Source organism: Imhoffiella purpurea (genome assembly GCF_000585215.1).
Taxonomy (GTDB): domain Bacteria; phylum Pseudomonadota; class Gammaproteobacteria; order Chromatiales; family Chromatiaceae; genus Imhoffiella; species Imhoffiella purpurea.
On the sequence record NZ_AONC01000020.1, the window covers coordinates 1 to 47,662 of the forward strand.

Below are 47,662 nucleotides of genomic sequence, written 5' to 3' on the forward strand. Positions count from 1 at the left end.
GTGATCGCCGCCGTCAGCGTGGTCTTGCCATGGTCGACGTGGCCAATGGTGCCAACGTTGACGTGTGGCTTGCTGCGTTCGAATTTAGCTTTTGACATGAACGGCTCCCCGCATGATCCAAGTCGACAAGACGCGCCCGAGGCACGTAAAGGTTGCTCACGAAAATGGAGCCCATGACCGGAATTGAACCGGTGACCTCACCCTTACCAAGGGTGTGCTCTACCAACTGAGCTACATGGGCCTGAACTTTGCATTCTACTACAGCTTACGACCAAGCCAAACTTGGAGCGGGTGATGGGAATCGAACCCACATCATCAGCTTGGAAGGCTGAGGTTCTACCATTGAACTACACCCGCGAGGCACGATCATCGCAACGGTCGCGCTACCGACCCCGCAGAGGCGCCGCATCAGCCCGAAGACACCGCGACACCCGAACGACATTTGGTGGAGGGGGGAGGATTCGAACCTCCGAAGGCTGAGCCGTCAGATTTACAGTCTGATCCCTTTGACCGCTCGGGAACCCCTCCGAACGAGCTGCGCAGTCTAATGGCCCTTCCCCCTTCCGTCAACAGGAATCTTGCATCGATTCCAATCGACCCGCTCACGCCGCTCAGCCGGAGGAACCGAAGGCCCGCCACGATGGACGGGCCGTCATAATGTCATGATCAGCTGTTAACATCCGCGACTCGGATTCATCACACACCCGCTTATCCTAGAGAACAGAACCCAATGGATGTCACGATTTTTGGCAGCGGCTATGTCGGCCTCGTCACTGGAGTCTGCCTGGCCGAGGTCGGCAACAACGTCCTCTGCATCGACATCGACCCCAAGAAGATCGAGCTACTGAACAGCGGCGGCGTCCCCATCTTCGAGCCCGGTCTTGAGGAGCTGATCAAGAGCAACCGCGAGGCCGGTCGACTGCGTTTCTCGACCGACGCCGAGGCAGGGGTCAAGCATGGCCTCTTCCAGTTCATCGCGGTCGGCACGCCGCCCGACGAGGACGGTTCGGCCGATCTGCAATACGTGCTGGCCGTCGCCAAGAGCGTCGCCGAACACATGGATTCCTACCGCATCCTGGTAGACAAATCCACGGTACCCGTCGGAACCGCGGACAAGGTCGCCAAGGTCGTTCGAGACACGCTCGCGAAGCGAGGCGTCGACACCGAGTTCGACGTCGTCTCCAATCCGGAATTCCTCAAGGAAGGCGCCGCGATCGAGGACTTCATGCGCCCCGACCGCATCATCGTCGGCACCGACAACCCGCGAACCGGCGAGCTGCTGCGCGCGCTCTACGCGCCCTTCAACCGCAGTCACGACCGCCTCATGATGATGGACATCAAGTCCGCCGAACTGACCAAGTACGCCGCCAACGCCATGCTGGCGACCAAGATCAGCTTCATGAACGAACTCTCGAACATCGCCGAGGCGGTGGGCGCGGATATCGAAAAGGTCCGTGTCGGAATCGGCTCCGACCCCCGCATCGGCTACCAGTTCATCTATCCGGGCTGCGGCTACGGCGGCTCCTGCTTCCCCAAGGACGTGCGGGCATTGGAGCAGACGGCACGCGGCCTGGGCTACGAGCCCCAGCTGCTGCATGCCGTGGAGGCGGTCAACTTCCGCCAGAAGGAGGTCCTGTTCGACAAGATCAAGGCCCATTTCGGCGGCGACCTGACCGGCAAGACGATCGCCGTCTGGGGCCTCTCCTTCAAGCCCAACACGGACGACATGCGCGAGGCATCCAGCCGCGTGCTGATGGAGTCGCTATGGGACGCGGGCGCCAAGGTTCGGGCATTCGACCCGGTCGCCATGGACGAGACCACCCGCATTTACGGAGAACGCCCCGACCTCGACCTCGCGCCAGACGCCATGTCGGCGCTGGAAGAGGCCGACGCTCTGGTCATCGTCACCGAATGGGCGCAGTTCCGCAGCCCGAACTTCCAGTCGATCAAGGACAAGCTCAAACATCCGGTCATCTTCGACGGCCGCAATGCGATCGACGGACGCCTGGCCAGCTCGGCCGGCCTGAGCTACTACTCGATCGGGCGCCTCCCCCTGATCCCCGACTGATCGACCAGCGATCAGGGCCGAAAGGCCCTGATCCTATCCACGCGCAAGACCCCGAACACGGATGACCGCAGCGCTCAGAAGCGGCGCGTCCACCCCAGGCTCAATTCCAGCTGCTCCATATAGAGGCTGCCCGACTGGGCCCGAGTCAGGGTCGGACTGCGTCCGTCGAACGTCTCCTCCGGCATATAGGCGACCGAGAAGGCGAATTCGTCGCGACGGGTCGCGCGATACGAGGCACCCGCGGTCAGATGCCAGCGAATGGTAGCTGGAGAGAGGATATTGAACAGACCCTGGCGATCCGAGCGCAGGAAGTCGGTGTTGTAGCTGACACCCCCCATGAGACTCAGACGCTCGGTCGGGTCGTACTTCAGTCCCAGCTTGAACACGTCCATGCTCTCCCAGCCGAAGCCGACGCCGCCATTGGCGCCGAGACAATAGGAAGGCTTGGGAGAAGCTCCCTGACAGCCGGAGACGTCCACATCGTTCGAGTTGGCGATCGCATGCGTCTCGTCGTAGAAGATGTGCTGATAGTCGAAGGCCAGGGTCAGATTCGGACGCGCCTTGAAGGCCAGACCGAAGTTGAACATGGCCGGGATGTCGAAGGAGCCGCCATCCGCGAACAGGCCCGAGTAGTCGTCGAACTTCGACATCCAGACGGTGGTGCGATAGGAGGCGCCGAGCGCGAGCCGATCGCTCACCTCGCCATACCAGCCGACGTGAAGGCCGAAGCCGTAGCTCCAGTCGACCCCCTGATTGGTGACCTTGTCAGGCCGGACGGACAGCTGCTTGAAGGGCTCGAGACCGGTGGCCTCGAAACGCTGGACGGCGAGCACGGGGGCGATACCGACCGACTGCTTGCCGTCCGCCAGCTTATAGGTATAGGGAATCTCGATGAACAACTGCTCTAGATTGATCCCGGCTGGCGTCGTCGCGGTATAGATGCCGTCGGGATTCCCATTGACCGTCCCCTGCATCGGGGCGGTCACGGGAACGGGCCGCCCCGAGGAGAAATCGAAGATCGGCCCCATACTGCCATCCGGATAGGGACCGATGCGCTGATTGGGGTAGACGGCAAAATTCTCGAATGGCGGGCGGTCCTTGTACTTGGTGTTCATCCCTCCGTTGCCGAACACGCTCACGCCGATGGTGCTGCGCTCATCCAGCTGGTGGTTATATCCGAAGCTCGGGATCAGGAACCAGTCTCCGCTGCTGCCGTAACGCCCGGGCGTAATGAAGGAGCCGGCCGGCATGGAGACCGACCCGCCGGGCGTCTGGACCTGCTGGACGGGATAGTCGGCGTTCGCCTCGTAACCGCGCGGCGAAGGACTGAAGAAGGACACACCGGCGTCGAAGCTCTCTCCGACGAAGGCCATGCCTGCAGGATTGGTCGCCGACACCAGGGTATCCATCGGCAGAGCCGCCGCGACACCGGCCATCGCCTTCGATTTGATCCCCCACCCGTGCGAGAAATAACCATTCGTCGCCGACGCGGACGACGGCAGGACCAAGCCCGTCACCGCGACCACGGCAGCCAGAGAGCCCCCGATTCTTGTTTTCATAGACTACGTCACCCCTCGTATGAGACGACCGAGATCGATCGCCACTTTTTATCGTTTGCCGATCGGCTATCTTGCCGATCTGTTGTCCTGCCGCCCCGAGATCCAGCGCCGAAAAGCGCCGACACCAGACGACCAGATCCATGTCGGATCCCGAGACGCGGATTCAATGCGTAGGAACCACATTCGCTTCGGAATCGCCCGAGGCGACATGGACCGCACCGACTCCAGCCGCCACTCGGCGACGCAAGGAATCTTGTCAAAATGCATGAAGCTTGAAAACTTTTGTTATTTATCGATTACTTATAAAGCAACCATAGCCGCCCGACGAGACAGGAATCCGGACAGGACAGGGCTGAACGACAGCAAACGCCCCAAGGCGCCAACAAACAGCAAGGGACAATTCAGACTCGACAGGCGCCGAGGATAGAGAGGAAGCGGCGAGCGGAAACGAACAGGGGACACAGAGGGCGCCGACGAAGCGACGCAAAGCGAGGAATATCGGCGAACGGCCGAGCTAGCGCTGCGAATGCAGGGCGTTCATGGCCAACTGGAACTCGCCGCCGATCAGATCCGGCAAACGGCGGTCGGCGTCGTCCAGAGCATCGCGGATGCGGGAGGCGTCATCGCGCGAGGGATGACCGAGCACATAGCCGGTCACCAGGGTACGGTCGCCTGGATGCGCGATCCCGATGCGCAGACGCCAGAAATCACGCGTCCCTAGCGCGGAAATGGTGTCGCGCAGACCATTGTGGCCGGCATGCCCGCCGCCTTGCTTGAGACGTACCGCACCGACCGGCAGATCCAGTTCGTCGTGCGCGACCAGGATCCGCTCAGGGGCGATATCGAAATAGCGCGCCACGGCCGAGATGGACTGACCGCTGCGGTTCATATAGGTCATGGGTTTGAGCAGACGAACGTCCGCCCCCGAGAGCGCGACCCGACAGAGATCGCCGTGGAACTTGGTCTCGGAACGGAAGGATTCGCGGCACGCCTCGGCAACGGCGTCCACGAACCAGAAACCCACGTTGTGGCGCGTCGCTTCGTACTGGGCGCCGGGATTCCCCAGGCCCACGATGAGCCGGATGCCCGCGTCTGCCATGGCGTCTGACCAGATATATCGATGAAATGAGAGGACGAGGCGGAAACGGCGCCCGACGGGGAGCGCCGTCTCGCACGAAGATCGGGAGGATCAGGACTCTGCGCCCTCGCCTTCCTCTTCCTCTTCGTCACCGCCGGCACGCGCACCATGGACCACGACGACCGGCTCGTCCGGATCCGGAACATGGGACAGGGCGACACCCTCGGGCATGGAGAGCTCGGAGAGATGGACGATGGCGCCGACCTCGAGCTCGCTCAGATCCACCGCGATGAACTCGGGCAGATCCTTCGGCAGACAGACGATCTCGACCTCGGTGATGTTGTGCGACACTTGGCCGCCCGCCTTGACGCCCTTGCACGTGTCTTCGTTCAGGAAGTGCAATGGAACGACCATCTTCAGCGTTTCGCCCTGCGAGACACGCATGAAATCCACATGCAGGATGAAGGGCTTGGCGGGGTGACGCTGCAGATCCTTGAGCACCACCTTGGCGCTCCTGTCGCCCAGCTTGAGGTCGAGGATATGCGAATAGAATGCCTCGTGCTCGAGGTGCTTGAGCAGCTCGTTATGCGACACGGAAACCATCTCCGGCTCCTCATGGGCACCGTAGACGATTGCGGGCACCCGACCCGAGCGGCGCAGGCGGCGGCTCGCACCCTTCCCTGACTCCGCTCGAGGCTGCGCGATGACGTCGAAATTCACGCTCATTGGCGTTCTCCAGTTGAATGAAACGAAAGACGCCGGATCCCGCGACCAGGATCCGGCGCTGTTGCGGGATGCCGATGGCACCCCGCGGCGGCGCTCATGCGCTCAATCGACGAAGAGCGAGCTGACCGACTCCTCGCTCGAGATCCGACGCATGGTCTCGGCCAACAGCTCGCCGATGCTCAATTGACGGATCTTTCCGCACGCCACGGCCTCCGGGCGCAGCGGAATGGTATTGGTGACCACCAACTCGTCGAGCTGCGAGGACGAGATGTTCTCGACCGCAGGCCCGGACAGCACGGGGTGGGTACAGTAGGCCACGACCTTGCGCGCGCCGTGATCCTTCAATGCCTCGGCCGCGCGGCAGAGGGTTCCGGCGGTATCGACCAGATCGTCGACCAGTACGCAGGACCTGCCGCGCACGTCGCCGATGATATTCATGACCTGGGCCTCGTTGGCGCGCGGCCGACGCTTGTCGATGATGGCCAGATCGGCATCGTCGAGCCGCTTGGCCAGCGCGCGCGCGCGCACCACACCGCCCACGTCGGGCGAGACCACCATCAGATTCTCGTGCTCCTGGCGCCAGACGTCGCCGAGCAGAATCGGCGAGGCATAGACGTTATCGACCGGGATGTCGAAGAAGCCCTGAATCTGATCGGCGTGCAGATCGACCGTCAGCATGCGGTCGGCGCCGGACTGACTGATCATCTTGGCGACCAGGCGCGCGGTGATGGGCACGCGCGCCGAGCGCGGCCGGCGGTCCTGACGGGCATAGCCGAAATAGGGAACCACGGCGGTGATCCGCTTGGCCGACGACCAGCGCAGGGCGTCGATCATCACCAGCAGCTCCATCAGGTTGTCATTGGTGGGCGCACAGGTCGGCTGCACGACGAAGATGTCGCGCCCCCGCACGTTCTCCTGAATCTCGGCCATGACCTCGCCATCGCTGAACTGACCGACGACGGCCTTGCCGAGCGGCAGATTGAGATGGGCAACGACCTCGGAAGACAAACCGGGATTGGAGTTCCCGGAAAAGACCATCAGTTGGCTGGCGGGCACAGGCACTGTCCTGTCGACTCGGAGATAACTAGACGTGACGTCTGGAGTGAATGGCTGGGGTGCCAGGATTCGAACCTGGGAATGCCGGGATCAAAACCCGGTGCCTTACCACTTGGCGACACCCCAATATGATTTCGGCCGATCCACGAGCGGGATCCGCATCATCAGCCGAAACCCGACCCCGCTCAGGACGCGGCAATCAGAGACGGACTGACGATTTCCTGATCGAGCCGATCGAGCAGAGGCGACCGGTTCAATCCTCGAGCAACGAATGCGCGAAGCGCCTCCGGCGCCGCCCGACAGGCATCCAGGGCCCGATCCCGCTCTTCGAACCGAGCGAAGACACAGGCGCCGGTTCCAGTGAGCCGGCCACCACCCCAGCGATCCAGCCATTCGATGGCCTCGGCGACGGGCGGATATTCGCGACGCACGACAGGAAGGCAGTCATTGACCGCATCCCCGCTCAAGAAGTCCGCTAGTTTGATGCAAGAGGAATCCCTTGTCAATTCAGGATGGCAAAAGACGTCCCTGGTCGAAACCGAGCAGGCGGGCACCAGAACCAGATACCAGGGCTGGGGAAGATCGACGGGCTCGAGCCGCTCGCCCACCCCCTCGGCCCAGGCCGCGCGACCGCGCACGAACACGGGGACGTCGGCCCCGAGAGGCAAGGCGATCTCGGACAGCGCGTCCTCGCTCAGGCCCGTCCCCCAGAGATGATTCAGGGCAACCAGGGTGGTCGCGGCATCCGAACTGCCGCCACCCAGCCCTCCACCCATGGGCAGCACCTTATCGCACCGGATATCGGCACCGAGCCGACAGCCGGTCGCCTGCTGCAGCGCGCGCGCGGCACGCACCGTCAGATCCTGGTCCTCGGGCACCCCGGACAGCGCCCCCAGACGCCGCACCACCCCGTCGTCGCGCACATCGAGCCACAGCTGGTCGCAGCGATCGACGAACTGGAAGACCGTCTGCAATTCGTGATAGCCATTCTCGCGCCGGCCCACGACGCGCAGCATCAGGTTGAGTTTCGCCGGGGCAGGCCAGGAGGCACCGGAAACGGCGGTCGATCGATGAGTCATCTGAAACCTTCCTTCGATGTCTTGGGATTCGCGCCCGGGGCATCGGTCCGAGAAACCCGGTGACGACCGATCACCTCCTGCAGATAGCGATGATCCGGATAGTCCTGGGCCGCGGCATCCCAGACCGCCCAGGCCTCGGACCGACGCCCCAGCGCCCACAAGGTTTCTCCGAGATGGGCCGCGATTTCGCCGTCGTTCATCATCTCCAGTGCCCGCCTCAGGAATCCGAGGGCGGCATCATAATGCCCGAGACGGAAATTCACCCACCCCATGCTGTCGAGGATCGCCGGCTCGTCCGGCTTGAGCGCATAGGCCCGCTCGATATAGCCCAGCGCCTCCCGATAGCGGCCGGTGCGATCCGCGAGCGTATAGCCCAGGGCGTTCAGGGCATCCGCATGATCGGGGTCCTCGGCCAGGATAAGTCGCAGATCCTGCTCAGCGAGCGCCAGGTTGCCGAGCTTGACCGCGTAGAGCGCACGCGCGTAGCGCAGGCTCGAATCATCGGCATGCGTCTCGAGCGCCGCCGTGTAGACAGCCATCGCGGCGTCGCTCGCCCCCACCTCATCGAGAATCTCGGCCTCGACCATGAAGAGGGGCGCCGCATCCTCCGGCGAGCGGTCGCGCAACCGCTGCAGGATCTCGCGCGCCTTGGCCACATCGCCGGATTTGGCGTAGAGGAAGGCCATGCGGACCTTGGCATCCGAGGCGTTCGCCCCCTCGACCTTGGCGTACCAATCGAGCGCCGCCGACGGATCGTTGGCCCGCTCCTCGGTCTGCCCCAGATAGAAGGCCGCCTCGCTCTCGCGCTCGCCGGTCTCGAAAAGTCGCGTGAAATAGATCCGCGCACCGTCCAGGTCGTCGAGCTGGAGCGAGAGGACGCCCATGGCGAAGAGCACGTCGGGCTCCTTGGGACGGTTGCGCAGCAGACGCTCGAAGACATCGCGCGCGGTCGTGAACTCCTGCTCCTCGACCAGAAACTGTCCGTAGAGCATCCTCAGCGCATGATCGTCCGGACTTTGGCTGACGAAACCCTCGAGCAGCAACCTCGCCTCGTCACGCTTGCCCTGCGTCAGCATCAGCCGCACCAGGAACAGACGCGGCGCATCCCACTCGGGACGCAGCTCCATCGCCCGCCGCGCCGCCGCATCGGCCACCTCGAACCGGGACGCGCTCGCCGCGACCATGGCCAGCGACTGCTGGGCATCCGCACTCTCCGGGAAGCGCTCCACCAGGGACTGCATGAGGCCGACGCGCTCCTCGACATCAGGGACGCGCGAAACGATGGCGGCGGCCTGAGCGAAGGGCGAGCCCTTGGGATCCCGGCTCAATTCGACCAGGCGCATCAGATGGATCAGTGCGCCTTCGCGATCCTTGGCCTTGATCCGCAGGAAGGCCGCGACCTGATGCGCCGCCACGGCATCGGGCGCCAGCTCCAGCCAGAGGGCGATCGCGCGACCGGCCGAGGCATCGTCGTCGCGGCTGATCGCGGCCCGCACGGCCAACTCGGCCATCTGCGCCGAGCGCGTCAGCTCGGCGGCCCGAAGATAGTGGACGAAGGCCGTCGCCATGTCTCCCCGACGCCCGGCGACCTCTCCGACCAGCACCGCATAGATCTGATCCGGAGTGAGCCCGGTGACGTCCGTCGGTTCTTCGGTGGCCTTGGGATCGAGGTTCGCGGATCGAGCGCCCGTCGACGCCGAGTCGCTCAAGGCCGAGGCCGGCCCAGCGCCGAGCAAGGCGCAGGCGACGGCCAGGGCCGACGAGGTGGAGAGGGAGGCAATGCGTGACATGAGAATAATGGACCCGCTGGAAGTAGTGAGTGCGTTGCGAGCGTGCGTCTGCGACTGGGATCGCAGTATATCCAAGCAGTTCCGCGATCCGACAGTCAGCCTATAATGATTCCGGCCAGCCCCTCTGCCAACGACGAGGGACCGCCGCGCAAACTCCGAAGTGAATGCGCTGCGTCAAACAGGCGCGACATAAGCGCCGGGGCTGCGGATCGCCCGATGAAGATATTTCAGTTGAAAGATTGTTAGAATTAGGTCGTTTTGCATCCGGAAGATGCGCGGACAGCATGGCACGCGGGTCTCCCACGAGCGCCGCCGCCAAATCCCCGCCAGAGGGAACCGGGTCGGCGGATGTCGTCGAAATCGCCATTCCAGGCCGTCACATACGAATATCATCACAATATCAACATGAAGCTGCTTGCCCTCGGACTCAACCACAAGACCGCGCCGGTCGATATCCGCGAACGCCTTGCCTTCGGGCCTGACATCATCGCGGGCGCGCTACGCGACCTGACCAACTGCAATGCCGTCTGCGAAGGTGTGATCCTCTCGACCTGCAACCGCACCGAGCTCTATTGCGCCGTTCAGGATGGCGCCGAGGCAGAGGTTCGCCGCTGGCTGAGCGGTTTCCACGGCCTCGAGCACGAGCGTGTCGACCCCTTCCTCTACGCCCACGCCGACCGCGATGCAGTCACGCACCTGCTGCGCGTCTCGAGCGGACTGGATTCCCTGGTGCTCGGCGAGCCGCAGATCCTCGGGCAGGTCAAGACCGCCTACCAGACGGCGACCGACTGCACCGCGACCGGCAAGCTGCTGGGCCGGCTGTTCCAGCACACCTTCTCGGTCGCCAAGACCGTGCGCACCGAGACCGCGATCGGCAGCAGCCCGGTCTCGGTCGCCTTCGCCGCGGTCAACCTCGCACGCCAGATCTTCAGCGACCTCTCGCAGCAGACCGCCCTGCTGATCGGCGCGGGCGAGACGATCGAGCTGGCGGCCCGCCACCTCCATCACAACGGCATCGGCCGCATCATCGTCGCCAACCGCACGGTCGAGCGCGCGCACGACCTCGCCGCCCAGTTCGACGGCTTCGCCATCTCGCTCACCGAGATCGCCAACCACCTGCCCGAGGCCGACATCGTCATCGCCTCCACGGCGAGCCCACTGCCCGTCCTCGGCAAGGGCACGGTCGAGCGCGCGCTCAAGAAGCGCAAGCACCGCCCGATATTCATGGTCGACATCGCGGTCCCGCGCGACATCGAGCCCGAGGTCGGCGATCTGAGCGACGTCTATCTCTACACCATCGACGACCTCCAGACCGTCATCGACGAGAGCCTGCGTTCGCGCCAAGCCGCCGCCGAGCAGGCCGAGGAGATCATCGACTTCCATTCGGGCGAATTCATGGCCTGGCTGCGTTCGCTCGATGCCGCCGGCCTGATCCAGGACTACCGTCAGCGCGCCGAGGAGCTGCGCGACGAGGTGCTGTCGCGCGCCAGACGTCAGCTCGATGCCGGCAAACCGCCGGCCGAGGTGCTCAACTTCCTCGCCCACACCCTGACCAACAAGCTCCTGCACGCACCCAGCTCCAGACTGCGCCAGGCCGCCCGCGACGGCGACGCAGGCATCCTGGAAGCCGCCAACGAGCTGTTCCAACTCGACCAGACGCGGCTGAACGCCAATCCATGAATCCATCGATCCGGGGCAAGCTGGAGCGCATCTCCGAGCGCTTCGGCGAGGTCATGGCCCTGCTGGCCGACGCGGAGACACAGGCGAACGCCAACCGCTTCCGCGACCTGAGTCGCGAATACGCCCAGCTCGAACCGCTCATGGAATGCTACGGGCGGTTCCTGGCCGCCGAAGAGGACATGGGGACGGCCGAGGAGATGCTCGCCGACCCCGAGATGGCCGCGCTCGCCAAGGACGAGATGGCCGCGGCCGCCGCGCGGCGCAACCAGCTGGAGCCTGAGCTGCACCGTCTGCTGATCCCGGCCGACCCCAACGATCAGCGCAACATCTTCCTCGAGGTCCGCGCCGGAACCGGCGGGGCCGAGGCGGCGCTGTTCGCCGGCGACCTGATGCGCATGTACATCCGCTACTCCGAGCTCCAGGGCTGGCGCACCGAGCAGATCTCCGAGAGTCCGGGCGAGCTGGGCGGCTACAAGGAGGTCGTGATCCGCATCGCCGGCAACGGCGTCTATTCGCGGCTCAAGTTCGAGCCGGGCGCCCACCGCGTCCAGCGCGTTCCCGAAACCGAATCGCAGGGACGCATCCATACCTCCGCCTGCACGGTGGCGGTGCTGCCCGAGGTCGAGTCGATCGACGCCATCGACATCAGCCCGAGCGACCTGCGTATCGACACCTACCGCGCATCCGGGGCCGGTGGCCAGCACGTCAACAAGACCGACTCGGCGATCCGCATCACCCACCTCCCCTCGGGCATCGTGGTCGAATGTCAGGAGGAGCGCTCGCAGCACAAGAACCGGGCCAAAGCGATGTCGCTGCTGCACGCCAAACTGCTCTCCGGGGCGCGCGATACCCAGGCATCGGAACAGTCCGAGTCGCGCAAGCTGCAGGTCGGCAGCGGCGACCGCTCGGAGCGTATCCGGACCTACAACTTCCCCCAGAACCGACTCACCGACCACCGCATCAACCTCACGCTCTACAAGCTCGACGAGGTCATGAACGGACAGCTCGATCAGGTGATCGAACCGCTTCTGACGGAGTATCAGTCCGAGCAGCTGGCCGCCATGATGGACGGCTGATGCCGGCTGACGACAACCCGCCCAGAGGCATCGGCGCCGTCCTCGAGACGGCGACCGAGGCGCTTCGAGACGTCCCTGACGGCTCGCCGTTCATCGAGGCGCAGATCCTGCTCGGCCTGGCCACGGGACTGTCGCGCACCCAGATGCTCGCCTGGCCCGAGCGAAATCTCGCACCCGACCAGGAGACCCGTTTCGCGGATCTGCTGAATCGCCGCATCGCCGGCGAACCGATCGCCTACATCCGGGGCCGGCAATCCTTCTGGACCTTCGACCTGAGGGTCACGCCCGACACGCTCATCCCGCGCCCCGAAACCGAACTTCTGGTCGAGACGACGCTCGATCGGCTCCAGAGGACCAGCGGTTTGCGCGTCGCCGACCTGGGAACAGGAAGCGGCGCCATCGCCGCGGCCCTGGCGTTGGAGCGCCCCGAGTGGCACCTGATCGCCACCGAGCGCTCGGGCGCGGCGCTGGAGATCGCGCGGCAGAATTTCGACGACCTCCATCTCCAGAGGATCGCTCCGGTCCAGACCCACTGGCTGACCCCCTTCGCCGACGCCGGTCTCGACGCCATCGTCAGCAACCCGCCCTACATCGCCGCCGTGGATCCGCATCTCGAGCGCGGCGATCTGCGCTTCGAGCCGCGCCAGGCACTGACACCCGAGGGCGACGGACTGGATGCGATCCGCGTCATCGCCGTCGAGGCCCGGCGCTGTCTGCGCCCGGACGGACTGGTCGCCGTCGAGCACGGATTCGACCAGGGCGAGGCGGTGCATAGGATCTTCACCGCTCAGGGACTGCTCGCGGTCGAGACCCGCCAGGACCTGGCGGGTCTCGACCGGATCACGCTGGGCTATCGCTGAATCCCCCGGCGCGCAGCGAGACGGACGTTTCGCGCATCCAGCGCTCGACGCGGGATTTGAGCTCCTCCGCCCCGCCCTCGCAACCCATCGGCTCGCCGATCACGAGCCGGATGGTCCCGGGAATGCGCCAGATGGAGCGCGCCGGCCAGCAATCGCCAGCGTTGTGAACCATGGGAACCACGCGTCGGCCGGCATGACAGGCCAGCCTGGCACCACCCGGATTGAATGGGCCAATACAGCCCGGCGGCTGACGCGTCCCCTCCGGATAGATGACCACGCTGACACCGGCGTCGAGACGCTCCTTGCCCTGTCGCAGCAGCATCTTCATGGCATGCACGGGCTTGCTGCGATCGATCGCGATCGGCCGCAGCAGCGACACGGCCCAGCCGAAGAAGGGCACCTGGAGCAGTTCGCGCTTGAGCACGGTCGCCTGGGGCGAGACCAGCACCTGGAGGAAGAAGGTCTCCCATTCGCTCTGATGATTGGCCATGACGACCACCGCCTGGTCGCGCGGGAGATTCTCCCGGCCGATCACCTCGATCCGGATACCGTTCAAATGTCGCAGCAGCCACATGGAGAGATGCGTCCAGAGGTTGACGAATCGGTAGCGTTGCTCGAAATTCATCAAGGGCGCCAGCAGCAGGCTCAAGGAGCCGTGCAGAATGCCGAGCAGGTTGTAGAGAACGAAGAAAAGGAGGCTTCGCAGCCTGATACTCAGGCCCACATGCGTTGCGGTCATGGCGTCTATCGATCGTCGATGTGGAGTCTTGTGGATTCGGGCGCCCGATTATAGCGAGCTCATCGCACAAAACCGCCAAGCGACGGACCCAAAAAGCACGCAGACACGATTAAAAAATTAATCTTGATTATTTCGAGCGCCCGATTAGCATAGTGCCTCCATGGACATTCCAGACGCCGAACGCATCAAACAGCGCGAGATCGCCTTCCATGCGGTCCATCCCAATCCGCGCCAAGCGGAGACGGCGGCCCTTTTCCTGGCCGATGTCGACGGCATACTGAGTGCCGACATCGCCTCGCCGATCCTGCTGCGCATCAGCTACGACGTGCTCAAGACCAGCCTGCAGGAAATCGAATCGGCCTTGACCGAGCTCGGGCTGCATCTCGACGATCGGCTCTTCTACCGCCTCCGACGCGCCCTGCACCACTACACGGAGGAAACGGTGCGCGCCAACAGCGATTGTCAGACCTGTGAGAGCACCTGCACCGAGAAGCTCTTCGCCAAACGCTACGAACTCATCGAGCACGGCTGCCGCGACGACCGTCCGGAGCACTGGCGCCGTTATCTCTGACACCCCCGCGACCGAGCCGGCGCCCGCCCCTCAGACGCAGGCACCGCTCGCGATCGCGCAACTCCGCCCCGCCATGAACGACGACCAACTGCTCCGCTACAGCCGCCAGATCATGCTGCCCGCATTCGGCATCGAGGCCCAGGAACGCCTGGCCGCCTCCAGGGTACTGGTCGTCGGCCTGGGCGGGCTCGGATCGCCGGCGGCCATGTATCTGGCCACCGCCGGCGTGGGACATCTGCTGCTCGCGGATTTCGACGCCGTGGATCTGTCCAACCTCCAGCGCCAGATCCTGCACACCAGCGACCGCATCGGCATGCCCAAGGCGGACTCGGCACGCATCGCCCTGCAGGCGCTCAATCCGGAGGTGAGGCTGACCTGCATCAAGCGCAGCCTGACCGAGGAGCAGCTGCCGCAACTGCTGGCCGGGGTGGATCTGGTGGTGGACGCAAGCGACAACTTCCCCACCCGCTTCGCGCTCAACCGCGCCTGCGTCGCCGCGCGAATCCCTCTGGTCTCCGGGGCGGCGATCCGCATGGAGGGACAGGTCGCCGCCTTTTCGGGACACGCGGGCGCGCCTTGCTATCGCTGTCTCTATCCGGACGACGGCAGCATCGACGAGACCTGTACGGCCAACGGCGTCCTCGCCCCCCTGGTCGGCATCATCGGCAGCGTCCAGGCGGCCGAGGCGATCAAGATCCTGACCGGGGTCGGCCAACCTCTGTTCGGACGACTCCTGCTGCTGGATGCCGCGCGCATGGAGTGGCGCAGCCTGACACTGCACGCCGACCCGGAATGCCCGGTCTGTTCGGGTCGTTAGCGACCGGCGCGATCAGGAAGCGAGCATCCGAACCTCACGCCGGTAGCTGAAAGCCGGCCGCTCTTTGCTGTATCTTCGGGATTCGTTCATCGTCCAGGCGGTCGCGACCATGCGTTTCGAAGTCAGTCATGACGAGATCAGGAAGGCCAACGTCCCGCACGAGCTGTTCCTGACCAACCTGATCGGCAATCACATCCTCATGACGGTGGCGCTGGGCGGCATCGCCGGCAGCTTTCCATGGGCGATGGCGCTGATTCCCATCATTTCGTTCAGCATCCTCGGCTACACCCTCTGGCGCGCACGCCAATCTCGCAGGCGCGATCCCTGGTACGTCATGTGTCACTGGCAGGTATGCGCGCGCCGCAGCCGCTTCTTCATGCTGATGCTGGGAATGCTGGCGCTGGCCGCCGCGCTCGGCTGGATCGGCCATGCCTACGGCGGCATGATGAAGGAGGCGGTCCTGGCGCTGGTCGCCGGAACCGGCATCCTGCCGGTCATGGTCACCATCCTGGTGCTGGTCATCGTGGAGTCGGACGCGCTCTATCACGCCAATCAGGCCCGGCTGCCGGCCTGGGTGGTCGCCCGCTACCCGAACCCGGAGGTACGCATTCTCGGCGAGGAGGAAGCGGTCCACCAGGCATCATGATCCGTCGGCCAGTTCCCGGGCGATGAGGGTGTCCAGGATCTCGAGCATCGGCTCGGTCCCGCCAGACTCGCCGGGGGTGACCCGGTAGCGTCCGTCGACGATCAGCGTCGGCACGCTTTGGAGACCATATCGGGCCGCCATCTCCCTGGCGTGCCGAAGCTCGGTCTCCACCGCCTCGGATTCGTAACGGGCGCGAAAGGCATCCGCGTCCAGACCGATCTCGGCGGCGAAGGCGACCAGATCGTCCTCGCTCATGATCCGGCGATGACGCTCGTGGATCGCCTCGAACAGCCCCCGATGAAAGGTCTCGAGCTCACCCATGGATCGGGCGGCGAAAAAGGCGCGGGCATGGGCATCCCAACGCCCACCGGGTGCGGGCATGCGCCGAAACTCGGCCCCGACGGGCAGACTCTCGAGCCAGCGTGCGAGCAGCGGCTCCAGATGCCAGCAATGGGGACAGCCGTACCAGAAGATCTCCAGCACCTCGACCTTGTCGCCCGTCTCCGTCGGCTGAGGCTGCGGGAGACGCTGATAGTCGATCCCCTCGTCGAAGCCCCAGACCGGAACCGCCAGAAGAAGCGCGAACAGCATCGGGATCGAGGCCATCAGAACCGGCGAGCGCATGCGTATTGACCGAAACGACATGGTTTCACTCCTGAGTCATAGCCATCTTGCGGGTCGTCTGGCGGCAAACGGCCGGCCTCGAACCGATCGAGCTCAGCCGATCAGTGCGTAGTCGAGCACCAGTCCGACGAAGACGGCCATGCCGAAATAGTTGTTGTTGAGGAATGCCTGGAAACAGGCCGACCGCTCACGCCTCCAGGTCAGCTTCTGCTGATAGAGACTGAAGCCAGCCGCCACCAGCAAACTCGTCTCGTAGACGAGACCGCGCCCGGCCTGCTGACCGACCCAGAACAGCAGCCCCAGCATCAGCAGCTGCAGCAGACCCACGACCATCCGATCCCAGCGGCCGAACAGAATGGCGGTGGACTTGACGCCGATCTTGAGGTCGTCCTCGCGGTCGACCATCGCATACTGGGTATCGTAGATCAGCGCCCAGATCAGCGCCGCAGCGAAGAGCACCCAGGCATAGAAGGGAACGGTCCCCGTGACCGCCGTGAAGGCCATCGGAACGGCCCAGCCGAAGGCCGCCCCGAGAAAGAGCTGGGGAACATGGGTGAAACGCTTCATGAAGGGATAGACGAAGGTCAGCAGCAAGGCGACAACCGAAAGCGCAATGGTCTGCCAGTTCAGCTGCAGCACCAGCCCGAAGGAGACCAGGCTCAAAAAGAGGAAGACGCCGATCGCCTCGGCGGGCGTCACCTGACCGGTCGCCAAGGGACGCTGGTTGGTGCGGGCGACGTGGCCGTCGAAATCGCGATCCGCATAGTCGTTGATGGCGCATCCGGCCGAGCGCATCAGCACCACGCCGAGCACGAAGATCACCACCACCGGCCAGGGCGGCTGTCCGCTGCCGGCGAGCCACAAGGCCCACAAGGCCGGCCACATCAGCAGGAAGATGCCGATGGGCCGATGCAGACGCACCAGATGGATGTAGCTCATGAACCGGTCGCGCAGCGAGAAGGACCGCGGATGATGGATTTTCAGCTCGGGGGAATTCATAGACGGATCTGGATAGGCCGATGAAGTGTATAAAGACATCAATCGCCGACGATTATGGCATAGCGGAAAAGCCGAGGAGATTCGGATGCCTCTCGGTGCGCGACGACGGAGGGGCGTGCGAACGGATTCGGCGGTCAGACCTGACCGTAGAGCTCGCGATCGCCCAGCCAGCGCTCGACCAGCGGCGAAACCAGATGGGCATGACGCTCCAAGATCAGATCCGCCGCGCGCTGCGCCGCCGCGACCAGATGCCGGTCGCGCAGCGGATCGGCCACGCGCAGCTGGATGGCGCCCGTCTGACGCGTCCCCAGCACCTCACCGGCGCCCCGTATCTGCAGATCGCGCTCGGCGATCTCGAATCCATCGCAGGTCGCCCGCATCAACCCCAGACGCTCTCGGGCCACCTCGGACAAGGGCGATCGATAGAGCAGCAGACAGTGGCTCTCGACCGATCCGCGCCCCACCCGGCCGCGCAACTGATGCAGCTGAGCCAGCCCCAGCCGTTCGGCGTTCTCGATGATCATGAGGCTAGCGTTGGGCACGTCCACGCCGACCTCGATCACCGTCGTCGCGACCAGCAGACCCAGGTCGCCGCGAACGAAGGCCCCCATCACCGCCGCGCGCTCGCTCGGCTTGAGCCGCCCGTGGACCAGACCCACGGGGATGCCGGGCAGCAGCTCGGCCAGCTGGCGCGCGCTCTCCTCGGCGGCCTGACACTGGAGCGCCTCGGACTCCTCGATCAGGGTACAGACCCAGTAGACCTGGCGGCCCTGCTCGCAGGCACGCCGGACCCGCTCGACCACCTCGTCGCGGCGGGTCTCGGGCACCGCGACCGTGGTGATGGGCGTGCGTCCGGGCGGCAGGCCATCGATCACCGACAGGTCCAGATCCGCATAGAGCGTCATGGCCAGCGAGCGCGGGATCGGCGTCGCCGTCATGATGAGCTGATGCGGTGCCCGATCCGCCTCGGCGCCCTTCTCGCGCAGCTTCATCCGCTGATGGACCCCGAAGCGATGCTGCTCGTCGACGATGACCAGCCCCAGATCGCCAAACCGGACGCTTTCCTGGAAGAGCGCGTGCGTCCCCACTACTAGAGGCGCGCATCCCGACCCGATGGCCTCGATCAGATCGGCCCGCTCCTGTCCCTTGTGCCGCCCCGCGAGCCAGACCGGACAAATCCCGAGCGGCTCGAGCCAGCCGCTCAGGGTGCGATGATGCTGCTCCGACAGCAGCTCGGTGGGTGCCATGAGGGCCACCTGCCGACCGGCCTCGATCGCCTGCAGCGCGGCCAGCGCGGCCACCACCGTCTTGCCCGCACCCACGTCGCCCTGCAGCAGGCGCTGCATCGGCCGAGTGCCCCCGAGATCGCGGGCGATCTCGCCAACCACGCGCTCCTGGGCCTGGGTAAGCGCGAAAGGAAGCGATCGAAGCAAAGCCTGGCGCAACCGCCCGTCCCCGCTCAGGGCCGGCGCGACGATGCGGCGCTGGGAGAGACGCATCCGGCGCAGGCTCGCCTGATGGGCGACCAGCTCCTCGAAGATCAGGCGCCGGAACGCCGGATGCCGTCGCTCCATGAGCGCGTCCAGATCGGCCGTCGCAGGGGGGCGATGGATATGGATCAGCGCCTCGGCCACCCCCGGCAAATCCGCTCCGCCCAAGGTCTCCCGCGGCAGACAGTCTGGCAAGGGACAGAGCTCCAGATGCTCGAGCGCCTGATCGAGCAGGGCGCGCCAGACCGACTGTGACAGACCCTCGGTGGTGGGATAGACGGGCGTCAGACAGGTCTCGGGCCCGGAGGTCTCGCCGGTCTGGAGGCTATATTCGGGATGGATCATCTCCAGCGCGCCCTGCCCGGGCCGCGCCTCGCCGTAGCAGCGCAGCCTAACGCCTGGCCGGAAGACGCCGACCTGCGTCGCCGAAAAATGGAAGAACCGCAGGACCAGAGCATAGGGCGATCCGTCCGTGAGCCAGACCTTGAGCGAGCGCCGCCTGCCCTCGACGACCCTCGCCTCCACGACCTCGCCCTCGATCAGGGCCTCGGAACCGGCGACCAATACAGAAAAAGGAATCAGGCGGGTCCGGTCCTGATAGCGCAAAGGCAGATGGAGGAGCAGATCCCGAACGCTGTGAACGCCGATCCGGGCGAGCCGCTCGGCCACCTTGGGGCCGACACGCTTCAGGGTTCGAACGGATACCCGATCGAGCCCGGGTTCGGTATCCGCAGACCCAGCAGCGGATCCCGACGGCGACGCCTCACGGGCCTCGCAGGACATCGTCACCGCAGCCACGCCCCAGGACCCTCAATGCGCCCATCACCGAACGGAGCCGCATCACCACAGGGACGAGAGCCGTACCCCGGGAGTCCCACCATGGCGCGTCCTGATCGCCTGCGCCAACTGATGCACCGCCATCGCATAGTAGGCGCTGTGGTTGTAGCGGGTGATGACGTAGAAATTGTGCAGCCCGAGCCAGTATTCATAACCGCCCTGCGCATCCAGGCGGAGCAGGCTCACCTGACGCGCTCCGGACAGGGATCCGGCGGGCTCGATCCCGCGCGCGGCGAGCTGGCCGAGTCCGTATTGAGTATCGTAGCCGGTCTTCATCACGCCGGCGGACGAGCCGGAACTGATTCGGGCACGTACCGCCACAGCCTCTCCGGACCGCCAGCCGTGCCGCTTGAAATAGTTGGCCACGCTGCCGATGGCATCCTCCGGATGCCAGAGGTTGCGGTGGCCATCGCCGGTGAAGTCGACCGCATAGTCGCGGAAGCTCGATGGCATGAACTGACAGAGCCCCATGGCCCCTGCGAAAGAGCCCTCGGGACGGGTTGGATCCATCCCTTCGTCCCGGGTCATGACCAGGAAGTGCTCCAGCTCGCCAGAGAAATAGTCCGCGCGTCTGGGATAGGCGAAGGACAGGGTCGCCAGGGCGTCCAGGATCCGGGTCTTGCCGACGAATCCGCCATAGCGGGTTTCGACCCCGATGATGGCGACGATGTATTCGGCCGGAACGCCGTAATGGGCCTGGGCCCTGGCGAGCGCGGATTCGTGACGCCGCCAGAAGCTCACCCCATTGGCGATGGAGCTATCGGTGAGGAACTTGGCCCGATACCGCGTCCAGGCGCCATTGGGCCCAGTGCTTCTGCGGCTTGGTGCCTGGCGGTCCATCAGATCGATGATCGGCTGCCTGCGCTGAGCGCGCGAGAGGATGGAGGCGGTCTGCCGCGGGCTGAAACCGTGCTGGCGCGCCATCCGCTGGATGAAGTCATCGACCCCCGGGGCGCCGGCGAAGTCGCCATGAACCGACGCCGATTGATAGGACGCGGGACGATAGACGGGCGCCCCGTCTCGGGCCGGTTGCGAGCCGCAGCCAGCGAGCGCGAGCGACCAGAGAACCAGCAATGAGAGCGAGAGCGGACGCATCCTGATACCTTGAAAAATTGAGGGCTTGACTCGCCATGGTAAGGAAGAATTCGAGCAAAGCAAGCCAAACCGCTCTTTTCCCATAGGTTTATGCCCCGGGAGAGGTCAGTCTCCCAGAACTAGGATGCCGTCCATCTCGACGGCGGCCCCCTTCGGCAGCGCGGCGACCCCAATGGCCGCGCGCGCCGGATAAGGCACCTCGAAATAGTCCGCCATCACCTGGTTGACCAGCGCGAAATGTGCCAGATCGGTCAGGAAGACGTTGAGCTTGACGATATCGGCCAAGGATCCGCCGGCCGCCTCGGCCACTCCCCGCAGATTGTCGAAGACCCTCCGGATCTGGGCCTCCATATCCCCATCGATCAATTCCATGGTTTCCGGCACCAATGGAATCTGACCGGAGAGATAGAGGGTGTCGCCAACCCGCACCGCCTGGGAGTAGGTCCCGATCGCCTGGGGGGCGCGATCGGTGCGAATGATCTGCTTGCTCATCGAGCGTTCCTCTTCGATTGAAAGGTTGACTGGCCGAGCCCGTCCCTGCCGGATCCCACCCTCGACCGGCCCGCGAGGTGCGACCGCCAAGAATCAGCCGAACAGACGCCGCCACCAGCGGCGACGCGCGTTCGGCACCACCTGGACCGCCTGCAGATCGGAGGGAGGTAACAGGCTCATGACCCAACCCGGCAGAAGCGGACCGGCGCTGCAGCCGCAGGACACGCCGAGATTGTGAGGATCGTAGATCTTGACGAAGGACGGACGACGCGGATCGTCCGCATAGACGATGCCGCAATAGTCGTAAGGATGCTCTGCCCGCAGCAAGGCATCCATCTCGTCAAGGAAGGTCAGCACCTGATCCGGATCCGCCGGCCGAGATGGCGGGGCCTCTCCGACCGCGTAGAGATACCAGCCCAGATCGGCGCATTCCCGAACCGCCGACCAGAGGGCGTCGAGCTGAGGCCAGCGCAGCGCGGCGGTGAAGGATCCGTAAAATGCCTCGAGAAAGGGATCGGTGGATTTGGCGCTGTGGTTCATTGAGGTAATCTGGACTCATCCGTCGACCGTTGCCCGGTCAGTGGTGTTCGACTCCAAACCGACAGAAATCGGTCCGAGCCGATATAATCTCAACCTCGTCGACCTTGGATCAACCTCATGCCTGCCCTGTATCAGTCCAACCTATCCAGCCTGCCGCTCATCGGGCGCGGGAAAGTCAGAGACCTCTACGCCGTCGGCAAGGACCATCTGCTGGTGGTCGCCAGCGACCGTCTCTCGGCCTTCGACGTCGTCCTGCCCCAGCCGATTCCCGGCAAGGGCGAGGTGCTCACGCGTCTATCACACTTCTGGTTCGAGCGCACCGCGAGCCTGGTGCCCAACCATGTCGCCGATGTTCCGGTGGCGGCGATCGTGACCGATCCGGAGGAGCTGACCGCACTCGGCGACCGCGCCATGGTGGTCCGGCGCCTCGCGCCGCTCCCGGTCGAGGCGATCGTGCGCGGCTATCTCATCGGCTCGGGCTGGAAGGACTATCGGAACAGCGGCTCGGTCTGCGGCATCGGCCTGCCGCGCGGGCTGCGCCAGGCGGATCAGCTTCCGGAGCCCATCTACACGCCATCCACCAAGGCCGATCTGGGCGCCCACGACGAGAACGTCGATTTCGATCACACCGTCCGTCTCCTCGGCCCCGAACTGGCCGAGCGGGTTCGCGAACTCAGCCTGGCGATCTACAGCGACTGCGCGAGCTATGCCCGCGAGCGCGGCATCATCATCGCCGACACCAAGTTCGAGTTCGGTCTCGACGCCGAGGGCCGGCTGCATCTGATCGACGAGGTGCTGACCCCGGACTCCTCCCGTTTCTGGCCGGCCGACGACTACCGCCCGGACACCAGCCCGCCGAGCTTCGACAAGCAATTCGTGCGGGATTATCTGGAAACGCTCGACTGGGACAAGACCCCGCCGGGTCCCGAACTGCCCCAGGCGATCATCGACCGTACCGCCGCCAAGTACAGAGAGGCGGAACAGCGGTTGACACAACCCCGATGAAGCAGTAGAGCTTGATGCCGGTGTCCATGAGGGATCGAGCCCAAGACCATTCGATCGGAGCATTCGAGGCATGAGACTGGACGACATCACCACTGGGATGCTTCTGGCCAAGGACGTCTGCGACCCCAATGGAAATCCGCTGATCCGGGCTGGCACCATCGTCACCGGGCGCCACATCCGGGCGCTCAAGTCCTGGGGCATCGGCGAGATCGCGATCCAGAGCGACGCCCCGCCGCCGGCCATGGCGCCCCGGGATCCGGCCGAGCTCGCCGAGCTGAAGGCGATGCTGGACGTTCAGTTCAGCCTCAGCAACCCCGAACACCCGGCGATGCGCGCACTCTACGACATCTGCCTGGAACGGGCGCTCAGCCAACGCTGACCGACACATCGCCGTGAGCGCATCAGAGATCCCCAAACAGCAGATCCTGGAACGCCTCGGCGAGCTGCCCTCGCTGCCATCCGTCTATCACCGCGCCCGCGAAGCGATGGACGACCCGAACGGATCGGTCGAAACCCTGGCACAGATCATCGGTAGCGACCCGGCGATGGCCTCGCGCCTGCTGAGGGTCGCCAACAGCGCACTCTACGGACTGCCCGCCAAGGTCGACAGCGTCTGGCGCGCCCTGACCATCATCGGCATGGGCGAGACGCGCAGCCTCATCCTCTCGACCGCCGTCGTCACCGCCTTCCGCGACATGCCCCTGGGCGCGGTCTCGATGCGCTCGTTCTGGGAGCACAGCATCGCCTGCGGAATCGCGGCGCGTACCCTGGCGCGCCGCATGAGCCTTGACAATCCCGAGCGCCTCTATCTCGTCGGCCTGCTGCACGACATCGGCCGGCTCTGCCTCTTCATCCTCGAGCCCGCCGCCATGAGCACGGTATTGCAGGCACACAGAGAGCGCCAAGGACAGCTCCACGAGATCGAACGGCAGATCTTCTCCACCGACCACGCCGAAATCGGGGCGGCGCTCCTGGCGCGATGGTCGATTCCACCCGCCTACTGCACGGCGGCTCAGGCACACCACGACGTCATGAGCCCCGAATCCACGACGGTCGAAACGGCCCTGACCCACGTGGCCGACATCATCGTCAACAGCCTGCGCATCGGCACCAGCGGCTCGCGCTGGGTTCCGGTACTGGACGACACGGCCTGGCGCATGACCCGACTCGCGCCGTCCGATCTCCCGGACATCGTCGAGACCACGATCGGCACCACGCGCGACGTCACCTCCGCCTTTCTGGAGCAATGAATGAATCTGGCCCTGCATCCCAGGCTGCTTTCACCCGCCGACTCGCCAGGCGAGCATTCGCAGAGCACACCAATCAACGTCTATCCCTTCGCCTTCGATATCCTGCGCGAAGCCATCGGTCGCTTTCCAGCCTGCCGGACGCTCGGCGAGCTCTTCAGCGCGCTCAGCCATTGCGCCAGACTGCTGCTGCCTTCGGCCCAGACCGCCATCCTCCTGCGTCAGCCGGACGCCTGCTTCGAGCTGGTGTTCAGTGCGCCCATCAGCGCGCGGGGCCACCTGCGCAACCTCAGCGAACGCCTGATCGACTCCGGAGGCTTCGCCCAGGCGGTCAGGCAGGGCGGTCATTGCATCGAGGCGCTCGAGGACGAGGCCTGCCTGCTGCACACCATCGCCACCCCAAGGCATATCTACGGGATGGCGATCTGGGTCGCCAAGGACATCCCCGCCCTGCTGCGTCAGCCGCTCGGTGCGCTGGTGGACATCGCGGCACTGAGCCTGGACCGGCTCCAGGGCGGAGCCGAGTCGTTCCTGCTCTCGGGCGGCCCCGAAACGCACAATGGAGGCGCGTGCACGCTGCTCGACGACATCGCCATCCCGGCCGATCAGCTCACAGGTCTGGCACACCGCACCCACTTCATCCAGTTCCTGCAGAAGGTGCTCCTCGACGGCACGCCGAACACCGCGGTCGGAATCATCCTGCTCGACGTCGACGGCTTCCACCGGGTGAATCGCGAATTCGGCTGCGAGACCGGGGACAGGCTGCTGCGGGATGTCGCACTGCGGCTGGACACGGCGCTCCGCTCGCAGTTCGTCTACGACACCATCGGCGCGGCCGAATGCGATCTCTGCTTCGCCCGCACCGGAGCCGACGAGTTCGGGCTCGCCGTCGCCCGCATGCGCCACCCCCAGCGCCTCGCCGAGATCGCCACGCATCTGCACAGCCATGTGTCCGAGGGCTTCGTGCAGCAGGACACCAAGCTCTATCTGTCGATCAGCATCGGACTCGCCACCTCGCACGCCATCAGCGGCGCCGTCTCGGCCCAATCGCTGCTGCGCAGCGCGGACTCGGCGCTCAAGCGCGCCAAGCTCGGCGGGCGCAACCAGCACGTCGTCTACGAGTCCATCTGGGACGAGGCCGGCTCGCCGCATCTGCGAACCGAATCGCTGCTTCAGGAGGCACTGCGCAAGGACCAGTTCGCGCTCTATCTGCAGCCGCTCTTCAGGCTCGACGACATGGCCCTCGTCGGCGCCGAGGTGCTGCTGCGGCTGCGGATCAGCGACGGCATCCCGCTGCCGCCCTCGAGCTTCATCCCGGTCGCGGAGAGCACGGGACAGATCGTCGAGATCGGCGAATGGGTCCTGCGCCGGGCCTGCCATCAGATCCGCGACTGGAACCTGCGCGGATTTCCGCCCATCGCCCTCTCCATCAACGTCTCCGCGATCGAGCTCTCCCGCACCGACCTGAGCACGCGTATCCGCCACATCGCCGAACAGGAAGGCGTCCCGCCCGAACGTCTGCACATCGAGATCACCGAGACCGCCATCGCCCGCAACGAGGAACAGGCGCTGATCAACCTCGAGGCCCTGCGCGCGGCCGGATTCGAGATCTGGATCGACGACTTCGGCACCGGCTACTCCTCGCTCAAGTCCATCAAGCACTTCCCCATCTCGGGACTCAAGCTGGACCGCGAATTCGTGCACGACCTGGCCCAGAACCCGGCGACCCAGGTCATCGCCAGCAGCATCCTGTCGATGGCCAGGAACCTGGGATATCCGGTCGTCGCCGAGGGGATCGAGAACGCCGACCAGTTCGAGTTCCTGCGCCAACAGGGCTGCGACCGCGGACAGGGCTTCCATCTCGGCCGCCCGGTCTGCATCCAGGTCTTCGAGAACCGCTTCTTCCCCGCCCGTCCCCAGGACGAGGGGAGCGAGAATTGACGAGAGGCCGACGTCCCCGAGCCAGGGACCGACAGTGCGTTGAACTCAAGACCTCCGCCGTACCTCCAGGCGCGGAACCCGACGTCGCTTGTCGTGCAGATGCCAGAGGCTCAGCCAAGGATGACGCCAAAGCATGCGAGGTCCGGCGTAGCGCATCACCGCCTTGACCCGTTCGCGCCGCGCGGCACTGTAGCAGTGGACCTCGCAATGGCTGCAGGCCGGCTTGAGCTCCTGAAAGGGACAGGAACCCAGACGCCGATGCGCATAGTCGAGCAGCGCGGCACACTCTTCGCACAGCGGCTCATCTCCGCCATGTTGGTCGCGGCAATAGATCCGCATCATGGCGGCCATGGTCCGACGCTCGCGGCGGATGCGCGGCCCGACCGCCCCCTTACCTCCACTCATAGAATGCTCCCCTTGGTATGCAACGAACGGGACGGGGATTTGCCAATCCGTCCCGAATGCCAGGATACCCCGATCTCATCAGGCGCAGAATCTCCGCCGCGCCGACAGGAACGCCTTGACCGGGACCAAGTCAGGGCCGCAGCGAGCCCAGAGAACCGATCGATACCGGACCGGGCTCGAGGGTGTCCTCGAGTTCGCCGACCCGCAGCAACGCCTCCTCGTCCAGCACCGTCACCTGACTGCCCTGCATGCGGATGACGCCCCGCGCGGTGAGCGACTTGACGACCCGCGAGAAGGTCTCGGGCTGGACCGAGAGCCGCGAGGCCAGGATCCCCTTGCGGACGTCGAGCTCGAGCGTCCGCTCGCCGGGCGTCATCTTGGCCGCGAGATAGCGCGCAACCCGGCTGGTCGCCGTGTGCAGCGTCAGGTCGTCGATCTCGCCGATCAGACCGCGCAGACGCTGACTGAGCGCACCCAGGACCACGAAGCAGGTATCGACCGACTCGCGCAGCATGGCCGCGAAATCGACGACGTCGATGGCCAGGAGCTCGGACGACATCAGCGCCGAGGCGCAGACCGGATAACGCGGCGCGCTGAGGAACATGAGCGCCTCGGCGAAGGTCTGACCCGGGCTCACGATCTCGATGACCTTCTCGGCACCCTCGGGCGAGAGCCGAAAGAGTTGCATCTGCCCGGAAAGGAGCAGATAAAAGCGGTTGGCGGCATCGCCCTGACTGAACAGCAGCTGATCCGCGTCGAGCGTCACCCGCGTCGCATGACGGCCGACCCGCTCCAGCTGATCGGTGTCGAGTCTCGACAGCAGCGGGGCCCGCCGCAATTCCTCGATCATGGCCATGATCGCACCTCGTCCGATGCGCACCGGCACCATGCCGGACGCCGATCGGACCTCATGCTAACGCAAGGCCGCCGTCATGGCGCAACCGATCGCCCGCGGACCGGAGGAGCCCCGAACCCATGCCCCCGCACGATGCGACACCCTCCCCCATCTGGCCCAGCGCCGAATACGACAGACAGGTCGAACGACTCAGAGGCGCCATCGGCCAGCCCGTCCATTTGGTCGAGATCGAGGTCAGCGCCACCCATCTGCACATCCGCCAGCTGGGGCAGTCCTTCGTCCTGCTCGGGCTGATCGATTTTCCGCGGCCCGATCCGTCGCGCGGACTCGCACCCCATCTGATCATCCTCGACGACGGACGCGGCGTGAACCTGGGCCGCATCGCCCGCATCAGCCTGGAGCGTGCCTTCAACCCCGCGCCGTCCCAGATCCTCTATCGAGACTCCGAGGCACTCGAGGGGCTCCTGTACCGCGAGCGGCGTCTCTCGCACGACTTCATCGCCGAGCGCGCGCACCGCATCATGGGGGAGATGCTGGGGTACGGTCGGATCGAAGCCATCAGCGGCCCCGGGCATCGGGCTCGAATCGCGATGCCGGAACATGCGACCTCACAGGACGAACCGACGACAGGAGCCGCGGATTGAGGAATCCGCCTCCTGGAAAGCCGAAGACGAAAAAGCCGGCCCGAAGGCCGGCTCGAAGCGGGACGGGATCAGGCGTCCTTGTGATAGCCGAGGATGCGCTCGACCTCGTTGCGCGAGCCCAGGATCACGGGCACCCGCTGATGCAGAGACTCGGGCTGGACCTCGAGGATGCGCTCGCGTCCGGTGATGGATCCGCCGCCGGCCTGCTCGACGATGAAGGACATGGGATTGGCCTCGTAGAGCAGACGCAGCTTGCCGCCCTGCCCCTTGGCCTGAATCTTGGCATCCATCGGATACATGAAGACGCCGCCACGGGTCAGGATGCGATGCACCTCCGCCACCATGGAGGCGATCCAGCGCATGTTGAAGTCCTCGCCGCGCGGCCCCTCCTTGCCGTCCAGGCACTCCTGGACGTAGCGGCGCACCGGCGGTTCCCAGAAGCGCATGTTGGAGGCGTTGATGGCGAACTCGCGGGTATCGGCCGGGATCTGCATGTCGGGATGGGTGAGGATGAACTCGCCGATGTTCTGATCCAGGGTGAAGCCGTTCACGCCGTTGCCCGTGGTCAGCACCATCATGGTCGAGGGACCGTAGAGCGCATAACCGGCCGCGACCTGCTGGGTGCCCGCCTGGAGGAAATCGCGCTCGGTCGGCTCCTCGTTGCCGCCCGGGCAGCGCAGGATGGAGAAGATGGTGCCAACCGAGACGTTGACGTCGATGTTCGAGGAGCCGTCCAGCGGATCGAAGGTCAGGAGATACTTGCCGCGCGGATACTGAGCCGGGATCGGATAGATCTCGTCCATCTCCTCGGAGGCCATGGCCGCCAGATGGCCGGCCCACTCGTTGGACTTGATGAAGACCTCGTTGGAGAGGACATCGAGCTTCTTCTGCGTCTCGCCCTGGACGTTCTCCGTCCCGGCGCTGCCCAGCACGCCCACCAGGGCGCCATGATTGACCATGTTGCTGAGCACCTTGCAGGCCGTGACCACGTCGTTGAGCAGGGATGTGAAATCACCCGTCGCCCCGGCGATGCTCCGTTGCTCCTCGATGATGAACTGGGTGATGGTCGTACCGTTGTGCATTCTTGTCCTCGTCTCGAAAGCTATCTGAAATATTGTTTTGTGAGTGGACGAGTATAAGTGGTTCGTAGATGGGACAGGAACCCACCCCCACGACTAAGCACTTGCAGCCGGTGCGCGAGCGTCTTGAGCTTGCGCGGGAGCGCGAACGCCTTGAACGCGTTCGCCATCTCCACGTACTCGCGATGCGATCCCTTAAGAAAAATATTCAAACGCGAAAGCAGCGAGCGGGAAGGCGTGGAGCGTGGCGCAAAATGGCCAACCGGTCGCGCCAGTGGCTGACCAACTATACTGGCCCCTATGGAGCAAATACTCCGCCCGCTTGAAAAGTTTGGCAACTCTTGACCCAACGCAGGCGAGATCGATCAACGGCGCCAGCAGGTAGCCGCATCATAGCCGGTGGATGCGCTCGTGACGCCCTTCTGCCCCATCTGATTTATGGTCAGGGTGCCGCAACTGTCGTTGGCCTGAGGACCGTCGGCAACGGGCGCTGCTTGCAAACTGAAGGCGCTCGCCGTGGCGGCGGAGGTAAACGAGAAAGTGTAGCGATCCCCCATACCGCCTTCGGTCGGGCAGCCGGATGGCGGGAGACCGCCGACATAGCTCGAATTACCGGTAAAACGCCGCTCCATTCCTTGCGCCAACTCGGAGAGACAGGCAGCCGCGTTGGCCCGCCAGGATTTGCGAACCGAATTCTGATAAGACGGATAGGCAATCGCGGCGAGGATGCCAATGATGGCGACCGTGATCATGAGCTCGATCAGGGTAAAGCCGGCGGCAAATGATCGGGTTGTTTGCATGGGTAAAAAAACCTATTCCCGTGTGTGTCATCAGTTGAACACGATTGCATTGATCGCGTCGCGGCTTAGTGATGACGTGTGACACCGCTAGAGCGGTGTCACACGGATAAACCAAGTGTTTTCGTTTTAGTTCAGCGGAGTTGACGCCAGCTTTGACGGCCTACGGCTTCCGCGTCGGTCTTCGGATCGTCACCCGTTGACGTTTTTAGATCATAGGCGGGATCCTCAGTAGGAGGAGGAGGAGGAGGAGGATCATCAGGAGGAGGATCATCAGTGGGATCGGGTATATCATCGACGTCATCCGAGGGAAGCAGAATACGCGGGGCATCCGTCATGGCCGTCTCGACGCAGGTTGCAGCGACTTTTTCGTCTCCGACCGTGAGCAGGTCGTCACTATTGAACTTGCCATCACCGCTCACATCCCATTTTGATGTCTTGGGTCCACCGCCACTCAGCATATTGACCCGACAAATGCGACTGCGTCCGTCTCCAGCCTGACATGGATCATCCGATTCAATCGGAATCAGGGTAGTAAAGATAACGTCTGTCGTTCCCTTGAGAAATTGGAGGCGACTGACGATACGCTCTCCCTGGGGGCCGTTGGTGGGCGAGGTCAGATCGATGAACCATCCGCGCTCACTCGGCGTCGCGCGTGAGCCTGGTTTGATGGGATAGTTCGAGATCACCGGCCAGCTTGGCGTATCCGCGTTGCCGTCATTATCGACTTCGTACAGAATTTCCTGTTCGACAAGGCTGTCGCGCTGGCTGTTGCCGTCGGCAGGGATAGGGACCACCTCGCCACCCTCCCACGTGGTGGCTGCCGGATTTTCCGCGTACTTTAGGATTGCGTTGTCCCAAATACCGTACACCGATTGAATCTTTCGGCTGCCAGGGTCGCTGGGGCGCATATACTGGCCTGTTCCAAAATAGACCATGTAACCGCCTGCAGGGTGCTCAGAAACTTCAACCGCGCCGGTAATGGGTTGATAAACCGTCACCGTATCGCCATCGAGATTCTTCGTTTCATAGGAAGCCTGGAAGACTGAGCTGCCATCATAAGCAACCTTCCAATCATCCACGGAGCTACCGGTCAGATCGAACTTCCAGAGATTTCCTTTTAGATCGCCCGCATAGGCACCGACGACGGTATAGGAATTGTCTCGCATGAGGCTGACTGCGGACAAACCATTCTGTACGTCGCCTGAAACCTGAATCTTCTTGATAAGACTCCCATCAGCCAGATTGACGATGTAGAGCCAGGCGCCTGTCCCGCTATCGTAGCCGTTGCCAAAGATCGCGGCCCAAGCGCCGTTATGGAGTCGTCCGATGACGGCCGGCGGCGGCGGCAGGTCGGGGATTTGAGACATCTGCCCGACAAGCAACCCGAGATCGTCGTCGGTAAACTCCCAGAGCACCTTGGTTGCGTCGAATGCATCGGGATCGGTGACATCCAAGGCGAAGACAGCTCGACCGCCGGCACCCAGTGAGCCGATCAGAACGGACCGCCAGGCGCTATTGATATAGGCATCTCCGATCGATGGTGAGCCGTCGACGAAATAACGGTGGGCGTTAGGCGAATCAGGATAATCCGGATCCGCAAGCCGAGGCAGATTCTCAAAGACGGCATTCGGGATATAGGCGAATTTCTCTACACCAGTTGCGGCCTCGAAGGCGTGCAGCATACCGTCATTGGCTCCGACATAAATCATGGCCTTACGATCGGCATGGTTCAGAATAAAATTTCCATCGCCGATGTAGGTGTCGCGCCCAGGCGTTCCTTCCGGCATCGCGGCATAACCGTCATTACCAGGTTCGCGGATATAGAGCGGGTCCGAATTGACGATGTCACCCAGCAGAGTTTCACGGGAGCGATAGCCGGTAACCGAAGCGCCGCGCAACCAGTTGACCAAGTTCTCGCCGACTGCTTCCGGTTCCGCGCCCTGCAGAAGGGCTTTTTGAGCAGGATTCAGGTAATCCCAGTCGAATGCGATTCCAGTCGGAGTCACCGAGGCATCTTCTCCCCTGTCTCCATTATCCCAGGTGTAGATATGCCGATCATCCGGGCTTGGAATCAGCGTTGCAGCGTCCCATAAGATCGTGTCGTCCTTTTTGACCGCCTTCAACTCCCCGATCCAGCCATCGGGATCGAACGCGGCCCGGTAAAGTGTGGTATCGGTTTGAGTTTGGGTCGAGCTAGCAGCTACGGTTACTGCGGATGTCTTATCAAGCTTGATGATGCGATTAAATGCTTCGGACAGTTGATCTTTAAGTTTCCCCGCGTTGGTCACGAGGAAATAGTTGGGTGATGGCTCACCCTTAGCGAGCCCTTCGTTGCCTTCCGATCCATATTTAGCAGCGTACCAGAGCGGATTATCGAGAACAGTAGCTGCATCACCGGTAGAACTGGCGACAAAAGTGCGCGTGGCAACGAATAGCAGCGGGGTGTCGACACCGTTGATGGCGCAAGCAGTCGGCGGAGAGGAACCTGCGCAGCCACCCGGCGACACGCCGGTCGGCGTATCGAGAAAATAATCAGGGTCATTCCCTGCGCCCTGCCCATCAAGCTTGTCGCGCACTTCAAGATAGACCCCGTCATTGTCTGTCCCGGAAATGACATATCCCATGTGCTGGATGATGCCCCCAGCAGCATATTCTGAGGTCAGGGTGACGGTTAGCGTATTAGAACAAGCATTGTCGATTGGCTTGACCTTTACCTCGTAGACCACGATGGCGTCCATATCATGATCAGCGCCTTGCTCCACGTCCTCGTAGTTGATGCGGAACTTCACAGAGGCGCAGCCATCGTTTACATCTGGATCCGCATCAGACCCATCGGGATCGGTGTTGGCGAACGTGTCGACAAAGAAATCGACGATCTGGTTGGTCGGCTGAAACCTCCCCTTACTGGCGTTGATGCTATTGCCGCCGACCGACTTGGCAAAGGGAACCAGGGTGACACGACTATCACCGACCGGAATATCGATCCTTGGCAAGGGAGAGGCCAGCGCAACTGCGAAGGTGTTGATATCCTGTTTATCGTCGATATTGTCGCGCAGATCGTTTTTGTATGCATAGCGAGCGATCGCAGCCGAATAATAGCTTCCTTGCTTGGTAGGTGCGGACGGCGAGAGTCCGCGGATATTGCCCAATCCGCTGACGGTCTTAGCGCTTGGTGCGCCATCATAATCAGCGCCAACCTGGCCGATAAAATGCAAGCTTGACCCGCCATGTTCTTCATCCCAGATGGCGTTTGCCTCGGTCGTGACATTGAGTCCAGTTATATCGCCGCTAAAACTCCCAAACGAAGTTCCAGGCACATAGGTGCTGTCATAAGACGGATTGACGTCACTGATGACCAACTGCGCACCTGGCGCACAATACAGCGCCGGATTTTCCTCGCGCGTATAAGGGTCCTTCCAGTCTGGAGCGGGCAAATCGATATAAGAATCACCCGAATAATCCCGCAAGGTGACTCGTTCTTTACCATTCGTCAGACTCGGCAAAAACTCCGTAGTCGCTTCGCCTTTTCCAGAAAAATAACGCAGCGTCTCGTACATCATTTCTCCAATGGGATTCCCCCAGTCGGGAAACTGACTGTTTGAATCCGACATTGGAGCAGTGGTGAGCCAACCTCCTTGATATTGATAATTTGAATTCATATTAAAATCGACAATCCGAAATCTGTCGATCGTCTTCACGATTCCAACTACATTAGTAAAGATGCCCGTATCTGGATCGACCTCATCCTGGAAGCTCTCGATGTTTTTGCGCAATACACCGCCGCGCATGTTGGTGGGGTGCTTGAATGACCCCGAGAGCAGACCGAAGAGCATTTCGTCCGACTCACCGTAATCCTGCAAGAGACCGACAGGTTTCAAAGTGCCTGCTGGATAATAAGATTTGCAGTTACTATCTGGAAACTCAGAGTCGCATACCTGCACACGAACGTTATAGTCAGCTATCCTAGACGCTGAAACCGTTCGCTCCATACTGTAGGTGGTAATCGTTGGGGCATTGTTGCCACCCGACGGATCGCGCAGACTGGAGGCAGGAACGATTGCCCAAGATTCCGAAGGTGGCTTCCATAGCAATTGAAAGCTATCGCCTCCCGTTCCTTCCTCATGATGAAACTCAAAGTCATGCCATCCAGCGGATAGCGCCTTTGTCACAACAGACCCCGTATTATTTGCGCGGTTCTTAATATTGTTATCATTTCGAGCCGCATGATTACCATACCATCCAGTAATCACCGCATTATCAATCAGCAATTCAACAGCATCATCACCATTCGTCGCAAACTGATAATCACCATCCTTCGGAACATAAATCTGACCAGATATAACGGTCAGATAATAATCATTACTGCAATGCGCTACGTTAGAGAAAGGATTACCTGTTCCGTCGATTCTTCCGCCGCCTATTTCATCACTATTGCATTGCTGCGTTTGCGTTCCCCATGTATCGATCAAAGCCTGAAAGTCGACTGCGTTGTTCGGGTGACTGCCACGTAAGGTTGTCGCGTTGGTCTCGCACTTAGTTGAATGATCAATACAATCATCGCCAGCCACTGGCCGCTCTATAGCAACCCATTCCCAGATACGAAACCGCGAATCGTTCAAGACCCGCATGAGCGGCTCTTTATTTCCGGATTTTAGCAGCGTGGTATTTGCAAAAAGATGGCGAGTTCCCTCTAGCGGTTGCGACAGAGGCGTATAATCACTGATGTCATAACCGTCATGCTCTACACCTTTGTATTCTTTCCCCCAGCTATGTGCATCCTGAGGGATGTAAGATCGCTCGATGACAGTTTCAGTGTCGGTATCGACAATGCGACGCCCACCATAAAGAACTTTGCGCAATGCATCGATTCGAGCAGTCGTGATGTAATTGAGGAAATCGCCACTCCAACTTCCGGAACACTTCTTCGTTGATGTTGTCCCAACGGGCTCAAAGCGGCCATTGGTATAGCTATAGCAAAGATAAGAGTCGAAATACCCGAAATAGTCGACCTGATTGCCATCGGCGTCGACCATATTCGGCTTATAACCGACATCCAATACCCCATCGCCACTAAGATCCGATGCATCGTTGTAGGCTTCGTAATAGAGAGTATGATCGCGACCCATGACGATCATGGTAAGCGGGGGGGCACCGATACCGCCGCCACCAAATAAAGGGTACTGAGCAAGATCCTCCGCGACGACGGATGCGATGGGGCATGCAAGGACGAAGCCGAGAAGAAGCGCCTTGGACTTATTCATCAAAGAGGGGGAATCGTCACGGTCAGACATAATGTCTCTCCAGTGAAAACGCGGCGCCGACTCAGGCGGCTGAAAAATGAAAAATGAGTTTTTAAATACGTTGAATAAAGTGTGCGTCGCTTAGTTGGTCTTGGTGCGCCTAACAATGCGCTCCAACACAACGACCGCTGTAGCTGTGCTGCCTTGCCCATAGGCCGTAACGCGATAAATTCCGGTCATGTCTCTTCCGGTTAGACTGCTGCCCGTTGCCGTGAGCTTTTCGATCACGTAGCTTGGTCTGGCGACGACATCGTCGGTGCCATCACCGATAGGGCCGGTATAGACTTTCTGCTTGTCCCAGTTGATATTTGTCCAGGCATCATCGTCATCCGGATTGGGATGCTGACTGGATACGTCATCTTTGAGCTTATCCCATGCGCTCTCAAGCACAAACCTTTCGCCCTGGCGCAAGGCCGATTCCGCTGCCTGAAAGGCGAGATTCCGCGCACGCGCATTCGCAGCCATGCGCTCGTCGAGACTACTGGAAAGAATCGCGGTGATACCGATGATCGTCAGCAGCACGAGAAGGATGAGCGATATCATCAGGACTGCGCCTTTTTGCTGACGGCGAAATTGGAACACGCTAATCTTCATTGTGCTTGCCATCAAAGCCTGTTACGTATTGCGACAGTAGTTGTGAATGCCTGATAGAGCCGGCGGTCACCATCGTCAGCGGTAAAAACGCCCCCCTCAAAAGGTAGTGACATTGGCGATTCGACCAAATTGGTTCTATCGCTTCTAAGGAGAAGACTAACCTTGACAGCGAGGACTTGACTCCAATCGGTGACTTCGTTGGCTTTGACATATCTATTCACGAGTCGGTCTTCGCCACCGATAGTGTCGACCCCATACTCTATCTGCATGTCGACGACGCCAGCAATTAACTCCTGATCACTGTCTGCAATGATGGAAACCGAGTCTTTTGCGTGACCATCGCTGAAAAGGCGTTCACGAAGCCCGATTTTGCCATCATTGTTCGTACCGATATAATAAAGTCCGCTGTAAAATCGTCGAACAACCATTCCATCGAAATGGTTGTTGATCGCCACGGAAGTGGCTTTGTTTTCAGGCCCTCGTTCACTGGCGCTACTGTCACGCGAAAGCGTAGCTGCACCGCTGGCGGCTGTGTTTTGAAATAAGTCACAACCGTAACCACTGGAGATTACATAGATCGCGGATTTATTGGAAACGCCTGTCTCGTTGACGCCAATACTAATCGCATCGGAAGCCAGCGAGTCTACTGTCGGCGTCAGACCGGATGGCATTGCCGCATGCTTGACGATTAATACATCAGTCTCTGCCACGTATCCATTGAGCGGAGCACTAGCCTCCAACCCGGCAGTGGCAGCATCATCGCCATCCCATCCCCTGATGAAATCGATGATATCGTAGCGGTACTCGTAACCAGCGTAGCCTGTAGCGCTTTCATCCAAAAGATTATTGAACAAATCCGAAGCATTGGTGCAGCTTCCATTGAACCCAGCTTGCCGAATATGTTGCACGAGATAATCAAGCGCGAAGCGGCCGTTTTCCTGCAAGACCGACATCTGCTCGCTCGTTCGGTAGCTTTGCTTAGTGCCGATAAAAAGCGCTATGACCCCACCGGTTAGGAAGAGCCCGAGCAGCATGGCGACCATCAGTTCGACCAGCGTAAATCCACGCCGCTGGATTGACTGTGAATAAACCGACAAGCGGGCAACATGAAGATTCATAGTTCCGTCCGAAATTTAAAATGCATCGTTCCCTGAATATCTGCATCCTCACACTCAGAGTCGTCTTCAGATTCTTCCAATCGCGACTCATTCCAACAAACGGTAATAGTGAGCACATTTCCCGACTTATCAATACTTCCTTGACCTTCAGGCAACAGACAGGCAAGGCGGTTTTTCCATTCATTTATATCTTCGGTCGCGATCGTTCCACTAGAGCGCGAGAAACTCTTGTCACACTCAGAATCAACGTTACCGGTATAGCTCCCAGCATTCTCACGATTCACCCGCATCGCATCCGCAATCTCGTAGGCCAGATTGGTCGCCTGGGTGCGCTGATAGGAACCCTGACTCATCTTGAGTGATACCGTATTCAATCCCGCCATGCCAAGCAGCCCTACGGAGAGGACGATGGCGGCGATCAGCACTTCGATAAGTGTAAAGCCCGCTTGGCCTCCTTTATTTGGGCGAGAAAGCCGAGCGTTCATGTGCAAGTTCCTTTTTGAATGGCAAGACGGCCAATTTTATTGAGCTCAATAGTTCGCTGTTCGGGCGCGACACAGATAACAAATGAACCATCGGCGGTACTACTGCTGCCCATTGTTTGGCCGGTCTGGGTGAAGCTGATGTAGTTTGCGAAATTTTCACTACTGGTAATCACGGCAGTCGTAATCGCGGGTTGCCCGACTCTCAGCTGAAGCTCGCCGGAATCCCAACTGCCGTTTCTGTCGTCATCCACGAATACCAGCCATCCATCCTGCCAATTGGCGTTGGTATTACAGCTCGGCGCACTGTCGTAGATATCGTCGGATTTGCACACCGTCACCTGCTTGCCGCGCGTCACCGCCTCAGAGCGGGCGAGTTGCAACGCGGTGGATAAATCGTTGGTTAGTGCCGCAACACGGTTGGTACGGATGACACTTTGAAAGCTCGGCACACCGATGGTAAGCAGGATAGCCGCGATCGCGATGGTCACGACCAGCTCCACCAGCGTGAAGCCAGCCAAGGAGCGCCGCCTCAAGCCGGCGAGGAAGTGGGCGCGCATGCGGTGGTTCAGCCAAAGGCTCCCTGCCTGATGGCTCGGGCTAATGGGCATCAATCCCTCTCCGTTGGTTGCAAATCTAACCGGCGATTGAGGCGAGATTGCCCCCGCCCAACCTGCGTCGTCTCGTCACACATATCTCCGGATCTGCGCACTTAAGACCATGATTTATATAAATTAGGCGATTTTTCAGCAGCGCAGAACCAAAAGTTTGATTAGTTTGCGCTCAGTGAAAATGAAATGGACCTGCGTGTACGAGCGCTAACATTACCTGCACTATGTAAGCTTAACCGATGTTTTGGTGTGTCAGTGTGAAGGCGCCCACAATATCTTCGCGACAACTACCCCGTCTCAGGCGAGGTGTATAATCGAGCATCTCAAGGTCAATGGGCGCGCTGACACCCTCCGCTCCTAGACCTTCCTTTCCGATCCGCCAACCCTGGTCTCGTGCTTCATACGTGTCTAGCTTCGCCCCCTACCCCTTCATCGCTGCTCTCCCCATGGGCGCGTTCATCCTGGATCACCAGCTCTCCGTGCTAGAGGTGAACGACGTCTTGCTGGATCTCCTGGGCCACACACGAGAACGGGTGTCGGGGACGACATTCGAGGAATTGCTGCTCACACCGGTCGACGACGCACTGAGCCCACTTCTGAGCGACGACGCCAGGCAACGGCTGGAACTGGACGCCCGTTTTACCCTTCAGCGCGGCGGAACCCTGTCCGCTTCGATCTCAGTCTCTCGCATACCGGATTCGGCCGAGAACCCTCCAAGACTGCTGGCGATCGTTCTCCGCCACGCGATGGACCAAACGGATGTCAAACCCACCACCGCAACGGACGAAGTACTCTCACTGATCCAAGCTGCCAGGTGGGAGTTGGAACTTGCAACCGGACGCATCTACGCCCCGAAAACCTGGCGGGATCTTTGGGGCTTTTCACCGGATGAAACGATCGATCGCAACGACGTCATCCGGCGGATCCTGCCAACGGATCGCGAACAGGTACTCGCTGCCCTCCAGCATGCACGCGAAACATCAGAGCCAATTCGCATCCGCTTTCGCGTCCCTGACACGAACGGCGAGATACGCTGGTTCGAATCCACCGGCCAGATGAAAACCACTGAGGGTTCTTTGACCAACAGGATGTATGGCGTGGTCATGGACATCACGGAGCGCTGCAAGGTCGAGCAGGCGCTCGCGCGCTACGCCGATATCGTGTCTTCGTCCCCGGATCGAATCGCCTACGTCGACAGGGGATGTCATCTGCTGGCCGCCAACACCCCCTTCCTGCGCGCTGCCGGCCACGCCGGCGAGATCGTCGCCGGCCGCCCGTTCAAGGATGCGTGCGGCAAGGGGCCACTGACCGCGCTTCTCTACAGCAGCCTGGGCCGCTGCCTCGATCAGGGCGACATCATCGTCGAGGACATTCAGGAGCTCGGGCGCGATGCACGACCGCGCGATGCCGAGGTGCGGCTGTTCCCGCATCGGGACGATCAGGGCGTCGTGAACGGGATCGTCATCAATATCCGCGACGTTACCAAGGTCCGCGAGACCGAGCGCCGCCTGCTGCAGTCCGCCGCCGTCTATGCCTCCACCTCGGAGGGCGTGGTCATCACGGATGCCGGGGGCACCATCGTGGCCGTCAATTCGGCCTTCTCGCAGATCACCGGCTACACCGAAGCCGATGTCATCGGCAACAAGCCGAATCTGCTCAACTCGCAATGGCACCCGAAGAGCTTCTTCATCTCCATGTGGCGGCGGCTGCTGCGGCACGGCTTCTGGCAGGGAGAGATCTGGAACCGACGCAAGGACGGCGAGATCTACCGCCAGAAGCTGACCATCCGACGCGTCGTGGATCCGCGCGGGCGGGTGTTGAATTTCGTCGGCGTCTTCGCCGACCGGAGCGCCGCCTCCACCCCGCCGCAGCGTGCCGAGCATCTGATCCATTACGACGCACTGACCAAGCTGCCCAATCTCCTGCTGTTCGAATCCCGCCTCGAACACGCGCTCGAACTCGGCCGCCACAAGGAGACCAAGATCGCGGCCCTGCTGCTCGACCTGGACCGCTTCTCGAACATCAACGACAGCCTCGAGCATCACATCGGCGACGAACTGCTGCGCGCGGTCGCCATGCGTCTGCGCGAGGTGATCCGTCCCGCGGATACGCTGGCCCGGCTGCGCGCCGACCAGTTCGGTCTCATCATCGAAGAGATCTACGAGGAAGATGAGATCGCCGAGATCGCGCGGCGGCTGCAGTCCTCGCTCAGGGCCGCCTTCTGGGTCGAGGGACACGAGGTGTTCGTCACGGTCAGCATCGGCATCGCCTTCAACGACGACGCCAACATCGACCGAGGAACCCTGATCGCCCGCACCGAGTCGGCATTGCGCATGGTCAAGCGCCGGGGCCGCAACGGATTCCGTATCGCCACGAGCGAACCGAGCGAGCCCAGAAGCGATCAGCAGCACATGGCCGCTCAGATGCGCGCCGGGCTGCGCAACCACGAGTTCCAGGTGCTCTACCGACGCGGATTCGATCTGCTCGACAAACGCTGCATCCTGGTCCAGGCGAGGCTGCATTGGGCGCAACAGGAGCTCGGCCTGGTCACGCCCGAGCGCTTTCTGACCCTGGCCAACGACATGGGGCTCGCGCTCGAACTGAGTCAATTGACCCTGCGCACCGCCTGCCGACAGCTGCAGACCTGGGTCGCTCAGGGGCTTCCGGTCACCTGTCTGTCGGTCGCCATCTCCGAGACGCAGCTCATCCGCGGCGATCTGGTGCCGACGGTGGCGCAGCTGATCGAGGAGCACCCACTGACCGCCCATCGGCTGGAGCTGGAGTTCAGCGAGGCGCTCCTCTTCAAGCACCGCGAGCAGATCGCCGAGATCTTCGTCGGACTGAACCGACTCGGCGTCATGACCACGCTCTCGGAGGTCGGAGGCGGCTGGACGGCTCCCGCGGTGCTTCAGCGGCTGCCGATCAAGACCCTGTCCATCCACGCCGATTTCATCGAGTGCCTGACGGATTCGGTCCATGACCAGGCGGTCGTACAGGCCATCATCAACATGGCTCAGGCCCTCAATCTGACCACCCGGGCCGATGGCGTCCGCTCGGACAAGCAGTTCAACCTGCTGTCGACCCTGGGCTGCAACGAGGCCGTCGGCGACCTCTGGGGAGAGCCGCGCAGCGCCGAGGACATCCAGATCCTGATCGATCCCAACAAGCCGCCCACGCGTCCGCGCCCCTACAGGAGTTGAGCCTCCGCGCCTTGCACCCCCTTGGCGAGACGTGTCTAATCCCAGCGTCCGCATTGCCGAACGAGCGTCCGTATGTCAGTCCCCGATCTCGCGCCCACCCTCGAATCCTCGGGGCTGGTCGACGCCTATACTCCACTCGCCGACTGCTTCGACGAGATGCGCACCGCCGAGGGCGAGGTGCGTCCGCACTGGCAGTATCTGCTGGACGCCCTGCGCACGCTCGGGCCGACCGGCATCGAGGCGCGCTGGCGCGAGGCGTCGCGGCTCATCCGCGACAATGGGGTCACCTACAACCTCAACGGCGATCCCCGGGGAATGTCGCGCCCCTGGGAGCTGGATCTGCTTCCGCTGCTCATCCGCAGCGAGGAATGGGCCGAACTCGAGCGCGGTCTGATCCAGCGCGCCGAACTCTTCAATCTCATTCTGGCCGATCTCTACGGTCCGCGCGAGCTGCTGCGGTTGGGACTGATCCCGGCCGAGCTGATCGACGGCGATCCCGGCTATCTGCTGCCCTGCCACGGGATCGATGTCTCGGGCGCACGTCCGCTCGTCCATTATGCGGCCGACCTCACCCGCACCCCCGACGGCCGCTGGCGGGTCATCGGCGACCGCGCCCAGAGCCCGCTGGGCGCGGGCTACGCCCTGGAGAACCGCGTGGTGCTGTCGCGGGTCCTGCCCAGCCTGTTCCGCGATTCGCACGTCCACCGTCTGGCCGGGTTCTTCCGCTCGATGCGCAGGACCCTGACCCGACTCGCGCCCCATCACGGCGAAGACCCGCGAGTCGTGCTGCTGACCCCGGGTCCGCAGAACGAGGCCTATTTCGAGCACGCCTATCTCGCCAATTATCTGGGCTACACCCTGGTCCAGGGCGCCGATCTCTCGGTGCGCGACGGCGCGCTCTGGCTGCGCACGCTCGGCCGTCTGGAGCGCATCGACGCCGTCCTGCGCCGACTCGACGACAGCTGGTGCGACCCGCTGGAACTGCGCGAGGACTCGCTGCTCGGGGTCCCCGGACTGGTGCAGGCGGTGCGTACCGGCAACCTGGTCCTGGCCAACGCCCTCGGCAGCGGCATCCTCGAACATCCGGCCCTGATGGCCTTCCTGCCGGGGATCTGCCAGCATCTGCTCGGCGAGACCCTGGCATTGCCGGACATCCCGACCTGGTGGTGCGGCGATCCGGAGGCCAGGGGGCACGTGCTCGAACACCTGGACCGACTGACCATCAGGCCCTGCATCCGCTCGCTCAAGCAGACGCCTCTGTTCCCCGCGGCGATGGAGCCCACCGCACGGGCGGCGCTGATCGAGGCCATCAAACGTAACCCCAGCGCCTATATCGCCCAGGAGCGCATCCAACCATCCACGACACCGGCCCTGATCGGCCAGCATCTCGAGCCGCGCCCGAGCGTTCTGCGCGCCTTCCTGATCGCCGAGGAGGAAGGCTATGCGGTCATGCCGGGCGGACTGGGCCGCGTGGCCTCGAGCCACGATGCCACCCTGCTCTCGACCCAGCTCGGCGGACTGGGCAAGGACGTCTGGGTCCTGGCCTCCGAGCCCGAGCGCCAGGAAAGCCTGCTGCCATCGGCCGAGCTCTTGGCACCCGCGGTGGTCAAGGAAAGCGCCGTGTCCAGCCGCGTGGCCGACAATCTGTTCTGGATCGGGCGCTACGCCGAACGCGCCGAGGGTCTGGTCCGCCTGCTGCGCATCACCATCTTCAAGTTCTCCGAGCGCGGCGACTTCGCGCTGAGCAAGGCCAACGCCTCCTGTCTGCGCTCGCTGCTGGAGGCGCTCACCAACCAGACCCAGACCTTCCCCGGATTCATCGGCGAGGGCGCCGAGGAGCGTCTGCGCGATCCCGTCCCGGAGCTGCTCTCGCTCATCTCGGACCGTTCCAGGGTCGGCGGACTGCCGCGCACCCTGGAGGCGCTGGGTCAGGCCGCCTATTCGGTGCGCGACCGTCTCTCCGCCGACACCTGGCGCATCATCAGCGACATCGACCGGCTGGTCGCCAGCCTCTCCGAGCATCCGCCGAGCCAGCTGTCCCAGGCCCTCGACGAGCTCGACCCTCTGGTGACCTCGCTCGTCGCCTTTTCCGGCCTCAGCCAGGAGAACATGACCCACAACGAGGGCTGGCACTTCCTCGAAACCGGCCGGCGGCTCGAGCGCGGCACCGCGACGGCCAGTCTGCTGCAGTCCATGCTGGTCCCGGTCTCCGGGGAGCAGGACGAGAACATGGTGATCGAGGCGGTTCTGGGCATCACCGACAGCCTCATCACCTACCGCCGGCGCTATCGCGGCGGCACCCGGATCGGCGCATTGCTGGACCTGGTGCTCCAGGACGAAGGCAATCCCCGCGCCCTCGCCTATCAGTTCGCGGTGCTGTCCAAGCTGGTCTCCGACCTTCCCAGAGGCGATCTGTCCATGGGCCGCACCCCGGCCGAGAAGCTGGTGCTCAAGAGCCTGACCGGCATCCGGCTCGCCGAGATCAACGCACTGATCCAGGTCGAGGGACAGGAGCCGCGCCGGGAGGTTTTGGCCAGGATGCTGGCCGATCTCGACACCGAGCTGGCGGCGCTCTCGGACGCCATCACGGCACAATATTTCCGCCACGAAGAACAGCCGCACAGCCTGCTTCGCCGCACGGGGACGATGCAGCCATGAAGTTCCGCATCCAGCACGTCACGCGCTACGAGTACGCCGAAACCGTCTCGCTCTGTCACAGCATCGCCCATCTGAAGCCCATCCAGACGCGCCGCCAGCAGTGCCTCGGATCCGTCATCAGGGTCGATCCCTGGCCCGCCGTCAGCCGCGAACACGAGGACTTCTTCGGCAACCGGGTGAACTATTTCTCCATCCAGCAGGCCCACGACGCGCTGGAGGTGACGGCGCAGAGCGATGTCGAGGTCACGCCCTGCGTCCTGCCCGAGGCGAGCAAGACGCCCGCCTGGGAGCGTGCCATCGAGCGGCTCTACGACAAGGGCGACGGCCTCATGATCGACGCACGCATCTTCACCCTGCCCTCGCCCCTGATCCCGCTGGATCCGGACGCGCGCAACTATGCGGCCATCTCCTTCGAGCCGGATCGCCCCATCCTGGAGGCGACGCTCGATCTCATGGGGCGCATCTACAGCGAGTTCGAATACGACCCCGCCTCGACCACCGTCACCACCCCGGTCGCCGAGGTGATGGCGAACCGGCGCGGCGTCTGCCAGGACTTCGCCCATATCGCCATCTCGGGGCTGCGCGGCTTGGGCATCGCCGCGCGCTACGTCAGCGGCTACCTCGAGACCCTGCCGCCGCCCGGCCAGGTCAAGCTCCAGGGCGCGGATGCCTCCCATGCCTGGTTCTCGGTCCTGATCCCGGACATCGGCTGGGTCGACTTCGATCCGACCAACGATCAGGTCCCGCAGGAGCAACATATCACCACCGCCATCGGCCGCGATTTCCAGGACGTGACCCCGTTGCGCGGCATCTTCTACGGCGGCGGGACGCACGATCTACGGGTCGCCGTCGACGTCGACCGCCTCGAGAGCCAGCCGACGCCGGAGATGCCGGCGCGATGAACCGCGAGCCATCGCGATGCGCCTGCGCTCAATCCGGCCCGCCCCCCTCCCGATAGCGCGCGATCAGACGCACATAGTTGTCGGCGACATAGTCCAGGTATTCGAGCTCGCGGTCAGTGAGCGCCCGCGCCCGACGGGCCGGGGCGCCGAGCCAGAGATAGCCGCCCTCCAGCACCTGTCCGGGCGTCACCAGCGACCCGGCGCCCAGCATGGTCCGAGGCTGCAGCAGGGCACGATCCAGTACGCGAGCGCCGATACCGACCAGACAATGATCCTGGATCTCGCAGCCGTGCAGGACCACCTGATGACCGACCGTCACGCCATCATGAACGATCAGGGGCGCACCGCCCGGCATGAAGCGGCTGTCGTGCGACACATGCAGTACGCTGCCGTCCTGGATATTGGTCCGGCGGCCGATCTCGATGCGGTGGATGTCGCCACGCACCACGCATTGCGGCCAGATGGAGGACTCGGCGCCCAGGGTCACGTCACCGACGACGACGGCCGTCTCGTCGATCCAGGCGTCCTCGGCGACGATGGGCGACCGCCCCTCGAAGGAGCGGATATTCGACCGCCCGACGCGGTCTCTGTCTGCAGAGTGGCTCATGGCTGAATTGATACGAAAACCTCTTTCGTCGATCTGAACACGGATACCCCAGATGCGTCTTTTCCTCAAGGTCCTCGGCTGGCTGCTGACCCCGATACTCCTGCTGATGCTCGTCGCCGGCGCCATGGTCCTTCAGGACCGCCTGCCATTGGTCCGGCAGGATCTGAAGATCAGCGCCGAGGAGGGTGCCTGGACCAGACAATGGTTGCTGCAGCATCGGCCCGCGAGCCACAGACAAGGCCAATGGGTCGACCTGGATCTGTCGGAGCGGCAACTCGACCTGATCGCCAACGCACTGATGGACAAGCTCGGCCAGGGACGCGCCGACATCCAGCTCGGCGACGGCCAGGCACTGATCCAGGCATCGCTCGCCCTGCCCTGGGATCTGGTCCAGGGCTATCTCAATCTCGAATGCATCCTGGTCGAGCGCGATCATCAGCCCAGTATCGAATCGGCGCGCCTGGCCGGACTGCCGCTGCCCAGCGCGCTGATCGAATCCTTCGCCGAACGGGCCATGTCGAGGGTCGATCACCGCGAACTGGTGCGCGATCTCGTCATCGCCCCGGACCGGCTGACGCTTTCCTACGCCTGGCGCCCCGACCTGCTGGAACGGATCGGCAGCGGCATGCTGGCCGAGGCCGAACTTCCGCTGCTGCTGCGCTATCAGGAGGATCTCGACCGCTGGGCCGCCGAACACCCACGCGCCCGGACCGTCACACTGGCCGACCTCATGTCCTATCTCTTCTCCAAGGCCGGCGAACGACCGGCCGAGGCGGATCCGATCCGAGAGAACCGCGCGGTGCTCATGGTCCTGGCCGCCTACGTCAACGGCCAGACCATCCGCGATCCAGACCCGGCATCAGATTCGAAGGCGGCACTTCGCCCACGCACGGTCGTGCTGCGCGGACGCCCCGACCTGAGCCAGCACTTCGTCGCCTCGGCCGCGATCGCCATCCAGGGAAACGACACCTTCTCCAGCCTGATCGGCTGGTACAAGGAGATGTCGGACTCCAAGGGCGGCAGCGGATTCAGCTTCCCGGACATGGCGGCCAACCGCTCCGGAATCCGCTTGGCCAAGCTCGCCACAGAGACACCGGAGGGTGCCCGACAGATCCAGCGCGCCGCCAAGAAGGGACTCAGCGAGGACGATTTCATGCCGCGCATCGACGGACTCCCCGAGGGCATGAACCGGGGCGCTTTCATCGCCGGCTACGGCGAAGACAAGGCGCGTCTCTATCGCGAGATGATCGCCCATATCGACCGGCGCATCGACGACCGCCCCCTCTACCACCAGCCATCGAGCTGAGAAACGAGAACACCGCCAATCGTCCAAGCCAGCGCCCAGCCGACGGTCGACCGCGGAGGGTCGGGTAACGGCTGTCAGGGGTGTCGACAGCAGGGATGCTGCCGTCAAGCCTACAGGGACGTATTCACGGCGTCCCCGGACAGCCGTTACCCGACCCGGAGCGCGCCACCCAAGGTATGCGCCCCCAGCCCCCCCTGAATCAAGGCGTCCGAGCGACCGCCCAGACCTCGATCCTTCGCGCCCCGGCCCTGCGCAGCACCCGGCTCAGCTCGGCGACGGTGCTCCCAGTGGTGACCACGTCGTCCAGGATCGCCACATGCGACCAGGGAAAGGGCTCCCGAGCCACGAATGCCCCGCGCAGATTGCGCCGCCTGGACCGCTCGTCGAGCCCGGCCTGGGGCGGCGTCGCCGCAATGCGATCACAGCAATAGGGATCGACCGGCAGCCTCAATTCAGCCCCGACCACCCGAGCGATTTCGAGCGCCTGGTTGTAGCCGCGCTCGCGCAATCTACGACGATGCAAGGGCACCGGAACCAGCGCCTCGGGCAACGGCATCCCCAGTTCGCGAATCTCGGCGGCCAGACACTGACCGAGCAGCCGGACCCGATCGAGACGCCCCTCGAACTTGGCCCCACCGATCAAAACCGGAACCTCGGCCTCGTAGCGGAAGGCTGCGACACAGCGGTCGAATGGCGGCCGGGGCCGGCGCCGCTGACAGGAACCGCAGAGGGTTCCCTCCGGTACCGGCATCTCGAACGGCAGGGCGCAATGGGCACAGGCCGGGCGATTGCGCGGCAGATCGGCATCGCAGCCCGAGCAGAGATCGCGTCCCTCGGTCCCCGGTGCGCCGCAGAGGACGCAGGTCGGAGGAAAGACGGCGGATATCAGCCTATGGCCCAATCTGGCAAGCATGTGGCACTCGGTTAGAAACCTTTTCCTGGTGGATCCGGATCGGGTGACGCCTGTCCGGGGACGCCGTGAATACATCCCTGTAGGCTTGACGACAGCATCCCTGCTGTCGACACCCCTGACAGGCGTCACCCGACCCTCCTCTTCTCCGACTGGCGGCCGCCCCTTCGCCGGA

41 protein-coding genes and 4 tRNA genes are annotated in these 47,662 nt (G+C 63.0%); 16 read left to right on the forward strand and 29 right to left on the reverse strand.

Annotation, left to right across the window (positions count from 1 at the left end):
- From D779_RS21585 to D779_RS06690, 4 genes are all read right to left on the reverse strand, one after another.
- A partial coding sequence (locus tag D779_RS21585; RefSeq protein ID WP_043756394.1) for a GTP-binding protein occupies nt 1–98 on the reverse strand: 98 nt, incomplete at its 3' end.
- Nucleotides 99–165: 67 nt separating this feature from the next.
- Nucleotides 166–241 (reverse strand) — tRNA-Thr (locus D779_RS06680).
- A gap of 42 nt (nt 242–283) precedes the next feature.
- A tRNA-Gly gene (locus D779_RS06685) sits at nt 284–357 on the reverse strand.
- An 86-nt stretch (nt 358–443) separates the two neighbouring features.
- Nucleotides 444–528, reverse strand: a tRNA-Tyr gene (locus D779_RS06690).
- Nucleotides 529–730: 202 nt separating this feature from the next.
- Between D779_RS06690 and D779_RS06695 the strand changes: the two genes are divergently transcribed.
- Nucleotides 731–2,068: a UDP-glucose dehydrogenase family protein gene (locus tag D779_RS06695; protein WP_043751453.1), complete on the forward strand. Its 1,338-nt coding sequence runs from the start codon at nt 731–733 to the stop codon at nt 2,066–2,068.
- Nucleotides 2,069–2,142: 74 nt separating this feature from the next.
- Here D779_RS06695 and D779_RS06700 read toward each other — a convergent pair whose 3' ends face one another.
- The 7 genes from D779_RS06700 to D779_RS06730 all read right to left on the reverse strand — a co-directional run bounded on the left by D779_RS06700 (nt 2,143) and on the right by D779_RS06730 (nt 9,356).
- On the reverse strand, nt 2,143–3,627 hold the full coding sequence (locus D779_RS06700; RefSeq protein ID WP_043751456.1) for an OmpP1/FadL family transporter: 1,485 nt from the start codon (nt 3,625–3,627) through the stop codon (nt 2,143–2,145).
- Nucleotides 3,628–4,141: 514 nt separating this feature from the next.
- Nucleotides 4,142–4,726 carry an aminoacyl-tRNA hydrolase gene (gene pth / locus D779_RS06705; protein ID WP_043751460.1) on the reverse strand — a complete coding sequence of 195 codons (585 nt, stop codon included), beginning with the start codon at nt 4,724–4,726 and terminating at the stop codon, nt 4,142–4,144.
- A 90-nt stretch (nt 4,727–4,816) separates the two neighbouring features.
- The gene (locus tag D779_RS06710; protein ID WP_043751463.1) at nt 4,817–5,431 is read right to left on the reverse strand and encodes a 50S ribosomal protein L25/general stress protein Ctc; all 615 of its coding nucleotides are present in this window, start codon (nt 5,429–5,431) and stop codon (nt 4,817–4,819) included.
- A 102-nt stretch (nt 5,432–5,533) separates the two neighbouring features.
- The gene (locus D779_RS06715; protein WP_043751467.1) at nt 5,534–6,487 is read right to left on the reverse strand and encodes a ribose-phosphate diphosphokinase; all 954 of its coding nucleotides are present in this window, start codon (nt 6,485–6,487) and stop codon (nt 5,534–5,536) included.
- 51 nt (nt 6,488–6,538) lie between these two features.
- Nucleotides 6,539–6,613: transfer RNA gene (locus D779_RS06720), tRNA-Gln, on the reverse strand.
- A 59-nt stretch (nt 6,614–6,672) separates the two neighbouring features.
- Nucleotides 6,673–7,566, reverse strand: a complete 894-nt coding sequence (ispE, locus tag D779_RS06725) for a 4-(cytidine 5'-diphospho)-2-C-methyl-D-erythritol kinase (protein ID WP_043751471.1) — start codon at nt 7,564–7,566, stop codon at nt 6,673–6,675.
- Nucleotides 7,563–9,356, reverse strand: a complete 1,794-nt coding sequence (locus D779_RS06730) for a tetratricopeptide repeat protein (protein WP_052347901.1) — start codon at nt 9,354–9,356, stop codon at nt 7,563–7,565. The genes ispE and D779_RS06730 overlap by 4 nt, the downstream gene beginning before the upstream one ends.
- Nucleotides 9,357–9,761: 405 nt before the next feature.
- Here D779_RS06730 and hemA point away from each other — a divergent pair, with 405 nt between their 5' ends.
- Genes hemA through prmC form a run of 3 tightly spaced genes read left to right on the forward strand, consistent with a single transcriptional unit; the run spans nt 9,762 to nt 12,972 of the window.
- The gene (gene hemA / locus D779_RS06735) at nt 9,762–11,036 is read left to right on the forward strand and encodes a glutamyl-tRNA reductase (RefSeq protein WP_043751538.1); all 1,275 of its coding nucleotides are present in this window, start codon (nt 9,762–9,764) and stop codon (nt 11,034–11,036) included.
- Nucleotides 11,033–12,112: a peptide chain release factor 1 gene (prfA, locus tag D779_RS06740; RefSeq protein ID WP_043751475.1), complete on the forward strand. Its 1,080-nt coding sequence runs from the start codon at nt 11,033–11,035 to the stop codon at nt 12,110–12,112. The genes hemA and prfA overlap by 4 nt, the downstream gene beginning before the upstream one ends.
- Nucleotides 12,112–12,972, forward strand: a complete 861-nt coding sequence (prmC, locus tag D779_RS06745) for a peptide chain release factor N(5)-glutamine methyltransferase (RefSeq protein ID WP_052347902.1) — start codon at nt 12,112–12,114, stop codon at nt 12,970–12,972. The genes prfA and prmC overlap by 1 nt, the downstream gene beginning before the upstream one ends.
- Here the strand turns inward: prmC and D779_RS06750 are convergent.
- Nucleotides 12,953–13,711: a lysophospholipid acyltransferase family protein gene (locus D779_RS06750; RefSeq protein WP_043751478.1), complete on the reverse strand. Its 759-nt coding sequence runs from the start codon at nt 13,709–13,711 to the stop codon at nt 12,953–12,955. The genes prmC and D779_RS06750 overlap by 20 nt on opposite strands.
- Nucleotides 13,712–13,871: 160 nt before the next feature.
- On the opposite strand from D779_RS06750, the gene D779_RS06755 reads away from it, so the two are divergent.
- From D779_RS06755 to D779_RS06765, 3 genes are all read left to right on the forward strand, one after another.
- Entirely contained in the window at nt 13,872–14,282 is a 411-nt protein-coding gene (locus D779_RS06755; RefSeq protein ID WP_043751481.1) for a hypothetical protein, read from the forward strand.
- Nucleotides 14,283–14,355: 73 nt separating this feature from the next.
- A complete protein-coding gene (locus tag D779_RS06760; protein WP_043751484.1) occupies nt 14,356–15,099 on the forward strand; it encodes a HesA/MoeB/ThiF family protein in 744 nt (247 codons plus the stop codon).
- Between the two features lie 109 nt (nt 15,100–15,208).
- A complete protein-coding gene (locus D779_RS06765) occupies nt 15,209–15,745 on the forward strand; it encodes a hypothetical protein (protein WP_043751544.1) in 537 nt (178 codons plus the stop codon).
- Here the strand turns inward: D779_RS06765 and D779_RS06770 are convergent.
- From D779_RS06770 to D779_RS06795, 6 genes are all read right to left on the reverse strand, one after another.
- Nucleotides 15,740–16,390, reverse strand: coding sequence for a thiol:disulfide interchange protein DsbA/DsbL (locus D779_RS06770; protein WP_081763372.1), 651 nt, complete (start codon nt 16,388–16,390; stop codon nt 15,740–15,742). The genes D779_RS06765 and D779_RS06770 overlap by 6 nt on opposite strands.
- A gap of 72 nt (nt 16,391–16,462) precedes the next feature.
- Complete coding sequence (ubiA, locus tag D779_RS06775) at nt 16,463–17,368, reverse strand: 4-hydroxybenzoate octaprenyltransferase (RefSeq protein WP_043751490.1); 906 nt, start codon at nt 17,366–17,368, stop codon at nt 16,463–16,465.
- A gap of 134 nt (nt 17,369–17,502) precedes the next feature.
- Complete coding sequence (gene recG, locus D779_RS06780) at nt 17,503–19,641, reverse strand: ATP-dependent DNA helicase RecG (protein ID WP_081763373.1); 2,139 nt, start codon at nt 19,639–19,641, stop codon at nt 17,503–17,505.
- 57 nt (nt 19,642–19,698) lie between these two features.
- On the reverse strand, nt 19,699–20,790 hold the full coding sequence (mltB, locus tag D779_RS06785) for a lytic murein transglycosylase B (protein ID WP_043751494.1): 1,092 nt from the start codon (nt 20,788–20,790) through the stop codon (nt 19,699–19,701).
- Nucleotides 20,791–20,895: 105 nt separating this feature from the next.
- On the reverse strand, nt 20,896–21,282 hold the full coding sequence (locus tag D779_RS06790) for a RidA family protein (RefSeq protein WP_043751497.1): 387 nt from the start codon (nt 21,280–21,282) through the stop codon (nt 20,896–20,898).
- 93 nt (nt 21,283–21,375) lie between these two features.
- The gene (locus tag D779_RS06795; protein ID WP_043751500.1) at nt 21,376–21,822 is read right to left on the reverse strand and encodes a hypothetical protein; all 447 of its coding nucleotides are present in this window, start codon (nt 21,820–21,822) and stop codon (nt 21,376–21,378) included.
- A 117-nt stretch (nt 21,823–21,939) separates the two neighbouring features.
- Between D779_RS06795 and D779_RS06800 the strand changes: the two genes are divergently transcribed.
- From D779_RS06800 to D779_RS06815, 4 genes are all read left to right on the forward strand, one after another.
- Nucleotides 21,940–22,827 (forward strand): phosphoribosylaminoimidazolesuccinocarboxamide synthase, encoded by an 888-nt coding sequence (locus D779_RS06800; RefSeq protein ID WP_043751503.1) that lies wholly within the window; start codon nt 21,940–21,942, stop codon nt 22,825–22,827.
- A 70-nt stretch (nt 22,828–22,897) separates the two neighbouring features.
- The gene (locus D779_RS06805) at nt 22,898–23,206 is read left to right on the forward strand and encodes a hypothetical protein (protein ID WP_043751506.1); all 309 of its coding nucleotides are present in this window, start codon (nt 22,898–22,900) and stop codon (nt 23,204–23,206) included.
- Between the two features lie 13 nt (nt 23,207–23,219).
- Complete coding sequence (locus tag D779_RS06810; RefSeq protein ID WP_043751508.1) at nt 23,220–24,077, forward strand: HDOD domain-containing protein; 858 nt, start codon at nt 23,220–23,222, stop codon at nt 24,075–24,077.
- Nucleotides 24,078–26,015, forward strand: a complete 1,938-nt coding sequence (locus D779_RS06815; RefSeq protein WP_043751511.1) for a putative bifunctional diguanylate cyclase/phosphodiesterase — start codon at nt 24,078–24,080, stop codon at nt 26,013–26,015.
- A 45-nt stretch (nt 26,016–26,060) separates the two neighbouring features.
- Here D779_RS06815 and D779_RS06820 read toward each other — a convergent pair whose 3' ends face one another.
- Together D779_RS06820 and D779_RS06825 are read right to left on the reverse strand one after the other, a co-directional pair.
- Entirely contained in the window at nt 26,061–26,420 is a 360-nt protein-coding gene (locus D779_RS06820) for a nitrous oxide-stimulated promoter family protein (protein WP_052347903.1), read from the reverse strand.
- A gap of 130 nt (nt 26,421–26,550) precedes the next feature.
- Nucleotides 26,551–27,270 (reverse strand): Crp/Fnr family transcriptional regulator, encoded by a 720-nt coding sequence (locus tag D779_RS06825; protein WP_043751551.1) that lies wholly within the window; start codon nt 27,268–27,270, stop codon nt 26,551–26,553.
- A 125-nt stretch (nt 27,271–27,395) separates the two neighbouring features.
- Between D779_RS06825 and D779_RS06830 the strand changes: the two genes are divergently transcribed.
- Nucleotides 27,396–27,920 carry a hypothetical protein gene (locus D779_RS06830; protein ID WP_052347904.1) on the forward strand — a complete coding sequence of 175 codons (525 nt, stop codon included), beginning with the start codon at nt 27,396–27,398 and terminating at the stop codon, nt 27,918–27,920.
- Nucleotides 27,921–27,988: 68 nt separating this feature from the next.
- Here the strand turns inward: D779_RS06830 and D779_RS06835 are convergent, their stop codons facing one another.
- The 7 genes from D779_RS06835 to D779_RS23100 all read right to left on the reverse strand — a co-directional run bounded on the left by D779_RS06835 (nt 27,989) and on the right by D779_RS23100 (nt 37,904).
- Nucleotides 27,989–29,002: a class 1 fructose-bisphosphatase gene (locus D779_RS06835; RefSeq protein ID WP_043751514.1), complete on the reverse strand. Its 1,014-nt coding sequence runs from the start codon at nt 29,000–29,002 to the stop codon at nt 27,989–27,991.
- Nucleotides 29,003–29,364: 362 nt separating this feature from the next.
- On the reverse strand, nt 29,365–29,799 hold the full coding sequence (locus D779_RS06840; protein ID WP_043751517.1) for a type IV pilin protein: 435 nt from the start codon (nt 29,797–29,799) through the stop codon (nt 29,365–29,367).
- A gap of 131 nt (nt 29,800–29,930) precedes the next feature.
- Nucleotides 29,931–35,090 carry a PilC/PilY family type IV pilus protein gene (locus D779_RS06845; protein WP_081763374.1) on the reverse strand — a complete coding sequence of 1,720 codons (5,160 nt, stop codon included), beginning with the start codon at nt 35,088–35,090 and terminating at the stop codon, nt 29,931–29,933.
- A 90-nt stretch (nt 35,091–35,180) separates the two neighbouring features.
- Nucleotides 35,181–35,693, reverse strand: a complete 513-nt coding sequence (locus tag D779_RS06850) for a pilus assembly PilX family protein (RefSeq protein WP_198295681.1) — start codon at nt 35,691–35,693, stop codon at nt 35,181–35,183.
- Nucleotides 35,694–35,704: 11 nt separating this feature from the next.
- Nucleotides 35,705–36,811: a PilW family protein gene (locus D779_RS06855; RefSeq protein ID WP_081763375.1), complete on the reverse strand. Its 1,107-nt coding sequence runs from the start codon at nt 36,809–36,811 to the stop codon at nt 35,705–35,707.
- Nucleotides 36,808–37,296: a type IV pilus modification protein PilV gene (gene pilV / locus D779_RS06860; protein WP_043751520.1), complete on the reverse strand. Its 489-nt coding sequence runs from the start codon at nt 37,294–37,296 to the stop codon at nt 36,808–36,810. Before pilV ends, D779_RS06855 begins: the two co-directional genes overlap by 4 nt.
- A complete protein-coding gene (locus D779_RS23100) occupies nt 37,293–37,904 on the reverse strand; it encodes a GspH/FimT family pseudopilin (protein ID WP_052347909.1) in 612 nt (203 codons plus the stop codon). Before D779_RS23100 ends, pilV begins: the two co-directional genes overlap by 4 nt.
- 746 nt (nt 37,905–38,650) lie before the next feature.
- Here D779_RS23100 and D779_RS06870 point away from each other — a divergent pair.
- The 3 genes from D779_RS06870 (at nt 38,651) to D779_RS06880 (ending at nt 44,664) form a co-directional block, all read left to right on the forward strand.
- Nucleotides 38,651–41,104 (forward strand): sensor domain-containing protein, encoded by a 2,454-nt coding sequence (locus D779_RS06870; protein ID WP_232424100.1) that lies wholly within the window; start codon nt 38,651–38,653, stop codon nt 41,102–41,104.
- 72 nt (nt 41,105–41,176) lie between these two features.
- A complete protein-coding gene (locus tag D779_RS06875; protein ID WP_043751525.1) occupies nt 41,177–43,762 on the forward strand; it encodes a circularly permuted type 2 ATP-grasp protein in 2,586 nt (861 codons plus the stop codon).
- On the forward strand, nt 43,759–44,664 hold the full coding sequence (locus D779_RS06880; RefSeq protein WP_043751528.1) for a transglutaminase family protein: 906 nt from the start codon (nt 43,759–43,761) through the stop codon (nt 44,662–44,664). The genes D779_RS06875 and D779_RS06880 overlap by 4 nt, the downstream gene beginning before the upstream one ends.
- A 28-nt stretch (nt 44,665–44,692) precedes the next feature.
- Here D779_RS06880 and D779_RS06885 read toward each other — a convergent pair whose 3' ends face one another.
- Nucleotides 44,693–45,271: a gamma carbonic anhydrase family protein gene (locus D779_RS06885; RefSeq protein ID WP_052347910.1), complete on the reverse strand. Its 579-nt coding sequence runs from the start codon at nt 45,269–45,271 to the stop codon at nt 44,693–44,695.
- Nucleotides 45,272–45,323: 52 nt separating this feature from the next.
- Here D779_RS06885 and D779_RS06890 point away from each other — a divergent pair, with 52 nt between their 5' ends.
- Complete coding sequence (locus D779_RS06890; RefSeq protein ID WP_043751531.1) at nt 45,324–46,577, forward strand: hypothetical protein; 1,254 nt, start codon at nt 45,324–45,326, stop codon at nt 46,575–46,577.
- Between the two features lie 199 nt (nt 46,578–46,776).
- Here the strand turns inward: D779_RS06890 and D779_RS06895 are convergent, their stop codons facing one another.
- Complete coding sequence (locus D779_RS06895; protein WP_043751533.1) at nt 46,777–47,490, reverse strand: ComF family protein; 714 nt, start codon at nt 47,488–47,490, stop codon at nt 46,777–46,779.
- Between the last annotated feature and the right edge of the window lie 172 nt (nt 47,491–47,662).

Bases quoted from the DNA above. Each gene is read 5' to 3' on its own strand.
- D779_RS06820 (WP_052347903.1), bottom strand. From the start codon at position 26,420: ATGAGTGGAGGTAAGGGGGCGGTCGGGCCGCGCATCCGCCGCGAGCGT.
- D779_RS06890 (WP_043751531.1), top strand. From the start codon at position 45,324: ATGCGTCTTTTCCTCAAGGTCCTCGGCTGGCTGCTGACCCCGATACTC.
- ispE (WP_043751471.1), bottom strand. From the start codon at position 7,566: ATGACTCATCGATCGACCGCCGTTTCCGGTGCCTCCTGGCCTGCCCCG.
- D779_RS06795 (WP_043751500.1), bottom strand. From the start codon at position 21,822: ATGAACCACAGCGCCAAATCCACCGATCCCTTTCTCGAGGCATTTTAC.
- prmC (WP_052347902.1), top strand. From the start codon at position 12,112: ATGCCGGCTGACGACAACCCGCCCAGAGGCATCGGCGCCGTCCTCGAG.
- D779_RS06835 (WP_043751514.1), bottom strand. From the start codon at position 29,002: ATGCACAACGGTACGACCATCACCCAGTTCATCATCGAGGAGCAACGG.
- D779_RS06845 (WP_081763374.1), bottom strand. From the start codon at position 35,090: ATGTCTGACCGTGACGATTCCCCCTCTTTGATGAATAAGTCCAAGGCG.
- D779_RS06700 (WP_043751456.1), bottom strand. From the start codon at position 3,627: ATGAAAACAAGAATCGGGGGCTCTCTGGCTGCCGTGGTCGCGGTGACG.
- D779_RS06805 (WP_043751506.1), top strand. From the start codon at position 22,898: ATGAGACTGGACGACATCACCACTGGGATGCTTCTGGCCAAGGACGTC.
- D779_RS06800 (WP_043751503.1), top strand. From the start codon at position 21,940: ATGCCTGCCCTGTATCAGTCCAACCTATCCAGCCTGCCGCTCATCGGG.
- D779_RS06870 (WP_232424100.1), top strand. From the start codon at position 38,651: ATGGACCAAACGGATGTCAAACCCACCACCGCAACGGACGAAGTACTC.
- D779_RS06875 (WP_043751525.1), top strand. From the start codon at position 41,177: ATGTCAGTCCCCGATCTCGCGCCCACCCTCGAATCCTCGGGGCTGGTC.
- ubiA (WP_043751490.1), bottom strand. From the start codon at position 17,368: ATGAATTCCCCCGAGCTGAAAATCCATCATCCGCGGTCCTTCTCGCTG.
- D779_RS06825 (WP_043751551.1), bottom strand. From the start codon at position 27,270: ATGATCGAGGAATTGCGGCGGGCCCCGCTGCTGTCGAGACTCGACACC.
- mltB (WP_043751494.1), bottom strand. From the start codon at position 20,790: ATGCGTCCGCTCTCGCTCTCATTGCTGGTTCTCTGGTCGCTCGCGCTC.
- D779_RS06895 (WP_043751533.1), bottom strand. From the start codon at position 47,490: ATGCTTGCCAGATTGGGCCATAGGCTGATATCCGCCGTCTTTCCTCCG.
- prfA (WP_043751475.1), top strand. From the start codon at position 11,033: ATGAATCCATCGATCCGGGGCAAGCTGGAGCGCATCTCCGAGCGCTTC.
- D779_RS06710 (WP_043751463.1), bottom strand. From the start codon at position 5,431: ATGAGCGTGAATTTCGACGTCATCGCGCAGCCTCGAGCGGAGTCAGGG.
- D779_RS06760 (WP_043751484.1), top strand. From the start codon at position 14,356: ATGAACGACGACCAACTGCTCCGCTACAGCCGCCAGATCATGCTGCCC.
- D779_RS06840 (WP_043751517.1), bottom strand. From the start codon at position 29,799: ATGCAAACAACCCGATCATTTGCCGCCGGCTTTACCCTGATCGAGCTC.
- pilV (WP_043751520.1), bottom strand. From the start codon at position 37,296: ATGAACGCTCGGCTTTCTCGCCCAAATAAAGGAGGCCAAGCGGGCTTT.
- D779_RS06750 (WP_043751478.1), bottom strand. From the start codon at position 13,711: ATGACCGCAACGCATGTGGGCCTGAGTATCAGGCTGCGAAGCCTCCTT.
- hemA (WP_043751538.1), top strand. From the start codon at position 9,762: ATGAAGCTGCTTGCCCTCGGACTCAACCACAAGACCGCGCCGGTCGAT.
- D779_RS06880 (WP_043751528.1), top strand. From the start codon at position 43,759: ATGAAGTTCCGCATCCAGCACGTCACGCGCTACGAGTACGCCGAAACC.
- D779_RS06730 (WP_052347901.1), bottom strand. From the start codon at position 9,356: ATGTCACGCATTGCCTCCCTCTCCACCTCGTCGGCCCTGGCCGTCGCC.
- pth (WP_043751460.1), bottom strand. From the start codon at position 4,726: ATGGCAGACGCGGGCATCCGGCTCATCGTGGGCCTGGGGAATCCCGGC.
- D779_RS06885 (WP_052347910.1), bottom strand. From the start codon at position 45,271: ATGAGCCACTCTGCAGACAGAGACCGCGTCGGGCGGTCGAATATCCGC.
- D779_RS06755 (WP_043751481.1), top strand. From the start codon at position 13,872: ATGGACATTCCAGACGCCGAACGCATCAAACAGCGCGAGATCGCCTTC.
- D779_RS23100 (WP_052347909.1), bottom strand. From the start codon at position 37,904: ATGCCCATTAGCCCGAGCCATCAGGCAGGGAGCCTTTGGCTGAACCAC.
- D779_RS06695 (WP_043751453.1), top strand. From the start codon at position 731: ATGGATGTCACGATTTTTGGCAGCGGCTATGTCGGCCTCGTCACTGGA.
- D779_RS06770 (WP_081763372.1), bottom strand. From the start codon at position 16,390: ATGTCGTTTCGGTCAATACGCATGCGCTCGCCGGTTCTGATGGCCTCG.
- D779_RS06815 (WP_043751511.1), top strand. From the start codon at position 24,078: ATGAATCTGGCCCTGCATCCCAGGCTGCTTTCACCCGCCGACTCGCCA.
- D779_RS06790 (WP_043751497.1), bottom strand. From the start codon at position 21,282: ATGAGCAAGCAGATCATTCGCACCGATCGCGCCCCCCAGGCGATCGGG.
- recG (WP_081763373.1), bottom strand. From the start codon at position 19,641: ATGTCCTGCGAGGCCCGTGAGGCGTCGCCGTCGGGATCCGCTGCTGGG.
- D779_RS06830 (WP_052347904.1), top strand. From the start codon at position 27,396: ATGCCCCCGCACGATGCGACACCCTCCCCCATCTGGCCCAGCGCCGAA.
- D779_RS06855 (WP_081763375.1), bottom strand. From the start codon at position 36,811: ATGAATCTTCATGTTGCCCGCTTGTCGGTTTATTCACAGTCAATCCAG.
- D779_RS06765 (WP_043751544.1), top strand. From the start codon at position 15,209: ATGCGTTTCGAAGTCAGTCATGACGAGATCAGGAAGGCCAACGTCCCG.
- D779_RS06850 (WP_198295681.1), bottom strand. From the start codon at position 35,693: ATGAAGATTAGCGTGTTCCAATTTCGCCGTCAGCAAAAAGGCGCAGTC.